Here is a 57,393-nt window from a genome sequence, read left to right as displayed (position 1 = left end):
GAGAGATTCACATTGGCTATGCTCCAAGCTCGCAGGGGGACGTTTAACTATTAGTCCTCAGAGCTTTCGAAGCATGCCTTTGATTTACAGAGGATCTCATTCCCTTAGCATTTGTCGCTAATACTGAACGGCCTAGTAACTTTTGAGGTTTTATCGATGTGAAAAAGTAGGAAATTAACCGGGCTGCTGCCGGTCGCTATATCCGTTCGCATGAAGAGGTGCAGCGCATCAGCATCCGCGACCGTTTAAATGATTTTATACAGGCGCACGGCGCGGAGCTGGTCGCCGCCCTTGCCCCTGAGCTGATGAATTATTCCGGACAACATTCCGCCGTTCAGCGCTGCGCCATGCAGCACTCACTCGGCTATCTGCCGGAGGCGCTACAGCTCTGGCTGGCCGCCGGTGAAAAATTAATTAATCGGCGCAGGATAATGACATTTTAACAGCCATCGGATTCAGGCCTGACGAGGCTTCGTGCGATGATAATCGTGAAAAATTCACGCCCGCACAGAACCCGAATTACACTTGCCGTCTTGCAGAACTGGCCGTGCAGTAGTCCATTTAAAAATCCCCGAAAATCCAGCCACTTTACGTAAAAAAGCCATACATGCATAAGGTACATGGTTTTGCATGCGTTTTACCGATACTGATTCCCCCGCCAGCGCCAGCACTGGCGCGCCCTGAGGCCGAGCATGCACCTACATTAAAAGCGCCCTCTTAAGCGGGCAGGCGGGGCGGGGCGGGGCGGGGCGGGGCGGGGCGGGGCGGGGCGGGGCGGGGAGAGCATTGCGCGCTGAAAGTATAATTATCAATATCGTGACATTGGTACTTTGTGCTCATTGGGCCGCCGACCTTATAATCAGAAAAATCTGACAAAAAGTCGTTTTATCAACCAGGAGACAAGATGAAAGAAATTTATCAAAGGGCAAAAGATCATGCTGCCATAATGGATGTCACAGATAAGTTTTTATGCTTGACGAACATACTACGCTCTCTCCTCCAGACAATTTCAATTTCGGCATTAGAACTATCTAAAAGCGAAACTAGCACCGATGACATCGATATTTCAGGCCTAGTCGATAGATTCAAAAAACCCACAGATGGAATGCCAGTAGATATCATTGATAAACTAACACCTCACTTACGGTCTCAATTTGATAAAAGCATTTTTCTTGGTTGGTACGAAAAAGATAAGGCTTCAGGAAAGTCACTTTCTACATTATTACAAGAATGGGTTGCTTTCAGAAATAAGAAACCAGGACATGGTGTACTGGATAAAGCTTCAATGCAAGAATGGGCAGGTAAAACAGAACACCTAATAGCTACTTGTCTACAGGTATTTGCACCGGTAATCCCAAAACTAGATAAAGATATTTTATATGTTGACATACCCTCAGGGAAATTGAGAATTAACTTCCCCTTGATTTACCAAGGGGAGGCGATAGCGATTAGTGAGGTTACTCAAAGACAAGGGAATTGGAAAGTACAATTACAACCATTAAATTACGAATCGTCTGAATTAAAAACCGTTTCCCTTAATGAAGAAAATATATTTAACAGCTTTAATGAATCAAACAATGAGAATTATAAAATTATTGAGGTTGAGTGTTCAGGAAAAGAATTTATTGTTGAACACAACATTCCAATTAGACAAACAGAAACATTTGAAGGTAGACAAAAAGAGGTTCAACATTTAGTAGAATGGCTAAATGATGATGATTCGCGAAGATGTTTAATTTATGGCGATGGTGGTTATGGGAAAACTACTTTGGTCCTAGAAGCAATGAATCGCTTATTGGAGGGAGATCTTAAAATAACAAAGGATCTTCCCTCTTTAATATGTTTTTACACAGCTAAAATGACAAGATGGACAGAAAATGGATTAGAACGATTCAGCACTGTGCAACCAGTTATGGATGAGTGTATCAGAGAAATAGTTAAATTCTATACCCCATTATTAGACCGTCAGTGGTACACAGTTAGTGGAATAAGCCTAATTGACAAAGCCGTCCAGTTTCTTGCAGAGAAAAAAATAACACGAAATGATGTTCTTTTGATAATTGATAACTCCGAAACATTGAGTGACAGTCCACAAAAAAATGCTGAACTAACAGAGTTTTTGAAGCAGGCTGGAAAAAAAATAGGCCGTTTAATAATAACATCAAGAAGACAAGAAAGTGTCGAAGTTGAGCACATTCTCGTTGAAGGACTAAATGAAGATGACTCAGTTAATCTATTGAATAGATTAGCAGAGATTTACAATGCTTTACCAATAACACAAGCAGGCGACAGTAAACTTAGAGCCACTGCAAATAAGTTAATGAACAAACCTTTATTGCTCGAGGCATTAGTAGTTTATATAGCAAGAAGTAGAATATCAATTGATTCTGCTGTAGAAAACATATTCAGAAAGTCTAATGACGATTTGTTGGAATTTCTTTATGAGGACGCTTGGGATCGACTAAATGATGTGCAAAAAAAACTATTCTATATTATCGTATCTTTGACTAGCCCATTAAATAGCACAGCTATTAGCAGAGCGTGTCAATTAGTAGAAATTCAACATATCAACTTTTTAGACAGTTTAAAAGAAACACATTTCGCTTCTACTTTGGATTACGGTAGTCATTATGAACTTGAATTAGTCGAACTTGCAAAACGTTTTTTTGAGAAAAAATTATCGGAACTGAATGAGTCTCAAAAACGGGATATTATTGAACTGTCAAATAAAGTTGACAAATATACCCACGAAAGAATTAGAATTGAGAAAGATTACAAAGAAGATAGAGTCTCAGAGGCATTTAGAAGTGAATTCAGCAAAGTAGCAAAAGTCGCAGTAGACAATAACGATTTTCCTAAGGCACTTGTATATTATAAATTAGCTATAGAGGACGACCCTTTTAACTCTGCATTACACGACCGTTTCTCATGGTTTTTATCAAATAAAATAAATGATTTACCGCAAGCATTAACTATGGCGCTTAAAGCTGTAGAACTCAATGAATCAAACTGCGATGCTTTAGTAAACATTGCCTTAATACACTACAGGCAAGATGACATACCCTTAGGTGACAAATATATAGATAGAGCGGAAGCACTTGGTAGAGCAAAATCGTTTTGTTATTTAAGAAAAGCCATTGCTCGTTATCACTTCACATTTAAAGTAATGAGCATTGAAGATAAACAACTTATTCTTAACGATGCTGATCGACTATTAAAATTAGCAGAGAGGTTTTTTACATCAAGTATGCCTTATGCTGCTAAAACAAAAAAATCCATCAATACATTCAAACAACTCATTTTAAAAAGAAGAAGCGCACTTAAAAGGAAATAGATAAAATCCGGGTGCATAAAGCACCCGGAAAATATTTCATCTATGAAGATGAATTTGCAAAATCATAAGGTGATATTTTAATATCATAATATAAATAATCGCCCCACCATTGAACTATTAATCGTCTTTCATGTAAATGCTCAGATGTGTGAATATATGCAGCACGTACGTTATTACGCTCTGTGTGGCTCAACTGCCGCTCTATAGCGTCATCACTCCATAACCCTGACTCACCCAAAGCACCACGCGCCATCGTCCTAAATCCATGCCCGCAGACCTCGGTTTTCGTGTCATAACCCATTGCACGCAATGCGCTGTTTACAGTGTTTTCGCTCATAACCTTAGTTGCGTCGTGATCCGCTGGGAACAGCAGATCTTTATCGCCACTAATCTGCTTGAGCTGCTCTAACAAAAACATCGCCTGCCGACTGATAGGAACAATATGCTCCTCTTTCATCTTCATGCCACGGTACGAGTAACGCACGCCTTTAATCTCTTCTCGTTTTGCAGGTACACGTCAGAGAGATTTATCGAAGTCGAACTCATCCCAACGCGCGAAACGTAACTCACTGGAACGCACAAGAGTTAGTAATGAAAGCTCGACCGCGATCCGTGTCATTACCCGGCCACGATATGCAGCAAGACGAGCTAGAAACTCAGGGAACCGGCTGGAGGGTAAGGCGGGGTAATGTCGCGCTTTGGTTGTTGATAGCGCACCGGCCATATCACTGGCTGGATTTGAGTCTATGTAATCGTTCTGTACGGCGTAACGCATTATGGCCTTGACACGCTGTTGCAAGCGCTGAGCGACGTCGTGTTTACCACTGGCATCAACTTTTTTAATCGGGGCTAATAGGTGGCTGGTTTTGAGCTGGCGAATGTCGGACGAACCGATATGAGGGAAGATATACAGCTCAAGATAGCGAAGAACGCGCGAACGATGGTCTTCGCTCCATCGCTTGTTACTGGCGTGCCATTCGCGAGCAATGGTTTCAAAAGCATATGCCCCTGAATTCTCGGCCTGAGCCTCTTTCTGTTCGGCTTTTGGGTCAATGCCCTGCACTAACAGCTTTTTAGCTTCATCGCGCTTTGCTCTTGCCTGAGCAAGCGTCACCTTAGGCCAAACACCAAAAGCGAGGCGATCCTCTTTTTTTGTCGGAGGGACGTCTGTATTTCATGCGCCAGTATTTGGAACCCTTAGCCGAAACCTCGAGATACAAACCGCCGCCATCGGCCATTTTGTAGGTTTTCTCTTTTGGCTTTGCGGTCTCGACCTGGCTGGCGTTGAGCTTCATTTGGGGGCACATTTCTAATCGAAGTTAAGACGCCCCCCAATGGCATCCGGATTTCAACGGACTACCGCGGACGACTCAGGGCGCAAAAATGGCTGTACGCATTGATTTTAAAGGGATAAGAGAACTTTCTCTGATGGTCTTGGAAGAGAACTTGGTGCCGAAGGCCGGACTCGAACCGGCACGTATTTCTACGGTTGATTTTGAATCAACTGCGTCTACCGATTTCGCCACTTCGGCACTGAAGGGGATGCGGAAACGTGTGGATTATACCTGCCATACGCAGCCATGCAAGCAGCGTCGCCCTTAGCGGGCGTTGAGTGCTGAAAATTTCAGCATCGCCGCTACTTTACGCATAGCCTCCCTCGCCTCTCGCCCACAACCTGTCCTCTATCTCACCACCGCCCTCGCGCTTCCCCGCCAGCACGGCGCTATCCCCCTGCCCTGCCTCACAAATTCCTCAAATCAATCATTCTTCGGTTTACATCACGTTTCATTTGCTATGTGATCCTCTTACGGGTTCTTGTACCCCTCTCCCTTCTGCAAAGCTAAACCGTAACAGAGAAAGCCTATGCGTTTTTACCAGGTCGACCCCGCGCTGGAAAACTACTGGCGCGGCGTGATCCTTTTTGGGAACAACTTCGCAACTTACAAGTTTGCGCTTGCCCATGCGCTGTATGAGGTGGAACGCCGCACTACCCTCATCACGCTGGAAGCGCTGGCGCTGCCGTTCAGCCGCCATATCTGCGAGCATCTTAAGCAAGCGCCGAAGCAAACCCTCAACATGGCGAAGCCCGGCCCATTCCTGAAAGCCTGCATCCAGTTTAATAACGGCGAGATAACGCTCGAGCAGCTTTTACAGGCCACGGTGAAGCACGGCTTTAAGGTGGTGCTGGATGCGTTTCACAACGTCGGCGGCGGCCCCATCGACAGGCAGTTCTTCATCAACGAAACGCGGGAAAGCAAAGGCATTCGCCTGACGGATGATTTCTACCGGCTGACGGAAACGTCGCAGTTCCTTAACCTGGCGCACGAAACGGACGCCCGCTGGAGGCTGGTCGAGAAAGCCTGGGAGATGAACCTGCCGCCGCAGTTGCTGGATGTCCATTACGACGCACAAGAAGAAGTGCTGTTCACCCGGCTCAGCTCCTCGCGCATTACGTTAACCAGCTGTCGCAACAGCCTGAACGGCTACCAGAAAGGCCACTGCTTTTACTGCAACGCACCCGTCAGCCTTGAGCGCGGCCATGCGCTGCTGGCGGATGTCGACCACTTTCTGCCGCTGGCGGCGCAAACCGCGATGCCGGGCGTGAACCTTAACGGCGTCTGGAACCTGGTGCTGGCCTGTCAGGAGTGCAACCGCGGCGCGAACGGCAAGTTCGCCCGCGTGCCGGACCTGCGCCTGCTTTACCGCCTGCACGACAGAAACGAATATTTTATTAACAGCCGTCTGCCGCTGCATGAGGCAATCATCAACCAGACGGGCAATAATGAACCCAAACGCAGAGCCTTTCTGAATGACCGATGGAACGAGGCGCTGCAATGTCGGCTACAGAAATGGGACCCGCCCGTTCAGCAGGAAGTCATACTCTGATGACGCTTCACTATTACCAGAGCAACGCGCAGCGCTTTTTCGAAGAAACCGTGAATGTCGATATGTCTTCGCTCTACGAGGCGTTTACCCGGCATCTGCCTGCGGGCGCCTGGGTGCTGGATGCGGGCTGCGGCTCCGGGCGCGATGCGCACGCGTTCAGCCAGCAAGGTTATAAAGTCGATGCGTTTGACGCTTCTTCGGAGCTGGCTGCGCTGGCCCGCCAACATACCGGCTTGCCGGTCAGGCAGATGACCTTTGCAGAGTTAAACGAGAAAGAGAAATACGACGGCATCTGGTGCTGCGCGTCGCTGCTGCACGTCTCTCTTCATGAACTGCCTGAGGTGATGCAAAAGCTGGCGAATGCGCTGAAGCCCGGCGGCATCTGGTATGTCTCATTTAAATATGGCGAAGGCGAGCGTGAAAAAGAGGGGCGACGTTTTACCGATATGACGCAAGCGGGCCTGCTGGCGCTGCTGAGTGCCGTGCCGGGTATCCGCGCCGAAACGCTCTGGATGACGCAGGATAAACGCCCCGAACGCCGCGAGTTGTGGCTGAACGGGCTGCTGAAGAAGCGGTAAACCCTCCCCCACTTTCACACTTCGAGCCATGCGCAGCGCCTGAACAGCCTCTGTCATGTGAATGTTCTACAATCACGGAGCTAACCACAACAAAGGAAAACCGGGATGACCATCATCAAAAGTTACGCCGCTCATGAAGCGGGCGCCGCGCTTGAGCTCTATGAGTACGATGCAGGCGAACTGAAGCCTGAGGATGTGGAAGTCGAGGTTGAGTACTGCGGCATCTGCCACTCCGACCTTTCCATGATCGATAACGAATGGGGCATGTCGACCTATCCGCTCATCGCAGGCCACGAAGTGATTGGCCGCGTCAGCGCGCTGGGCGCAAGCGCGCAAAACAAAGGCCTGAAGGTGGGCCAGCGCGTCGGCATCGGCTGGACGGCGTCAAGCTGCGAGCACTGCGACGCCTGCATCAGCGGCAACCAGATAAACTGCCAGCAGGGCAGCGTGCCGACCATCATTAACCGCGGCGGCTTCGCCGATAAGCTGCGCGCCAACTGGCAGTGGGTTATCCCGATGCCGGAAGGCATCGACGCCGCCTCCGCAGGCCCGCTGCTCTGCGGCGGCATCACGGTGTTCAAACCGCTGCTGATGCACAACATCACCGCCACCAGCCGCGTGGGCGTTATCGGCATCGGCGGCCTTGGCCATATCGCCATCAAGCTGCTGCACGCCATGGGCTGCGAGGTGACGGCGTTCAGCTCCAACCCCTCTAAAGAGCAGGAAGTACGGGCGATGGGCGCGGATAACGTGGTCAACAGCCGCGACCCGGAAGCGCTGAAGGCGCTGGCCGGGCAGTTCGACCTCATCATCAACACCGTTAACGTGTCGCTGGACTGGCTGCCCTACTTCCAGGCGTTGGCCTGGCGCGGCAACTTCCACACCGTCGGCGCGGTGATGAAGCCGTTCGAAGTGTCGGCGTTCTCGCTTATCCAGGGCGACCGCAGCCTCTCCGGCTCCGCCACCGGCTCGCCGCACGAGCTGCGTTCGCTGATGAAGTTCGCCGCCCGCGCGAAGGTCGCGCCGCAGACGGAAGAGTTCCCGATGTCGCGCATCAACGAGGCGCTGCAACACGTTCGCGACGGCAAAGCCCGTTACCGCGTGGTGCTGAAAGCAGATTTTTAAGATGACAAAGGCGCCGCAAGGCGCCTTTTTGTTGAGATACCCCTCACCCCGCAAAACCTGCCGTCACGGTTATCTTAGCTGCGCCAACTGCTGGAACAGGTCGTGCATCGGCAGCATGCCGAACAGCATCTCGTCCTGCGTTATCCAGACCGGGAAAAGGTAAAACAACAGCAGGGTGGCCGCCAGGGTGAACAGCGTGCCGACAGCCCAGCGGTTGCGCACCCGCTTCTGCTCAAGACTCCAGGCCGCCAGATGCTTGCCGAAGCGGCGCTCCAGCCAGCCGCGTCGCCACAGGTAGCCCAGCACCGTTCCGCATAGCGCGGCGGCCACCATCGGCAAACCGTGCAGAATGGCCACCGCCTTGAGTGAATAAAGCAGTTGGTCGGTGCTTGCTGCCTGTATCGGGAAGGTGAGGTAAATGCGCGCGCGCTCGAAATCCATCACCCCCTGCTTCTGATACACCACCAGCGCAGGCGCCAGCAGATAGATAAACAGCGCGGTGAAAAGCCCCCACTTGATAACCGACCAGCGCTGCACCGCCCCGACGATGTTCCCAAGGCTTGTAAGCGCCTCATCAAGATAAGGCGTGGCGAAGGCGCGGTTCAGCGCTTCGCGAAGCATCTCGCCCTTCTTGCCCCGGCTGTTCTCCACCAGCATCGCCTGGTGCGCCTCAGATTCCATAAACGTTCTCACCGTTTTACGGCTGGCGCGGGCGACCCACGGGTTAAGCAGCTTGCCCGGCGTCGCCTGGCGCACCAGCATGTCGAGGTCGCTTTTTAAGAGCGTCTGCAGCACGTGCCCGGCATCCAGAATGTGCGGCGTTACGCCGTAGAGGATCCAGCGAATCGGCTCGTCGGCCTCTGGCAGCGGGCTTTCCAGGCGGCCAAAGGGGAGGCTTGCGTCATACATCACGGTTACGTCGCGGCGGGCGTAATCCACCCCATCCTGCGCGTGCTGGACGTTGCCATACTTCGCAAGCTCCGGCAGGCCCGCTTTGTACAGGCCTTCGCGGATGAAATTGGGCACGTCGGCCTGCGGGTAAATGAGCTGGTAGTCAGGGGTGCCGACCGTCGCAATAGAGGTAATCTGTGAAACCACGCCGGTGCCGTTGCAGGGCGAGCAGCGCTCATCCCCCGAGCCGCCGCAGCTGCTGCACCGCACTTTGCCGCTGCCAATGCAGCCTGAGCAACTCTCGTAATAGTGCTCAATGCGGTTCTGTTTGGTGAAGTGATCGTAATAGCTGCGCTGGCGCATCACCTGACCACTGCCGCTGCAGCTGTGACAGGTGGTCTTGCCCGAGCCGCTGCAATGGCGGCAGTTTACCGAGCCTTTGCCGCGGCAGCTGTCGCAGTAGTCTGTCAGGCAAATGCGCGTTGGATGCGAGTAAACCACCTCTTCCTTGCGCCAGGCGCCGTAGGGGTTGGAAAGCAGCCTCGCCCGCGCGTCGTCCAGGGTTTTGTCCCGCGCCAGCACCGCGCTGGTCTCAGCCTGTAGCGCCCGTTCGTAATCGGGCCGCGTGCGGTAGACCTGCGTATCGGCGTGTGCGGTAATGCCTCCGGCCTGGTGTAGCGTTAAGGTTTGCGCTTTAAAGAGAAGGCGCAGGCCAATCTGGTAATGGAAGTCGATGTATTCAACAGGAGTGACGTTCAGCGCGTTGGGTTCAAGGCGGGTGGAATCCCTGACAAACGTTTGAATGGTGTTATCGCAGGCGGAGAGCCAGGCGTCTTTCATGGTAAATCCTCTGCGGGGTGGCTCCGTCAATGCAGGATGCCGCCGGGCATGGCCGCCCGCTTACGTTTAGTGGCGTAAATACAGGATGTTACCATAGCGAAGCGCTGACCCTGCGCCCCCTATTCTGGTGGGAAGCGGGGCGGCGAAAAGAGAGGGGGCTTACCCGCCATGAGGGAGTTAAGCGTTGATGGGAAGGGGGTAAGGAAGCGTTACCCATCGGCCCGGGTCAGGCGCTGAAGCGGCCTGCCCCCTCCCGCCGCTGAAGCAGCCTGCACCCCTCATCCCGGCCCTTTCCCCGGAGGGGCGAGGGGGAAAACCGGGTTCTCCCCTGCAAAGGCTGAAGAGACATTTTCTACTTCAAGCTGTTAAACACTTCCGCCACGGCCACCGCGCCCGGGTCCTGCACCCCTTCCAGGCTTTCACGGTTAACGTAAGAGGAGCGGCCCGCGCCAGCTTTGTGCATCGCCGCCGTCGCTTGCGCGCCTCTCTCCGCCGCCGCTATCGCCGCGCTCAGCCCTTCGCCCGCCAGCGCTTCCAGCGCCGGTTGCAGGGCGTCGATAAGCGTGCGGTCGCCGAGATCCGCGCCGCCGTAGTGCTTCATCTGCTTAAGGCCGGTGAGCAGCGCGTCGGGCAGCGGTTTGCCGTCCGCCACGCTCTGGCCCACGGCGGTGAAGAATATCGACATCAGCACGCCGCTGGAGCCGCCCATCACCGTCGCCAGCCGTTCGCCGATAAGTTGCAGCAGCGCGGCCGTGTCGTTCAGCGGCAGGCGGTTCTGCTCCAGCAGTTGCGCTATCTCCCGCGCCCCTTCGGCGAAGGTGGAACCGGTGTCGCCGTCGCCCACTTTGGCGTCCAGCGCGTTCAGGCGGTTCTCAAGGCTTATCAGCGTTTCGGCGGCCCGCTTCACGCTCTGGCGCACCTGCGCATTCTCGGAAGGCGTCGCCTCGTCGCTGCCGCGAAGCGGCGTGTGCGGCTGGGTCTGCATCGGCGCGAAGGCCACCGGCGGCTGCCAGCCCACGGTCTCCACGTCGGCTTTCAGCGCCTGCTCGAAGGTCTCGTTCAGCGCGATAACCGAAAGCGAGAAGCCTTTCATGTCGAGCGCGCTCACCAGCGGCGCGGGGCCAATCAGGTAGGCTATCTGCTCTTTCAGCGCCGAATGCGCCAGCTCTTTGGTAAGCAGCGCCATCTCCAGCGCCGAAACGCCGCCGAGGTTGTTGATAAGCACCGCAAGGCGCGCTTCGGTTCCCGCTTTCTCCTGCAACCGCGCCGCCAGCTCGGCAATTATCTCGCGGCTGTTGTGGCTCTCTACCGTGCTCGCCCCCGGCTCGCCGTGAATGCCAAGCCCCAGCTCAACGTGGCCAGGCTTGATGCGCCCCTCTTCGCCGCCGCCCGGCAGGTTGCAGGTCTGCATCGCTACGCCCAGGCTCCAGACGCTGTCGCACGCCTGCTGGGCAATCTCACGCACCTCGCTTAAGGATTTCCCCTGCTCGGCGGCGTAGCCCGCAATCTTGTGCACCAGCGCCGTGCCGGCGATGCCGCGCGGCTGCTTGTTGTCCGGCAGCGCAATGTCGTCGGCGACGATGACCATCTCCACTTTCAGGCCATAGCGCTTCGCTTTCTCCGCCGCAAGGCCGAAGTTCAGGCGGTCGCCGGTGTAGTTTTTCACCACCAGCAGGCAGCCCCGGTCACCCGTTACCGCCACAATGGCGTTGAGAATGGCGTCCACGCTCGGCGAGGCAAAGAGGTCGCCGCATACGGCGGCGGTCAGCATCCCTTTGCCGACAAACCCCACGTGCGCCGGTTCATGGCCGGAGCCGCCACCGGAAATCACCGCCACGCGGCTTTTGTGCCAGTCGCTGCGCACCACCACGCGGATGGCGGGGTCGATATCAAGGCGCGTCAGGTTATGGTGGCGGGCGCTAAGGATAACGCCCTCAATGGCGTCGTTGACCAGCTGCTTGCGGTCATTGAAGAAGAATCTGGACATGGTTTCCTGCTAAAAAGTAAGCCGTAGGGAAAGCATAGACGGTGTGACAGCCCTCGCATTACGAAGCGCGCGGAATCAGAAAGAGGTATGAGAATGTAGCCGCAAAATAAGATGGCGGCTTACAGGCCGTACTCCCCGTAGCCGCGCTGTTTGCGAACCCTGCCGAGCCACCGCTCCGCGCAGTAGAGGCCGATGCACAGCGCCGCCAGCAGCCCGTTATGCAGCCAGAAGCCACACCGCCCGTCAAACATAAAGAAGCTCATGATGAAGAACCCCAGCATGGCGTAGAGCAGCAGCTCCAGCAGCCATTCCGCCAGGCTAAAGATACGCAGCACGTTATCGGCATCTTTCTCCTGCGGCGAACCGCGCCGCACCGTCCCCACCGCCAGGCTGCGCCGGGCCGCCCAGCGTCCGGTAAGCAGAAAAAGCAGCGTAAACAGCCCAAGCGTACCCGCCTCAAACCACAGGATCTGCTGAAGGTTTTTAAGCCAGAAGCACGCGCCCACTATCAGCACCAGAATGAGGGAGTCTAAGGCGAACATCAGGCGGTTAAAGAAGGCGAAAAGAAAAGCAGCTATCCGTTTCATCCGGCGTCCATGCTGAAGGGCGAAGAAATGTTAGTAAGTGCTTCCCCCTGCACAAAGGGGGAAGCCGCAAGGCGTCAGGCGCGCCGCATCAGCAGCCAGAAGCTTATCAGGAAGAAGCTCGCGCTTGGCAACAGGGCGCCCAGAATAGGCGGAATGTTATACACCAGGCTTAGCGGGCCGAAGATCTGGTCCAGCACGTAGAACAGGAAGCCGAAGCTGATGCCGGTGATAACGCGCACCCCCATCGGCACGCTGCGCAGCGGGCCAAAGATAAAGGAGAGCGCCATCAGCATCATCACCGCCACCGACAGCGGCTGGAAGACTTTGCTCCACATGTTGAGCTGATAACGGCTGGCGTCCTGACCGCTCGATTTCAGATACTTCACGTAATCGCGAAGCCCCGTTATCGAGAGCGCGTCCGGGTCCAGCGCCACCACGCCGAGCTTGTCCGGCGTCAGGTTAGTTTTCCAGGTGCCGGTCACCGTCTGCGAACCGGTTATCTGTTTCGGGTCGCTGAGGTTGGACTCATCCACCTGCGAAAGACGCCAGGCCTTTTGCTGCGGGTCGAAGGTCGCCGTGGCGGCGTAGCGCACAGACTGCAAACGGCGCTGGTCGTTGAAAGCGTAAATGCTTACGCCGCCCAGCTCGTTCTCGCCCTTCACGTTCTGGATGTAGACGAAGTTGTTGCCATCTTTCGCCCACAGCCCCTGCTGCGTGGAGAGCAGCGAGTTGCCGTACATCATCTGCGCGCGGTAGTTGCGCGCCATCTGCTCGCCCTGCGGCGCCACCCACTCGCCAATCGCCATGGTCAACAGCACCAGCGGAATGGCGGTTTTCATCACCGAGAGCGCCACCTGCATGCGGGTGAAGCCCGAGGCCTGCATCACCACCAGCTCGCTACGCTGCGCCAGCATCCCCAGCCCCAGCAGCGCGCCAAGCAGCGCCGCCATCGGGAAGAAGATCTGAATGTCTTTCGGCACGCTGAGAATGGTATAGAACCCTGCGCCCATGGCGGAGTAGTTGCCCTGACCGGCCCTTTTCAGCTGGTCGACGAACTTGATGATGCCCGAGAGCGACACCAGCATGAAGAGCGTCATCATGATGGTGTTAAAGATAGTCCGGCCGATATACCGGTCGAGTACGCTAAATCCCAGCATCGATTAACCCCCGACGCGCAAAACGGGCGCGAATGCGGCGCACCGGCACGGTATCCCACAGGTTCAGGCCCACCGCCAGCGCCAGATACAGCAGGTTCACCGCCCACATCCAGATAAGCGGGTCCAGCTTGCCCTTGGCGCCGTTAGAGCGCAGCGACGTCTGCAACAGGAAGAAGACAAGGTAGAGCAGCATCGCGGGCAGCATCGAGAGCACGCGGCCCTGGCGCGGGTTGACCACCGAAAGCGGCACCACCATCAGCGCCATCACGATCACCGCAAAGACCAGCGTCAGGCGCCAGTGCAGTTCCGCGCGGGCCGAGTTTTTATCAGACTGGAGCAGCGCGCGCATGTCCATCTGCTCGGCGTCGCTTGGATCCAGCGCGACCGTCTGATGGCCGACAATCGCCTGGTAATCCTGGAAGTCGGTAATGCGGAAGTCGCGCAGCAGCGCGGTGCCTTCAAAACGGGTGCCCTGGTTGAGCGTCACTACCTGCGAGCCGTCTTTACGCTGGGAAAGGTGGCCGGAATCCGCCACCACCACCGACGGGCGGGCGTTGCCTTTTGGCCGCAGCTGCGCCATGAAAACGTTGTTGAAGTTGCTGCCGTCCACGCTCTCGATAAAGAGCACGGCGTTGCCGTCGGTCGCCTGCTGGAACTGTCCCTGCGCCAGCGCCGCCATGCCGGGGTTCGCTTTCGCCTCCGCCAGCACTTCATCCTGGTGGCGGGAAGACCACGGGCCCGCCCACATTACATTCACCGCAGCAATAAGACTGGTGAAGAGCGCCAGGATTATGGCCGCCTTCACCAGCACGGCTTTGCTCAGGCCGCAGGCGTGCATGACGGTGATTTCACTTTCGGTATAGAGCCTGCCGAGCGTCATCAGCAGGGCGAGAAAAAGGCTTAACGGCAGGATGAGCTGCGCCATTTCAGGCACGCCCAGGCCTAACAAGGAGAGGACCAGATTTGTCGGGATTTCGCCATCTACCGCCGCGCCCAGAATCCTCACTAGCTTCTGGCAAAAGAAGATCAAGAGCAGGATGAAGAGGATCGCGAACTGGCTTTTGAGCGTCTCCCGGACCAGATATCTTATGATTATCACATTAAATACGCCTGTGAATACGAGTCTTTTTGCAGGAAAATCGCTTGTTTCATGGCTTAAACGTCATTTATCCTCTTGAGTCTTCGAAAGCGTCGCTAAGATGATACTCAGCGGACCTGTACTCAAGGGGTTGGCGACGCGCCGAACCATAACAATACTCGTTAAGATTAACACGAAGTCATCGCAACAGCGGAGCAAGCGTTACGAAAGCGTTTAATTCTATCCGCAGCCGCTGCCGTTGTCTTTAAGATTCAGGAGCGTAGTGCATGGAGTTCAGTGTAAAAAGCGGAAGCCCGGAAAAGCAGCGGAGCGCCTGCATCGTTGTGGGCGTGTTTGAACCGCGCCGCCTTTCTCCGATAGCCGAACAACTCGATAAGATCAGCGACGGCTATATCAGCGCCCTGCTCCGCCGCGGCGAACTGGAAGGGAAAGCGGGACAAACCTTGTTGCTTCATCACGTGCCCAACGTGCTGTCCGAGCGCATTTTGCTCATTGGTTGCGGCAAAGAGCGCGAACTCGACGAGCGCCAGTATAAGCAGGTCATTCAGAAAACCATTAATACGCTGAATGATACCGGTTCGATGGAAGCGGTCTGTTTCCTGACCGAGCTGCACGTTAAAGGCCGCAACACCTACTGGAAAGTGCGCCAGGCGGTGGAAACGGCGAAAGAGACCCTTTACAGCTTCGACCAGCTGAAAACCAACAAAAGCGAGCCCCGTCGTCCGCTGCGTAAAATGGTCTTCAACGTGCCGACCCGCCGCGAGCTCACCAGCGGCGAGCGCGCCATTCAGCACGGTCTGGCTATCGCCGCCGGCATCAAGGCGGCGAAAGATCTCGGCAATATGCCGCCGAACATCTGCAACGCCGCCTACCTCGCTTCTCAGGCGCGCCAGTTAGCGGATGCTTACAGCAAAAATGTCGTCACCCGCGTGATTGGCGAGCAGCAGATGAAAGAGCTCGGCATGCACTCCTACCTGGCGGTAGGCGCAGGCTCGCAGAACGAATCGCTGATGTCGGTGATGGAATATAAAGGCAGCAGCGAGCCGGACGCCCGCCCTATCGTGCTGGTGGGCAAAGGGCTGACCTTCGACTCCGGCGGCATCTCCATCAAGCCCGCCGAAGGGATGGATGAGATGAAGTACGACATGTGCGGCGCGGCGGCGGTTTACGGCGTGATGCGCATGGTGGCGGAGCTGCAGCTGCCGCTGAACGTCATCGGCGTGCTGGCGGGCTGTGAGAACATGCCGGGCGGGCGCGCTTATCGTCCGGGCGATGTGCTGACCACCATGTCCGGCCAGACGGTAGAAGTGCTGAACACCGACGCCGAAGGCCGTCTGGTGCTGTGCGATGTGCTGACCTACGTAGAGCGTTTCGATCCGGAAGCGGTTATCGACGTGGCGACGCTGACCGGCGCCTGCGTGATTGCGCTGGGGCACCACATCACCGGGCTGATGTCTAACCATAACCCGCTGGCGCATGAGCTTATCGGCGCCTCCGAACAGGCGGGCGACCGCGCGTGGCGTCTGCCGCTGGCCGACGAGTTCCAGGAGCAGCTGGAATCGAACTTCGCGGATATGGCGAACATCGGCGGGCGTCCTGGCGGGGCGATTACCGCAGGCTGCTTCCTGTCGCGCTTTGCCCGCAAGTACAACTGGGCGCATCTGGATATCGCGGGCACCGCCTGGCGTTCCGGCAAAGCCAAAGGCGCGACCGGCCGTCCGGTAGCGCTGCTGTCGCAGTTCCTGCTCAACCGCGCCGGGATGAACGGCGAAGAGTAAACCTGCGTCCCTCTCCCCGCCGGGGAGAGGGAACCGGCTGGCGAGCGAGGTGAGTAAAGCTTCGGCCTGCGCGCTTTCCCCTTACCCAGCAGGGAGAGAGCCTGGTTGAAGGGCAAACCCTGACTCGCCGCGTATCCGACGGGCATTTAAATCCACCACAAGAGCCCACATATCATGAAAAACGCAACGTTCTATCTGCTGGACAACGACACGCACGTCGACGGACTGAGCGCGGTGGAAGCGCTGGCCTGTGACGTGGCCGCCGAGCGCTGGCGCTCCGGCAAACGCGTTTTGATCGCCTGCGATGACGAAGCGCAGGCCGTCCGGCTTGACGAAGCGCTGTGGCAGCGCAACCCGGATAGCTTCGTGCCGCATAACCTGGCGGGCGAAGGGCCGCGCGGCGGCGCGCCGGTAGAGATAGCCTGGCCGCAAAAACGCAGCAGCGCGCCGCGCGATATCTTAATCAGCCTGCGTCCGGCGTTCGCAGATTTTGCCACCGCTTTCACTGAAGTGATAGACTTCGTGCCTTACGAAGAATCCCAGAAACAACTGGCGCGCGAACGCTATAAAGCCTATCGCGTGGCTGGTTTCCACTTGACCACGGCCACCTTTACGGCGCCCGGAACGATATAGCAGAAATGGAAAAGACATATAATCCCCAAGATATCGAACAGCCGCTTTACGAGCATTGGGAAGAGCAGGGCTACTTCAAACCCAATGGCGACGAAAGCCAGGAAAGCTTCTGCATTATGATCCCGCCGCCGAACGTCACCGGCAGTTTGCATATGGGTCACGCCTTCCAGCAGACGATCATGGACACCATGATCCGCTACCAGCGCATGCAGGGGAAAAACACGCTGTGGCAGGTCGGTACCGACCACGCGGGCATCGCCACCCAGATGGTAGTAGAGCGTAAAATCGCCGCCGAAGAGGGGAAAACCCGCCATGATTACGGCCGCGACGCTTTCATCGAAAAAATCTGGCAGTGGAAAGCGGAATCCGGCGGCACCATCACCCGCCAGATGCGTCGTCTGGGCAACTCCGTGGACTGGGAGCGCGAGCGCTTCACCATGGACGAAGGGCTTTCCAACGCCGTAAAAGAAGTGTTCGTGCGTCTTTATAAAGAAGACCTGATTTACCGCGGCAAGCGTCTCGTCAACTGGGACCCTAAACTGCGCACCGCTATTTCCGACCTGGAAGTGGAAAACCGCGAGTCCAAAGGCTCCATGTGGCACATCCGCTACCCGCTGGCGGACGGCGCGAAAACCGCTGACGGTAAAGATTACCTGGTTGTCGCCACCACCCGTCCGGAAACGCTGTTGGGCGATACCGGCGTGGCCGTTAACCCGGAAGATCCTCGTTATAAAGACTTAATCGGCAAATTCGTGGTGCTGCCGCTGGTAAACCGCCGTATTCCAATCGTGGGCGATGAGCACGCCGACATGGAAAAAGGCACCGGCTGCGTCAAGATAACGCCAGCGCACGACTTCAACGACTACGAAGTGGGCCGCCGTCATAGCCTGCCGATGATCAACATCCTGACCTTCGACGGCGATATCCGCGAAAGCGCGGAAGTCTACGACACCAAAGGCAACGAATCGGACGTTTATTCCAGCGACATTCCGGCGCAGTTCCAGAAGATGGAGCGTTTTGCCGCGCGTAAAGCTATCGTCGCCGCGGTTGATGAACTCGGCCTGCTGGAAGAGATTAAACCGCACGACCTGACCGTCCCTTACGGCGACCGCGGCGGCGTGGTTATCGAACCGATGCTCACCGACCAGTGGTACGTGCGCGCCGACGTGCTGGCGAAGCCGGCCGTTGAAGCGGTAGAAAACGGCGACATTCAGTTTGTGCCGAAGCAGTACGAAAACATGTACTTCTCCTGGATGCGCGATATTCAGGACTGGTGTATCTCCCGTCAGCTGTGGTGGGGCCACCGCATTCCGGCCTGGTATGACAACGCAGGCAACGTCTACGTTGGCCGCAGCGAAGAGGAAGTGCGCCAGGAGAACAACCTGGGCGCCGACGTTGCGCTTCGCCAGGACGACGATGTGCTCGACACCTGGTTCTCCTCCGCGCTCTGGACCTTCTCCACCCTCGGCTGGCCGGAGAACACCGACGCGCTGCGCCAGTTCCACCCGACCAGCGTGATGGTCTCCGGCTTCGACATCATCTTCTTCTGGATTGCCCGCATGATCATGATGACCATGCACTTCATCAAAGATGAAAACGGCAAGCCGCAGGTGCCTTTCCACACCGTCTACATGACCGGGCTTATCCGCGACGACGAAGGGCAGAAGATGTCCAAGTCCAAGGGCAACGTTATCGACCCGCTGGATATGGTCGACGGCATTTCTCTGGAAGCGCTGCTGGAAAAACGCACCGGCAACATGATGCAGCCGCAGCTGGCCGAGAAGATCCGCAAGCGCACCGAGAAGCAGTTCCCGAACGGCATCGAGCCGCACGGCACCGACGCCCTGCGCTTTACCCTCGCCGCGCTCGCCTCTACCGGACGCGACATCAACTGGGACATGAAGCGCCTTGAAGGCTACCGCAACTTCTGCAACAAGCTGTGGAACGCCAGCCGCTTCGTACTGATGAACACCGAAGAGCAGGATTGCGGCTTTAACGGCGGCGAAATGACCTTCTCGCTGGCGGACCGTTGGATCCTTGCGGAATTCAACCGCACCGTGAAAGCGTACCGCGACGCGCTGGATAACTTCCGCTTCGACATCGCCGCCAACATCCTGTACGAGTTCACCTGGAACCAGTTCTGCGACTGGTATCTGGAGCTGACCAAGCCGGTAATGAATGGCGGTTCCGAAGCCGAGCTGCGCGGCACCCGCAATACGCTGGTGAACGTGCTGGAAGGCCTGCTGCGTCTCGCGCACCCGATCATTCCGTTCATTACGGAAACCATCTGGCAGCGCGTGAAAACGATAAAAGGCATTACCGCCGACACCATCATGCTGCAGCCGTTCCCGGCTTATGACCCGGCGCTTGAAGATGACGCCGCCGCCGCCGACACCGAGTGGCTGAAGCAGGCGATCGTCGCCGTGCGTAATATCCGCGCCGAGATGAACATCGCGCCGGGTAAACCGCTTGAGCTGCTGCTGCGCGGTTGCAGCGCTGACGCCGCGCGTCGCGTAAACGACAACCTGAGCTTCCTGAAAACGCTGGCGCGTCTGGAGAGCATCACCGTACTGCCTGCCGATGAGAAAGGACCGGTCTCCGTGACCAAAATCATCGACGGCGCGGAGCTGCTGATCCCGATGGCGGGGCTTATCGACAAAGCGGCGGAGCTGGATCGTCTGGCGAAAGAAGTGGCGAAGATCGAAGGTGAAATCAACCGCATCGAAACCAAGCTCGGCAACGAGGGCTTTGTCGCCCGCGCGCCGGAAGCGGTTATCGCCAAAGAGCGTGAAAAACTGCAGGGCTACCACGAGGCGAAAGCGAAGCTGGTAGAGCAGCAGGGCGTTATTAGCGCGCTGTAAACAAAACCATAAAGGCCGGGCGACCGGCCTTTTTTATTGCCATAGATACGCTTCTATTTTTTCAAATAAAGTCTGTCTTGTTAGCTAAATGTTACTGCAGTTATCAGTTAATCAACTCGTTAACGTAAACGCTTAATATCATTACCCGCCCTGGTAATAATCATAGATATTATCTCAAAATATTAACATCGCTTTTTCTGTGCGTTTATTTATCAAGCGATACGCTTACGCTAAGCGCACCTCTAAATTTGAATGTTAGAACTGTCGTGAATAGATATTGCAGAGTAACTGGAGCAAATTTTCCCCACTGGACTTTGCTCGACTTTTTACGTTTTTGGGCCTTACCAGACAATCATCGTTTTATTACCGGAAAAAGTTACCTTTGGGCGTATAAAGCAGCCTGGTTGGTCTATAACAAAAGGTCTATATTGGCTATCGCTCGTGAAGAACAAATATCCCCTCTCCTTCTTGCTGGCGTTGCCGCTGCTGAAGTGGGTGGAACTCCAGAAAGACTGAAAGGGTATGGTGTCTTACAATTCAGGCAGGTTATCGAAAAAGTGGCCCGCCAGGATAACCGCTGGTCTAATGCAGTTTCAGTCGGTGCGGTGGCCATTCAGCTAAGGGCAGTCGCAGAGACGCTGGGGCTTGATACCGCTCAACTCACTGCATCCGATCAATTTCAGCTGGCGAATTGCTTGCTTGATAATGACTTTAATCTTCGCGTAGTAGCCAGGCATCTCAGGCAGCTTGTCTTGTATGATTATCCTCAGGCAGATACTATGAATCTTACCGATGAACAAATCATCGTCGCGGGATCGCGTTATAACAGAGGCGTTCAGCGCAACAAACAAGACTTCCTTGATTCAATCCATGCCGAAAAAGGGCGTCCAGAAAGAGAATATAGTTCTTATGGCAGACGAATTCTTGAGAAAAGAAAATCAATTGAAGAAATATTAAGGCTTGCGATATGAATTTCAAAAAAATAACGCTAACGCTTGTTTATAGCCTGTTCGCTTTTACGCTTATCGCCTTCTTATCTTATCTCAAAGAAGAAGAATATATTGATGGAGATGAAGTAAAAAATGTCTGTGATGCGGTGCGAATGTTGCAAGTTGACGATCCACGCGCTTTTACCGCATCGCTGGGTTTTTTGCTGCTGATGCCCTTGCTCATTGCTTGCCTCAGTCGAAAACATCGCCATGTTTTTCTCATCGTCGTTACGATAGCGCTGTTCTTCTGGTGGATATGGCGCTTTTATGGACGTCTGGCGGTTTGCCTGTAGCGCTGACGACCGGCCTTTTTTACGTCCTCAGCATCCTGTCTGAAAGATCCTCGCTTGCGCCCTGATAAACGTAGTGCTATTTACTGCGCCTATGTGTTCAAAAGTAAATAAGACGTCTATGAGTGTTGCAACGCCCCTTCAGTTAACCATCCGCCCGCTGACCGTCCGGGATAACCCCGCTATTGCCCGCGTCATTCGCCATGTTTCCGCCGAATTCGGCCTGACCGCCGATAAAGGCTATACGGTCGCCGACCCGAATCTGGATACGCTCTATGAGGTGTACAGCAAGCCTGGCCACGCCTACTGGGTGATCGAACACGAAGGCGAAGTGGTGGGCGGCGGCGGCGTGGCGCCGTTGCAGTGCAGCGAACCGGATATCTGCGAATTACAGAAGATGTATTTTTTGGCGCAGGCCCGCGGCCAGGGGCTGGCCAAAAAGCTGGCCTTGCAGGCGCTGGATTTCGCCCGCGAGCAGGGCTTTCGCCGCTGCTATCTGGAAACGACCGCCTCGCTGACGCAGGCTATCGCGCTGTATGAGCGCCTTGGCTTTGAGCATATCGACGGGCCGCTCGGCTGCACCGGCCACGTGGACTGCGAAGTGCGGATGCTGAAAAACCTCTGACCTCACCCTTCCCTGTTCATTTTGAACAGCGCCAGCAATGTCGCCACCTGCTCATCAGGCGGCGACATCGCTTCTTTGACGATAAGATGCAGCGGCGTGGCGCGCCTGGCACCGTGGGCCAGCGGCAGCCTTTTTAACGTTCCTGCCGTCAGTTGCGCTGCAATACGCTCCTCGGGCAACCAGCCGTAACCTACCTGGTACATCACCGCCTCTATCGCCGCATCGGCGGTGGAAAAGGTCCACTGCTCCGGGGTACGCGACTCGCGCGCCGCCTGCTCGCTTTCACGCCCGGCGATACGAATTTGCGGATAACGCGACAGCGCGTCGTCCACCTCCGCAGAGGCGCACTGATGCAGCGGATGGTCGCGGTGGGCTACTGCGATAAAATCAACGTTCATCAGCCATTCACCGCGCCCCACGCTCTCTTCACGCCGCGTCAGCACCAGCACGTCCGCCTCCTGGCTTGCGGCGACCGCCTGCGGGTCGCTCTCCAGCACTTCGGTGAGGCGAACCTGCGTTGCCGGGTAACGCTGCTGGAACTCCCGCAGTATGGCAAACAGCCGCTCGCGCGGAAACACCGTATCCACCACCAGGTCGAGGCTGCCGCGCGCGCCGTCTCGCAGCCCCGCCGCGCGGGCCTCAAGCGCGTGAAAGGCCGCCAGCAGCGGTTTCGCCTGCTCCAGCAGCAGCCTGCCTGCGGGCGTCAGCGCCGCCTTTCGCCCCTCGATCGTTAACAGCGTAACGCCAAGGCGCGCCTGTAATTGCGCCAGGTTATAGCTAACCGAAGACTGGCTGCGGTACATCGCCTCCGCCGTGCGAGCGAAGCTGCCAAGCTCCACTACGCTTTCGAGGAGACTCCACTGCTCGAGGGTAGTCTTGTGCATAAAAGTTCTATTTTTTGAATGTATTTCATCCAAAATTAGCGTTATTCATTCAAAAAGTGAAGCAATAAAATACCCTCATCAAAACAAAGGAGGTCAGTTATGAGCCAGTTCGATAAACATGATTTGAGCGGTTTCGTCGGTAAACACCTCGTGTACACCTACGACAATGGCTGGAACTATGAAATTTATGTGAAAAACGAAACGACGCTGGACTACCGCATTCACAGCGGGCTGGTGGGAAACCGTTGGGTGAAAGACCAGCGCGCTTACATCGTACGCGTGGGCGAAAGCATCTATAAAATTTCCTGGACCGAGCCGACCGGCACCGACGTCAGCCTGATTGTGAACCTGGGCGACCGCCTGTTCCATGGCACGATTTTCTTCCCGCGTTGGGTAATGAACAACCCGGAAAAAACGGTGTGCTTCCAGAACGAGCATATCGCCGAGATGGAATCTTACCGCGAAGCGGGCCCGGCTTACCCGACCGAAGTGATTGACGAATTCGCCACCATCACCTTTGTACGTGACTGCGGACCGGATGATGACAGCGTTATCAACTGCGCGGCGAGCGAGCTGCCCGCCGATTTCCCGAATAACCTGCGGTAACCCCTGCGCCGCACGCCGCACCGCCGCGTGCGGCGTTTTTATCGGCTGCTGACCGAATAGCGAATGATGCCCGCCGCGCTCGCCATCGGCAGACTGAAGACCTCTTGCCAGAGCCCCTGCACCATATTGCACAGTTGCCCTTCTTTCCCCTGCGCCTTTTCCGGGTGAGCCATCAGGTCGAGATCCGCGCCGTAGCGCTCGTTCATGCGCAGCAGGATGGGTTGTAAATCGTGATGCGCCTTCTCGCGCTCCGCTTCCGTCACGCCGTGCTTGTTCGCGCCGAAGGAGGCGTTATACATATCGGCGTCCGCCGCCATGCGGCTGTCGATTTGATCCTGCGTCAGGTAGCGTACCGGGTTCACGCCCCCTTTTACTGCCGGGAAGAGATAGCGGAAACAGACATCATCGCCCTTTTTTTGCAGCGCGGCGGTCATTTCCATATTCGAGCGCATATAAGCCACCGCTTCGGCATCGGGCGTTTGCTGCAGGCGCTGCATGGAGATAAGCAGAATTTGCTGTTGAATGGCGTCGATTTTCTCCTGCTCGCTGCGCCCCTGGCGCTCCATCGCCACGACCTGATCCCGCAGCTGCTGTGCGGTGGCGGGATCGTGGTCGAGAATGGCGCGGTAGAGCGGAACGTGGCTCATGGTGGCGTCGAAAGCGCTGTCGCTCACGGTTTGCGGCGCGGCGGGTGGCTGCGCGTAACGCAGCCAGGCGCTGAGCGCGACCACAATGGCGAACGCCGCCACCAGCGCGCCGATGCGCAGCGCTTTCGAGCGCTTACGCGTCAGCAGGTAAGCGGCGACGATAATTATCGCGCCCAGCACGGAAATAAGGGGAATAAAGGCCATCATGGCTCCTGAATCATATTTGATGCGTTAAGCATAGCGCCTGCCGTTATACCGGCAGGCCGCTGTGAAAACGAAACTCGTTGTCGGGCGACGCGATAAGCGCGGCTTCCACTTCGCCGAAAAAGCGCACCCGGGCGTCTACCTCTTGCGGCGCTATCTGCCGGGCCAGCGCCAAGTAGTCCTGATAATGACGCGCTTCCGAGCGCAGCAGCGACAGGTAGAACTTCTGCAACTCGTCGTCCAGATAAGGCGCCAGGGCGGCGAAACGCTCGCAGGAGCGCGCTTCAATGTACGCGCCGCAGATAAGCTTATCCACCAGCGTCAGGGGTTCGTGAGTGCGCACTTCGCGCAGCATGCCTTTAGCGTAGCGGCTGGCGGTGATCTTCACATAAGGAATGTTACGCGCCGCCATCGCCTCCCGCACCTGCCAGAAATGATGCAGCTCTTCTTTGATAAGCAGCACCATGCTGTCGATAAGCGCCTGGCTCCACGGGTCGTCCGTTTCCGGCATCACGCTTTTGCCAATGCGCTTATGCAGGGCGATAAAATCGGGCTCCGGGCCTTCGCGAAAGGCAAAGGCCTCATAGGGCTGGAGCCAGCCCAGCAGCTCGTCGGAACCGCTTTTATCCGCCACATATTTACGAATGAGCAGCATGGCGGTTTGCGCCGCTTTCAGTTCGCAAATCATGTGGTCGGTGAGCAGAAGGGGCAGGTTTTCCGGCGCGCGCGCCTTTTCAATCCAGGCCGCAGGCGTGGCGCAATGCAAAAACTCCCGGACGGGAGCGAGCAGTTCGTCGTAATTCATGCAGGGTCCTTGCGATGCGGCAGCGCGACGCTGCCGCCCTGAACGACTTAGTGGCGAATGCCGTCGTCGTCTTCGTCCACGTAGTCTTCGTCGTCCTCTTCGCCTTCGCCGTTCGGATCTTCGTAGTAGGTGCCCCAGCCGTCGTAGTCGACCTCATATTTTTCTGCGAGGTTAAGCAACTGTTCGACCTGAGCGTCGATAAGCTCGGCATTGAGCGCGCATTCGCTCAGCACGTCGCAGCAGATCACGGTTTCGCCCTCTTCCACTTCCAGCTCTTCCGGATCGGTCACTTCATAACCCAGCTTAAACGCCTCCACGGCGACCTTTTCCAGCGTCTCGAAATCATCGGCGGAAAAGTGATGTTCGATAGTATAAAGCGCGTCTGGATCGCTACCGTCTTCCAGCAGCTCTTCAATGATCAGGCGCGTCTCTTCACGCTGCTCTTCCAGTAATTCCGGGTTTGCCATGGCTCGTTCCTCAGTGTGTCGGCGAATACCCTTTATTTTCACATACCGACGCCAATGCCTCCACCTTTCACCGCAAAGTTTTATTACGCGGGGTTGCAAATGAATATTCATACATATAGATTGAATTTTAATTCAATAAGTGGCGTTGGCCATGTGAGGAAAAGATGTCGACCTTTTATAAAAAACATTTTCTGAAACTGCTCGATTTTACCCCCGCCCAGATAGCTGACTTGCTCGCGCTCGCCGCAAAGCTCAAAAGCGATAAGAAACAAGGCAATGAGCAACAAAAGCTGACCGGTAAAAACATTGCGCTCATCTTCGAAAAAGACTCTACCCGTACACGATGCTCTTTCGAAGTTGCCGCTTACGACCAGGGCGCCCGCGTGACTTATCTTGGCCCGAGCGGCAGCCAGATTGGGCATAAAGAATCAATTAAAGACACCGCCCGGGTGCTGGGCCGCATGTATGACGGCATTCAGTATCGCGGCTACGGCCAGGAGGTGGTGGAAACGCTGGCGCAGCACGCCGGCGTGCCGGTGTGGAACGGCCTGACCAATGAGTTCCATCCCACTCAGTTGCTGGCGGACCTGCTTACCATGCAGGAGCATCTGCCGGGCAAAGCCTTTAACGAGATGACGCTGGTCTATGCGGGCGACGCGCGCAACAACATGGGCAACTCCATGCTGGAAGCGGCGGCGCTGACGGGGCTGGATTTGCGCCTCGTGGCGCCGAAAGCCTGCTGGCCGGAAGCGAGCCTGGTGGCGGAGTGCCAGGCGCTGGCGGCGCAGACCGGCGGCAAAATCACCCTCACGGAAAATGTGGCTGAAGGGGTGAAAGGCGCTGATTTTCTCTATACCGACGTCTGGGTCTCGATGGGCGAAGCCAAAGAGAAATGGGCGGAGCGCATTGCGCTGCTGCGGCCTTATCAGGTGAACCGCGACATGGTGGCGCTGACCGGCAATCCGCAGGTGAAGTTCCTGCACTGCCTGCCCGCGTTCCATGACGACCAGACCACCCTTGGCAAACAGATGGCGGAGCAGTACGGCCTGCACGGCGGCATGGAAGTGACGGATGAGGTGTTTGAATCGCCCAACAGCATTGTCTTCGACCAGGCAGAGAACCGCATGCATACGATTAAAGCGGTGATGGTGGCGACGCTGGCGCAGTAATTGCCCATGTATCGCTTTCGCTGACTATATAAGGGATGGTGGAAGGTTCCGTTCGCCAAAACGCTGGCTTTATCTGTTCCCCTCTCTTACGCGAACGTGCTAAGGGGGCTCGCCACCGCCCCTTAGCAATCTCGCTTCCCGGCGCAAAATCGCCGCTGCGGGGAGACCTCATCTGTTACCCGCTGGCGTCGGGCCGGGCATGACAACAGTGACTCGACCCATTCATGGGCCTCGCCCTTTCGGGGCCAACGCGTTGCGTTGTTGAAAAACGCTCCCGGCGTTTTTGTCTCTGTGCCCTCATGCCCTCGCGCCGGTTCCCTCCGGCGCGCCCCGGCCACCGTGAAAAAGCTGAGGCGATTTTCAGCCGGATAAGCTTCCACGTTAACGCTAAAAACGATTTTTCAGGCGGGCCAACCACCGCTGCAAATGGCGCTTAGGCCACCAGCAGCTTCACCACCACTTTACGTACTGGCGCGGCCTGCCCTACGGCGCACAGCGGCTTATGCACTTCCCCCGGATAGAAGACCACGAAGTCGCCCTCTTCCAGCACCACGGTTTTTTCCTGCGCCCCTTCCGGCAGGAAAGCGATATCTTTCTCCGCCAGCCAGTCGGTCTCCGGCGCGCCCGCAGGCAGGCAACTGAAGGTCACTCCCTCCACGCCCTGCATCACAATCTGGATATCCAGATAGCGAGCGTGATATTCCGCGCGGCGCTCGGCAATCGGCTGCGTGGTGTCGTTGGAAACGAGATAAAAAAGACGGTCGCCGTCGATGTCATGCTTACCGAGCGGGGTTTGCGCCGTGACGTGCCGCTTCACATACTCAATCGCGTCGCGCAGCTCCGCAGGCAGCCAGCACTGCAAATGGTGAATGTTGCCGATAATCATCTGAATCTCCTTTATATAAAACACTGTTTCATTTTTATGTTTTATACGAGGAATTCGCCTGCAGAGCTACCGCTTTCTGCGAGAAACCTGCGTCAGGACAACATTCTTCTTTGCGTAGCGGCGTCCTGGCCTATTTCCTTGCAAACATGATAAATAAATATGCATTCTTACCGCTTAACTATTCCACGTAATCGATTCCTGTCCTCAAAATGTGCATCCGGCCCCTTGCGAAGCTAACGCGCGCGCGTATAATGCCGGGCAATTTGCCGGGAGGAAGCATGGTCAGGTCTGTTCGACAAACTCGCTTACCGCGTCGCCACAACGCTGGCGGCGGCCACGCCGTTTTTCTTTCCGCTATTCAATTTCTACTGAAAGCCCCTCATTGAGGGGCTTTTTTTTCGTCCAGCGTTTACCCGCCGGCCTGAAGAGGAGACAGAAATGGCTAATTCGCTCTATAAGAAACATATCATTTCCATTAACGATCTCAGCCGCGAGGAGCTTGAGCTGGTGCTGGAGACGGCGGCGAAACTCAAGGCGAACCCGCAGCCGGAGTTGCTCAGGCATAAGGTTATCGCCAGCTGCTTTTTTGAAGCCTCCACCCGCACCCGTCTCTCTTTTGAAACGTCCATGCATCGCCTCGGCGCTTCGGTGGTCGGCTTCTCCGACAGCAGCAACACCTCGCTTGGCAAGAAAGGCGAAACCCTGGCGGACACGATTTCGGTTATCAGCACCTATGTGGACGCCATTGTAATGCGCCACCCGCAGGAGGGCGCGGCGCGTCTCGCCACCGAATTCTCCGGCGGCGTGCCGGTGTTGAATGCGGGCGACGGCGCTAACCAGCACCCTACGCAGACGCTGCTCGATCTCTTCACCATTCAGGAGACCCAGGGACGTCTGGAGAACCTGAACATCGCGATGGTGGGCGACCTGAAATATGGCCGCACCGTGCACTCACTCGCTCAGGCGCTGGCGAAATTCAACGGCAACCGCTTCTACTTTATCGCCCCCGACGCGCTGGCGATGCCGCAATACATTCTCGATATGCTGGATGAAAAAGGGATTGTCTGGAGCCGCCACGAGGCTATCGACGAGGTGGTGGCGGAAGTGGACATTCTCTACATGACCCGCGTGCAGAAAGAGCGTCTCGACCCGTCTGAATACGCCAACGTCAAAGCGCAGTTCGTCCTGCGCGCGGCGGACCTCGAAGGGGCGCGCGCCAACATGAAGGTGCTGCACCCGCTGCCGCGCGTGGATGAGATAACAACCGATGTCGATAAAACGCCGCACGCCTGGTACTTCCAGCAGGCGGGCAATGGTATTTTCGCTCGCCAGGCCCTGCTGGCGCTGGTTCTGAATCGCGATTTGGCTCTGTAAGGAGGATGCTTAAATGACACACGACAATAAATTACAGGTAGAAGCTATCAAGCGCGGCACGGTGATTGACCATATCCCGGCGCACGTAGGCTTTAAGCTGCTGACGCTGTTCAAGCTCACCGAAACCGACCAGCGCATCACCATCGGCCTGAACCTGCCCTCCGGCGAACTGGGCCGCAAAGACTTGATTAAAATTGAAAATACGTTCCTGACCGATGAACAGGTCAACCAGCTGGCGCTTTATGCGCCGCAGGCGACGGTTAACCGCATCGACGAGTATGAAGTGGTAGGCAAAAGCCGCCCGAGCCTGCCTTCGCGCATCGAGAAAGTGCTGGTCTGTCCGAACAGCAACTGCATCAGCCGCAGCGAGCCGGTGGACTCCGGCTTCGCCGTGAAGCAGCGCAACGATGAGATCCTGCTGAAGTGCAAATATTGCGAAAAAGAGTTTACGCACTACGTGGTGCTGGCGGATTAATTCACACTGGCAATGACACAGCGGCTCCCTATAATGGCGGGAGCCTAATCGCTTAACTCAGGAGAGACTATGTCCCGCACACTCGCGACGGAAAATGCACCCGCAGCTATCGGCCCTTACGTTCAGGGCGTCGATCTGGGCAATATGATCATCACCTCCGGCCAGATCCCGGTCGATCCGAAAACCGGCGCCGTGCCGGATGACATCGCCGCTCAGGCGCGTCAGTCGCTGGAAAACGTGAAAGCCATCGTTGAAGCGGCTGGCTTGAAAGTGGGCGATATCGTGAAGACTACCGTTTTCGTGAAAGACCTGAACGATTTCGCCACCGTCAACGCCACCTACGAAGCGTTCTTCACCGAACACCAGGCGACCTTCCCGGCGCGCTCCTGCGTGGAAGTGGCGCGCCTGCCGAAAGATGTGAAGATCGAAATCGAAGCAATCGCCGTGCGCCGTTAATCGCCGTACTCGCATTAAAAAGGTCACTCCGGTGGCCTTTTTCTTTTTTAGCGCTGGCAAGACGCAGCCGCGTCACGCGCCTCTCGTCTGCCTGATGACGGCAAGCCCGGGTGTTGAAAAACGAAGCGCGACGGGCGAAGGTAGCGGGTACGCTTTCAGCTGAAGCCCAGGCCTGGATACGCCTGCGCCAGCATCGGCCAGACAAACCAAACCTAAACCAGACTATGCTCATTGCGTCCGGCAGAAAAAGCGATAACCTAAGCCGTTGAATATAAAATCTTAAATATGCCAGGGGAATGGACCGATGCAAAACCGCCTGACCATCAAAGACATCGCGCGCTTAAGCGGCGTGGGAAAGTCGACCGTTTCGCGCGTGCTCAATAACGAGAGCGGCGTCAGCGAACGCACCCGCGAGCGGGTGGAAGCGGTCATGCGTCAGCACGGTTTTTCCCCTTCCCGCTCGGCGCGGGCGATGCGCGGCCAGAGCGATAAAGTGGTGGCGATTATCGTTACCCGTCTCGACTCTCTTTCAGAAAACCTCGCGGTGCAGACCATGCTTCCCTGTCTCTACGAACAGGGCTACGACCCGATCATGATGGAAAGCCAGTTTTCAACGAAGCTGGTGCAGGAGCATCTGGACGTGCTGAGCCGCCGCAACATCGACGGCGTGATCCTCTTTGGCTTTACCGGCATCGACGAAGCGATGCTCACTCCCTGGCGCGACACGCTGGTGCTGATGGCGCGCGATGCCGAAGGCTTCGCCTCGGTCTGCTATGACGACGAAGGGGCTATCCGCATCCTGATGCAGCGACTCTTTGAGCAGGGTCACCGGCATATCAGCTACCTCGGCGTGCCCGAGAGCGACATCACGACCGGCCTGCGCCGCCACGAAGCCTATCTTGGCTTTTGCCGACAGCATGAACTGACGCCCAACGCCGTCCTGCCGGGGCTCGCCATGAAGCAAGGCTATGACCACGTGGCGAAGGTGCTCAATGAAGAGACCACCGCCCTGCTCTGCGCCACCGACACGCTCGCCATTGGCGCGAGCAAATACCTGCAACGGCATCCGCGCAACCCGCTACAGCTGGCGAGCGTCGGCAATACCCCGCTGCTGAAGTTTCTTCACCCTGAAATTCTTACTGTTGACCCAGGTTACGCGCAGGCGGGCAAACAGGCCGCCTTGCAGCTTATCGCCCAGGTGACCCAGCACGCTGAACTGCGTCAGATAACCATTCCCGCCGCCCTGAGTTAACCCCTGCCTGCGGATATATTGTGATCGCCGCCCTGTTTCGGGAACGTTCCCTTTTTCCCGCTTAAGGGAAACGGATAAGCTTGGCCCGTCTTACCCTCAGCCTACTTTTACTCCGTCACGGGGCGTCATCATGCGAAAAATAAACCAACAGGATATCGACAGACTGATAGCACTCGTGGGTGGCCGTGAAAACATCGCCACGGTCAGCCACTGCATTACCCGGCTGCGTTTTGTGCTCAATAACCCGGCGAAAGCGGACCCGAAAGCCATCGAAACGCTGCCGATGGTCAAGGGCTGCTTCACCAACGCCGGTCAGTTTCAGGTGGTGATTGGCCCGGAAGTGGGCGAATACTACCAGGCGCTTATCGCCACCAGCGGCCACAGCAGCGCCAATAAAGAGCAGGCGAAGCTGGCGGCCCGCCAGAATATGAAATGGCATGAGCGTCTTATTTCCCACTTCGCGGAAATATTCTTTCCGCTGCTGCCCGCGCTGATTAGCGGCGGCTTGATCCTCGGTTTTCGCAACGTCATCGGCGACCTGCCGATGAGCGACGGCAAGACGCTGGCGCAAATGTTCCCGGCGCTGAAATCGATTTACGACTTCCTGTGGCTGATTGGCGAAGCCATCTTCTTCTACCTGCCGGTGGGTATCTGCTGGTCGGCGGTGCGCAAGATGGGCGGCACGCCGATACTCGGCATCGTGCTTGGCGTCACGCTGGTCTCCCCGCAGCTCATGAACGCTTACCTGCTCGGGCAGCAAACGCCGGAAGTGTGGGATTTCGGCCTGTTCCAGATAGCCAAAGTGGGCTACCAGGCGCAGGTGATCCCGGCGTTGCTGGCGGGCCTCGCGCTTGGGTTCATTGAAACGCGGATCAAACGGCTGGTGCCGGACTATCTTTATCTGGTGGTGGTGCCGGTTTGTTCGCTGATCCTCGCGGTCTTCCTGGCCCACGCTTTTATCGGCCCGTTCGGCCGCCTGATTGGCGACGGCGTGGCTTTCGCGGTGCGTCACCTGATGACCGGCAGCTTCGCGCCCATCGGCGCCGCGCTGTTTGGCTTCCTCTATGCGCCGCTGGTGATAACCGGCGTGCACCAGACGACGCTCGCCATCGACATGCAGATGATTCAGAACATGGGAGGCACCCCGGTATGGCCGCTGATTGCGCTTTCCAACATCGCCCAGGCGTCGGCGGTGGTAGGCATCATCATCACCAGCCGCAAGCACAACGAGCGCGAGATTTCCGTTCCAGCGGCTATCTCCGCCTTCCTTGGCGTAACCGAGCCCGCCATGTACGGCATTAACCTGAAATACCGCTTCCCGATGCTCTGCGCCATGATTGGCTCCGGCCTCGCCGGGCTGCTGTGCGGCCTGAACGGCGTTATGGCGAACGGTATCGGCGTTGGCGGCCTGCCGGGCATTCTCTCTATTCAGCCGGGCTACTGGCAGGTTTTCGCGCTGGCGATGGCGGTGGCGATTGTTATCCCGATGATCCTGACCTCTTTCCTCTACAAGCGTAAGTTCCGCCAGGGCACGCTGCTGGTGGTGTAATTTTCCGTGATGACGGGCGCGGGCAGCCGCGCCCTTTGCAAAGCAGGACAGTGCGATGAATATGACTCCGCCGTGGTGGCAACAAGGCGTTATTTATCAGATCTACCCGAAGAGTTTTCAGGACACGACCGGCAACGGCACCGGCGACCTGGCGGGCGTTATCCAGCGCCTTGACTATCTGCAAACGCTTGGCGTGGACGCAATCTGGCTCACGCCGTTTTATATCTCGCCGCAGGTGGATAACGGCTACGACGTCGCCCACTACACCGCCATTGACACCGCTTACGGCACGCTGGACGATTTCGACCGGTTGGTGGCGGGCGCCCACGAGCGCGGCATTCGCATCATTCTCGACATGGTGTTTAACCACACCTCCACGCAGCACGCCTGGTTTCACGAGGCGGTGCACAAAGAGAGCCCGCGCCGCGATTTTTACATCTGGCGCGACGGCTCGCCGGAGGTGGCGCCGAATAACTGGCGTTCCAAGTTTGGCGGCAGCGCCTGGCGCTGGCACGCCGAAAGCGGACAATACTATCTGCACCTTTTCGCCCCGGAGCAGGCGGACCTCAACTGGGAAAATCCCGCGGTGCGCGCCGAGCTTAAAAAGGTATGCGAGTTCTGGGCCGACCGCGGCGTGGACGGGCTGCGCCTCGACGTCATTAATCTTATCTCCAAGGATCAGGATTTCCCGGATGACGTTAACGGCGACGGGCGGCGTTTTTACACCGACGGGCCGCGCATTCACGACTATTTGCAGGAGTTCAGCCGCGATGTGTTCACGCCGCGCGAGCTAATGACGGTAGGCGAAATGTCCTCCACCACGCTCGCCAACTGTCAGCGCTACGCGGCGCTCGACGGCAAAGAGCTTTCCATGACCTTTAATTTCCACCATCTGAAGGTGGATTACCCGGCCGGGCAGAAATGGACGCTGGCGGCGCCCGATTACGTGGCGCTGAAGGCTATCTTCAGCCACTGGCAGCAGGGTATGCACAACGTGGCGTGGAATGCGCTGTTCTGGTGTAACCACGACCAGCCGCGCATCGTTTCCCGTTTTGGCGACGAGGGAGAGCTGCGCGTCCCGGCGGCGAAAATGTTAGCCATGGTGCTGCACGGCATGCAGGGCACGCCCTATATCTATCAGGGCGAGGAGCTGGGCATGACCAACCCGCACTTCACCCGCATCATCGACTACCGCGACGTGGAGAGCCATAACATGTTCGCCGAGCTGCGGGCGCAGGGGCATAAGCCGGAGCATCTGCTCGCTATTCTTGCCAGTAAGTCGCGCGACAACAGCCGCACGCCGATGCAGTGGGACGACAGCGACAACGCCGGGTTCACCACCGGCACGCCGTGGATAGGGCTTTGCGATAATTACCGCGCCATCAACGCAAAAGCGGCGCTGAACGACCCCGACTCGGTCTTTTACGCCTATCAGAACCTGATTCGCCTGCGCAAAGCGCACCCCATTTTTACCTGGGGCAGCTATCAGGATCTGCTGCCGGAGCATCCGTTTATCTGGTGCTATCGCCGCGAATGGCAGGGCCAGCAGCTGATGGTGGTCGCCAACCTGAGCCGTGAAAGCCACTGGTGCATGCCGGGTGAATGCGGCGACGGCTGGCAGGTGCTGATGAGCAACTACCCGGATCCGGCGCCCAGACCTTGCGAAGGCACGCTGCGCCCGTTCGAGGCGGTCTACTGGCTGCAGGCGCCGGGCGCTTCAGGCGCAAAGCGCGTTGATGCGGCTTAACCAGCGGCTGACGCCCGCGTCGAGATCGTCATCCGTCAGCACATGGGTGCCCTGAATCAGCGCGGGCGGCTGCCAGACCATCCCGGTCATGTTCGCGGTGGCGTTGAACGGCAGCCAGAAGGCGTCGATGGGATAGCGGTTATACCCCTCCGGCGAATAGGCCTGCTCGCTGCCGCCGGTGGAGACCATCAGCAGAAACGGTTTGCCATGCAGCCTGTCGCCGCCCGTGCCGTAGGCGAAGCCGTGCTCCAGCACCTGGTCCTGCCACTCTTTCAAAATGGCGGGCGAGCTGTACCACCAGAAGGGAAACAGCATCACAACCGCGTCATGCGCCAGCAGCAGCGCCTGCTCGCGCTTCACGTCTATCTGAAAATCGGGGTACTCGCGCATCAGCTCATGCACCGTGACCTGCGGCAAGGCTTTAAACGCCTCGACGGCGGCGCGGTTAACGCGAGATTCATCCGGGGTGCGGTGGCCTGCCAGAACCAACACTTTTTTCATTCTTCGTTCCTCGTTATGGGGTGTTGGTTTTATGTTGTCACGCCGGCAGGCTAACCTGTAGGCTGGCCTTAAGCATTTCTGTTTCAACCAAAGGTATCAACCATGGCGCTGACTTCCGATGTGCATCGTCTGCTGCCCGCGTTTCTGGCGGCGGCGGAGAGCCAGAGCTTTTCTGCGGCGGCGCGTATGCTGGGCGTGACGCCCGCCGCGGTAAGCAAAAGCGTGCGGCTGCTGGAGCAGCGGCTGGGGCGCGTGCTGTTTCAGCGCAACACCCACTTTGTGATGCTAACGGAAGAAGGCGTGGCGCTGCGCGAGCAGGTTTCCCCGCTGTGGCACGCCCTGAATCAGGCGCTGGAGAACCCGGCAGACGAGCCAGAAGGATTGGTGCGCATAAGCGTTATTCCCGGCTTTGGCCGCTACCGTTTAATGCCCGAACTGGCGCGTTTTCAGCAGCGTTACCCAAAAGTCCGGCTCGATCTGGCGATGGATCCGCGCCGGGTTAACCTCATCGGCGAGCGCATTGACGTCGCCATCGGCCAGCGCAGCGTACAGGACAGCCGCGTAGTGGCGCGCGAAATCGCCCCGATGCGCATGATGATGGCCGCTTCGCCCGCCTACCTGGCGCAGTTCGGCGCGCCCCGTTCGCCGCAGGATTTAGCCCACCACCGCTGCCTGGTGCATCGCAACCCCGGCAACGGCCGCCTGCAAAGCTGGCTTGCGCAAGAGATAACGCTTGAAGAGCAAAACGCCTGGCTTATCAGTACCTATCCGGACGTGCTGGTGGACGCCGCACTGGCGGACATGGGCATCGTTTCGCTCGCAGACTGGTATCTCGAGCCGCATATACTTGAGGGCCGGCTCCTTCCTTTACTTGTAGACGACTGGGCCGCGCCGCAGCCGCTGTGGGTGAAGTACCCGAGCCACCAGCTGGCGCCCCGCGCGCGGGTGTTTGTTGATTTTTTGCTCAATACATTTACAAAGTGAATTCCCGCGCGCTACCGCCCATCCTTTGCGCCCTGCCCGGTTTGCTTTGTCCTGCATCAATAAAAGCGCAAACATCTTTGATGCAAAGCACTATATATAGACTTTAAAATCCCACCCGGCCCAATATCTTGTATTTTTCGTCTACTATTTCAACAATCCGCGCCGTCCTGAACGGGGTTCAGGCTGTGGATAAAAGGGGCCGGAATGCCGGAAGCGGCGGGTGAAAAAAACAAAAATCCCGTCCATGCCTCCTGTACGCCTCTGTGGATAACCTGTTTAAAATGGAGAGATCATGACACCGCATGTAGTGAAAAGAGACGGGTGCAAAGTACCTTTCGATTCAGCGCGCATTCAGGAAGCCATTCTTCGTGCCGCAAAAGCAGCGGGAGTCGATGACGCCGATTATTGCGCCACCGTCGCCGCCCTGGTAAGCCAGCAGATGCAGGGGCGCAGCCAGGTCGATATCCATGAAATTCAGACCGCCGTGGAAAACCAGCTGATGGCGGGTAACCACAAGCAGCTGGCGCGCGCCTACATTGAGTACCGCCACGACCGCGACGTGGAACGTGAAAAGCGCGGCCGCCTGAACCGCGAAATTCAGGGGCTGGTGGAGCAAACTAACGCTTCGCTGCTCAATGAAAACGCGAACAAAGACAGCAAAGTCATCCCGACCCAGCGCGACCTGCTGGCGGGCATCGTCGCGAAACACTACGCCCGTCAGCACCTGCTGCCGCGCGACGTGGTGCTGGCGCACGAGCGCGGCGAAATTCACTATCACGACCTCGATTACTCGCCCTTTTTCCCGATGTTCAACTGCATGCTGATTGATTTAAAAGGCATGCTGACGCGCGGCTTTAAGATGGGCAACGCCGAAATCGAGCCGCCGAAATCTATCTCCACCGCCACCGCCGTGACGGCGCAGATTATCGCTCAGGTGGCGAGCCATATTTACGGCGGCACCACGATTAACCGCATCGATGAGGTGCTGGCGCCTTTCGTCGCCGCAAGCTTTGAAAAACACCGTCGGGTAGCGCAAGAGTGGCAGATCGCGGACGCGGAGGGCTATGCCCGCAACCGCACGGAAAAAGAGTGTTACGACGCTTTCCAGTCGCTGGAATATGAAGTCAATACGCTGCACACCGCCAACGGCCAGACGCCCTTCGTCACGTTCGGCTTCGGCCTCGGTACATCGTGGGAGTCGCGCCTCATCCAGACTTCGATTCTGCGCAACCGCATCGCAGGGCTGGGTAAAAACCGTAAAACGGCGGTCTTTCCGAAGCTGGTGTTCGCCATTCGCGACGGCCTCAACCACAAATTCGGCGACCCGAACTACGACATTAAGCAGCTGGCGCTGGAGTGCGCGAGCAAGCGCATGTATCCCGATATCCTGAATTACGACCAGGTGGTGAAAGTCACCGGCTCCTTCAAAACGCCGATGGGCTGTCGCAGCTTCCTTGGGGTGTACGAAGAGAACGGCGAGCAGATCCACGACGGGCGCAACAACCTCGGCGTTATCAGCCTTAACCTGCCGCGTATCGCGCTGGAAGCGAAAGGCGACGAAGCCGCCTTCTGGACGCTGCTGGATGAGCGTCTGGCGCTGGCGCGCAAGGCGCTGATGACCCGCATCGCCCGTCTCGAAGGGGTAAAAGCGCGCGTGGCGCCCATTCTCTATATGGAAGGGGCCTGCGGCGTACGCCTGAAAGCGGATGACGAGGTGGCGGAGATCTTTAAAAACGGCCGCGCTTCAATTTCCCTTGGCTATATCGGCATTCATGAAACCATCAACGCGCTCAGCGGCAATCAGCATGTTTATGACAGCGAAACGCTGCGCGCCAAAGCCATCGCCATTGTGGCGCGGTTGCGTGACGCGGTGGACCAGTGGAAAGAGGAGACCGGCTACGGCTTTAGCCTCTACAGCACGCCGAGCGAAAACCTCTGCGACCGCTTCTGCCGTCTTGATACCGCCGAGTTCGGCGTAGTGCCTGGCGTGACCGACAAGGGCTATTACACCAACAGCTTCCACCTGGACGTGGAGAAAAAGGTGAACCCTTACGACAAAATCGACTTTGAAGCGCCCTACCCGCCGCTCGCGAACGGCGGCTTCATCTGCTACGGCGAATATCCGAACATTCAGCACAACCTGCGGGCGCTGGAAGACGTATGGGATTACAGCTATCAGCATGTGCCTTATTACGGCACGAATACGCCAATCGATGAGTGTTACGAGTGCGGCTTTACCGGCGAGTTTGAGTGCACCAGCAAAGGGTTTACCTGCCCGAAATGCGGCAACCACGACGCCGCCCGCGTCTCCGTCACCCGCCGCGTGTGCGGCTATCTCGGCAGCCCGGATGCGCGTCCGTTTAACGCCGGCAAGCAGGAAGAGGTAAAACGCCGCGTGAAGCATTTAGGCAACGGGCAGATTGGGTAAGGCCTGATGATGGATATCGGCTCGCTAACCCGCCCTGCATGGCTCACGCCGCGCTGATGGTGACCGGGGAAAATGAATGCAGCCAACGCCGCTATGGCGTCAATTGAGAAACGGTTCCGCAAAGCAACTGGCGTCAGAGCAAGGCGGCAAACGAACGAGTCCCCGGGAGCTTACTCCGGCAAGTGACCGGGGCGAATGAGTGCAGCCAACGCCGCTATAGCGTCAATTGAGAAACGGTTCCGCAAAGCAACTGGCGTCAGAGCAAGGCGGCAAACGAACGAGTCCCCGGGAGCTTACTCCGGTAAGTGACCGGGGCGAATGAGTGCAGCCAACGCCGCTATGGCGTCAATTGAGAAGCGGTTCCGCAAAGCAACTGGCGTCAGAGCAAGGCGGCAAACGAACGAGTCCCCGGGAGCTTACTCCGGTAAGTGACCGGGGCGAATGAGTGCAGCCAACGCCGCTATGGCGTCAATTGAGAAGCGGTTCCGCAAAGCAACTGGCGTCAGAGCAAGGCGGCAAACGAACGAGTCCCCGGGAGCTTACTCCGGTAAGTGACCGGGGCGAATGAGCGCAGCCAACGCCGCTATGGCGTCAGTTAAGAAGCGGTTCCGCAAAGCAACTGGCGTCAGAGCAAGGCGGCAAACGAACGAGTCCCTGGGAGCTTACTCCGGTAAGTGACCGGGGCGAATGAGTGCAGCCAACGCCGCTATGGCGTCAATTGAGAAGCGGAATGAATTTTCATCAGTACTATCCGGTTGATATAGTCAACGGCCCCGGCACCCGCTGCACGCTGTTTGTCGCGGGCTGCGTTCATGAATGCCCCGGCTGCTATAACAAAAGCACCTGGCGGCTTAACTCCGGCGCTCATTTCACGCCAGAAATGGAAACGCAGATAATCCAGGACCTCAACGATACCCGAATAAAACGCCAGGGGCTGTCGCTCTCTGGCGGCGACCCGCTGCATCCGCAAAATGTGCCAGCGATTTTAACGCTGGTGCGCCGCGTGCGGGCTGAATGTCCCGGTAAAGATATCTGGGTATGGACGGGCTATAAGCTTGCGGAGTTAACGTCAGCGCAGCGTGAGGTCGTTGACCTTATCAACGTGCTGGTAGACGGGAAGTTCATGCAGGATCTCAAAGATCCGGCGCTTATCTGGCGCGGCAGCAGCAATCAGGTGATTCATTATTTACGCTGAGCCGCCTGTGCAGGAACCAGCCAGCCCGCAGCGAACGGGCTGGCCTGGCAATTAACGGTATTTCTTGTGGTAAGTGTTGCGTGTGGTTTTGAAATCTTCAGCCGCCGCCTGCGCTTCCTTCACCTTGCCTTCACTAGCCAGCTTCAGCGCGCCGTCAATTTGGCTTACCAGCGTATCCAGACCGTGACGGAAATCTTTCAGCTCCGGGCTGTCCGCCGGTTTGTCCTCAAGCTTCGGCGGCGTCGATTTTTTCGCATCCAGCGCCGCTTCGCGCATTTTGGTTAACGCGTCTTTCATCTCCGCCGCGTCGGTGGTTTTCTGCACCGTTTTCAGGTTTTCGTTGAGGATATCCATATCATCCTCCAGATCCGCCGCCAGAGCTGCGGTGCTGGCAAACAGCACGGAGGAAACGGCTAACATTGCTAACAATGACTTACGCATCGGCTTACCTTCTTATTATGGTGACAAAAAAAGGGCGCCGCTGCGGGCGCCCCTGGGAATTATTGCCCGGCTATCTTCATTTCCGGCAACAGTACGGAGCCGCACTGAATGTTGCTGCGCGTTTCGATATCGTCGGCGATGGTGACCATGTTGCGCCACATATCCTTCAGGTTGCCGGCGATGGTGATTTCGCTTACCGGATACTGGATCTCGCCATTTTCAACCCAGAACCCGGCAGCGCCGCGGGAATAGTCGCCGGTAATGCCGCTCACGCCCTGGCCCATCAGCTCGGTGACCACCAGTCCGGTGCCCATCTCTTTGAGCAACTCATCAAAGCTCAGGCCGCGCCCCTGGATGCGCCAGTTATGGATGCCGCCCGCGTGGCCGGTGCTTTTCAGCCCCAGCTTGCGCGCTGAATAGTTAGTCAGCAGCCACTGTTGCAGCACGCCATCCTTCACAATATCGCGACGCTCGGTGCGCACCCCTTCGCTGTCAAACGGCGTAGAGGCGAGCCCTTTCAGCAGATGCGGATGCTCTTCAATCGTCAGCCAGTCAGGCAGGATCTGTTCACCCAGCGAATCCAGCAGGAAGGTCGATTTACGGTAAACCGCGCCGCCGCTAATGGCGCCCACCAGATGACCGAACAAGCCGGTCGCCACTTCATGGGCGAAAATCACCGGCGCTTTCATGGTGGGGAGCTTACGCGGCGACAGGCGGGACAGGGTGCGTTTAGCACACTCTTCGCCCACCCACTCCGGCGAGCGCAAATCTTCGATTGCCCGGCCGATGGTGTAGGCATAGTCGCGCTCCATGTCGCCGTTCTCTTCGGCAATGACGCAGCTTGAAAGCGAGTGGCGGGTGGAGCAGTAGCTCTGCAGCATGCCGTGGCTGTTGCCGAATACTTTAATGCCGTAATGGCTGTTGAAGCTGCCGCCCTCGGTATTGGTAATGCGCTTATCGGCTTTCAGCGAGACCTGCTCGGCGCGGGCGGCAAGCTCAATGGCGCGATCCGGGTCCACTTCCGCCGGATGGAACAGAGAGAGATCCGGCGCGTCAAACGCCAGCAGATCTTTATCCGCCACGCCCGCGCACGGATCCGGCGAGGTATAGCGCGCGATATCCAGCGCCGCCTGCACCGTGCGGGCAATCGCCTGCGGGCTTAAGTCGGTGGAGGAAGCGCTGCCTTTACGGTTCTGATGATAAACGGTAATGCCGAGCGCCCCATCGCTGTTGAATTCCACATTTTCCACCTCACCGTAGCGGGTGCTAACGCTCAGACCGGTGGTTTTGCTCACCGCCACTTCCGCGCCGTCCGCCTTGCCCGATGCCAGTTCCAGCGCAGTGGCGACGGCCTCTTCCAGTGTTTTGCGCTGTTGCGCAACTTGTGTGATTAGTTTCATCGCGAATGCCATAATGTAAGGTGAAAACAGAAGACGTATTTTTTGAGTCTAACAGAGAACCATTTCGCAGTGCGCGCCTTAACTGGTAGTATTAGCCTCTTTTTTTAAGGAGCCTGAGATGACAAAGCAGCCCGAAGACTGGCTCGATGATGTCCCTGATAATGAAAACGAAGACGACGATGACGAAATTATCTGGGTCAGCAAAAGCGAAATTAAGCGCGATGCCGAAGAGTTAAAACGTCTCGGCGCCGAGCTGGTGGACCTGGGCAAGAACGCCCTGGATAAGATCCCGCTGGATGAAGATCTGCGCGCCGCGATTGAACTGGCGCAGCGCATCAAGAAAGAAGGCCGCCGCCGCCAGATGCAGCTTATCGGCAAAATGCTTCGCCAGCGCGATGACGAACCTATCCGTCAGGCCCTGGATAAACTGAAAAACCGCCACAACCAGCAGGTAGCGCTGTTCCATAAGCTGGAACATCTGCGCGACCGGTTGATTGAAGAAGGCGACGACGCGGTGCCGGACGTGCTGAACCTCTGGCCGCAGGCGGACCGTCAGCAGCTGCGTTCGCTTATCCGCAACGCGAAAAAGGAAAAGGAAGGCAACAAGCCGCCTAAATCCTCCCGCCTGATTTTCCAGTATCTGCGCGAACTGGCCGAAGGCCAGGAATAACCGCTAAAAGCCCGGTTCCGCCGGGCTTCTTTTTACTTTCTCTCTCCTCGCCCTTTTAATTCATTAAACGCTCTTAAGCTGAAACGTTAAAGCTAACCAGGTTTTGCTTCACACTTTTATCGCAACGCACCCTCCAGATTGCATAAAAAACAGACCCTGACCTCAAAAATTTTCTTAGTCTGCTGCTTTTTCCCGGGCAGTGAATGCGATCACGTTTCTTATCCGCCACAGAAACTAGTCTTCACAGGCCATTAACTTAAATCGATTCAGCAAAAAGGATAAAAGGATGAAAAAGACGCTGCTTCTGACCTCGCTCGCGCTGCTGGTTTCGGCTCAGGCTTCCGCTCAGACATGGGTGCTGACCAACGCTGAAAAGGGCACGGATAAAGGCGACTGGCGCATAACCAGCCAGCAGCTGAACCTCAAAGGCGCCCCGTTCAGCATTGAGCAAAAAGTGCTGCACGGCGGCAAGCAGGAGGGCAGCAAAATCATCACGCTCACCAGCGAAAACGGCCTCACCATCGTCTTAAGCCCTACGCGCGGCATGAACCTGCTGCATGCGCAAGGGTTTGGCGTGCGCCTGGGCTGGGATTCGCCGGTCAAAGAGGTCGTGAACCCGGCGTTTATTAATCTGGAAAGCCGCAACGGTCTCGGCTGGCTGGAAGGGTTCAATGAAATGATGGTGCGCTGCGGCTATGAGTGGACCGGCCATCCGACAACGGCTGACGGCCAGCTTTATACGCTGCATGGCAAAGCGGGCAACACGCCAGCCTCCCGCGTGGAAGTAGAAGTGAACGAAAGCGCGCCGTATGAAATCCGCATACGCGGTCTGATTAAAGAGAGCACCTTTAAGAAAGCGGACCTGCAAACCATGACCGAATTGCGCTACGTGCCGGGCAGCAACAGCTTCAGCCTGCACGATGTGCTGACGAACCACGCCGATTATCCGCATGATTATCAGATTATCTACCACAGCAACTTCGGCAAGCCGATTCTGGAAGAAGGCGCGCGCTTTATCGCTCCGCTGGCGAACGTGAGCCCCTTTAACGACTACGCCAAAGGCGGGATAAAAACGTGGAATACCTACAGCGCGCCGACGAAAGACTTTGACGAAATGGTCTTTAACCTCACCCCGATTGCCGATGCGAACCAGCAGACCCTCGCCGCCGTGATCAACAAAGCGGGCGACAAAGGGGCGGCTATCGGTTTTAACGTGTCGCAACTGCCGGTGCTGACGATGTGGAAAAACACCGACACGGAAAAACAGGGTTACGTGACCGGCATCGAACCGGGCACCAGCTACGCCTATCCGGTGACCATTGAGCGCGAGCAGAAGCGCGTGAAGCAACTCGCACCCGGCGCCAGCACGCAGTTCGATTTAACCTACACGCTGCTGCACAGCAGCGAACAGGTGGCGGACGTGGAGAAACAGGTCGCCGCCATTCAGGGCGATAAGCAAACGCAAGCCAGCGATACGCCCATCGCGAAAGAGTAGAGAATAAAAAAGCCGCTTCGCAGGAAGCGGCTTTTCTTACCAGCAAGGATGAAGCCAGGGGCGCGGGAGACGCCCTTTTTTCAGGCCTGCGCTTTCTGTGCGAGGCCATCCAGCAGCTTCTGATGAATGCCGCCAAAGCCGCCGTTGCTCATCACCAGGATATGGTCGCCAGGCTGCGCGGTTTTCACAATCATCTCCACCAGCGTGTCGAGATCGGCGCTCCAGTGGGCAGGCTGAACGCAGGCTTCCGCCACTTCCGCCACCTGCCACGGAATGTGGTGCGGCTGGAAGAGGAACACTTCGTCGGCGCGACCGAGCGAAGGGGCGAGATCGTCTTTGCTGACGCCCATCTTCATGGTGTTGGAGCGCGGCTCCAGCACGGCGAGGATGCGCGCCGTGCCGCCCACTTTGCCGCGCAGGGCGGCAAGCGTGGCGAGGATGGCGGTCGGGTGATGGGCGAAATCGTCATACACGGTTACGCCGTTCGCGTCGCCGCGCAATTCCAGACGGCGGCGGGCATTAACGAATGAACCCAGCGCCTGCGCGGCGTCGGCGGGCGTTACGCCTACATGGCGCGCTGCGGCAATCGCCATCAGCCCGTTATGCATGTTGTGCTCGCCTACGAGGCTCCAGTTCACTTCCCCTACTTTTTCGTCGTCAAGCCACACTTCCCAGTTTGAGGCATCGGTGGTCAGCTTTTTCGCCTGCCAGTGGCCCTGCTCGCCGACCGTCTCCTGCTCGCTCCAGCAGCCCATCCCCAGCGTTTGCTTCAGGTTGATATCGCTTTCGGGCCAGATGATTTTCCCCTGCCCCGGCACGATGCGCACCAGATGGTGGAACTGCTTCTGGATAGCCTTCAGGTCGTCGAAGATATCGGCGTGGTCGAATTCCAGATTGTTTAGCACCAGCGTGCGCGGCGCGTAGTGGACGAACTTGGAGCGTTTGTCGAAAAAGGCGCAGTCGTATTCGTCAGCTTCGATTACGAAGAACGGGCTATCGCCAAGGCGCGCGGAAACGTCAAAATTACCCGGTACGCCGCCTATCACAAAGCCCGGCTTGTAGCCGCAGGCTTCAAGGATCCAGGCGGCCATGCCGGCGGTGGTGGTTTTACCGTGGGTGCCGGCGATGGCGACGACCCAGCGGTCGCGCAGCACAAAATCGTGCAGCCACTGCGGGCCGGACATATAAGGAATGCCCTGCTCCAGCACCGCTTCCACGCAGGGATTGCCGCGGGTCATGGCGTTGCCGATGATGACCAGATCCGGGCGCGGCTCCAGCTGCGCGGCGTCGTAGCCCTGGATTAATTCGATACCTTGCTTTTCAAGAAGGGTGCTCATTGGCGGGTAGACATTAGCATCCGAGCCCGTCACCTCGTGGCCAAGCGAACGCGCCAGCATCGCGAGTCCGCCCATAAAAGTGCCACAAATACCCAGAATATGAATGCGCATACGTCACTATCCTTTTTTAGTCCGGCGCACATTCTACCCGCAGGAAGGCGGCCTGATAAATGCATTTCAGGATTATCTGTATTTGGCTTACACGATTCACTTCTGCGCGACAATTTGAAACTTTGTTAATATTGTTGTGATCGCTTTACTCAACTTCAGATGCAGGGAAAGTGTTATGAAAACGTTAGGTGAGTTTATTGTCGAAAAGCAGCACGAATTTTCACATGCGACCGGCGAACTGACGGCGCTGCTGTCGGCAATAAAGCTGGGCGCGAAGATTATCCACCGCGATATCAATAAAGCAGGCCTGGTTGATATTCTCGGCGCCAGCGGCGCGGAAAACGTTCAGGGCGAGGTGCAGCAAAAGCTCGATCTGTTCGCCAACGAAAAGCTGAAAGCCGCACTGCGCGCTCGCGATATCGTGGCGGGCATCGCTTCTGAAGAAGAAGATGAGATTGTGGTGTTTGAAGGCTGCGAACATGCAAAGTATGTCGTGCTGATGGACCCGCTGGACGGCTCGTCTAACATCGACGTTAACGTCTCTGTAGGCACCATTTTCTCTATCTACCGCCGCGTGACGCCGGTCGGCACGCCGGTCACCATGGAAGACTTCCTGCAGCCTGGCAGCAAGCAAGTGGCGGCGGGTTACGTGGTTTACGGCTCCTCCACCATGCTGGTTTACACCACCGGCTGCGGCGTTCACGCTTTCACTTACGACCCTTCGCTTGGCGTATTCTGCCTGTGCCAGGAGCGCATGCGCTTCCCGGAGAAAGGCAACACCTACTCCATCAACGAAGGCAACTACATCAAATTCCCGAATGGCGTGAAGAAATACATCAAATTCTGCCAGGAAGAAGATAAAGCGACCCAGCGCCCCTACACCTCACGCTACATTGGCTCGCTGGTGGCGGATTTCCATCGCAACCTGCTTAAAGGCGGCATTTATCTTTATCCGAGCACCGCAAGCCATCCGGAAGGCAAGCTGCGCCTGCTGTATGAGTGCAACCCGATGGCGTTTCTCGCCGAACAGGCGGGCGGCAAGGCGAGCGACGGCAAGCAGCGCATTCTGGACATCGTTCCGGACAGCCTGCACCAGCGCCGTCCGTTCTTCGTCGGCACCGACCACATGGTGGAAGATGTCGAGCGCTTTATTCGCGAGTATCCGGACGCGTAACGCAGGCCTGAAGTTTATAAACGGCGCTCTGAAGGCGCCGTTTTTTATCCTGCCAACTCACGCTTCGCTATAGAACAGCGCTGCTGTCGGCGCGGCCCGATAAGTGCCCGTTAAAAAACTGGCCGTTTTTTACGTTTCTCCCACTGGGTAAAAAACAGTCACCCCCTGATTATTGGCAGCAGCTTGCAGACCATGGTTGCTCGCTAAACTGGACGAGCGCAAAGCCCGTAAATGCCCGCCATCAGACCCTCAAACCCTGAATGAAGATCCCGGTTCCTGTGCCGGGGTATTATTAGCAGCCGTTACGCTCCCGAAAAACTCCCGTCCCCGCGCCGGTATCAGACGCTCGCAGGCAAAAACGAGAGCCGTGGTAAGGAGCGCCAGCCTGTCGAGCTCCTCACTCACGCCCCGGCGAAGGAACAGACCGGCATTTTCGCCAGCAGCGGCGCTTTAATGTTATCCGCCCTCCCTTGTCATTCAGGGTGGCGCAACAATGCATGCAGTCAGCCAAAAAAAAGCGGCTTGCGCCGCCCTTTTATTACCTAGCGCACAAAGGTGCGCTTCACGCGGACCGATACCAGAAAGTATGGGATCCAGACACAGGCGCCGATTACGCTTCTTACCACCGGGGAAATATTTTCGTAGTTTAGCGGCATATCGAGATAGCGATAGCCAAGCCAGGCGTCTGCTCCCAGCACCAGAATGCCCGCGATGACCAGCGCGATATAGTTTTTTGGCAGCTGGCGCTTTTTACGCACAAACAGACTTGAGACATAAAGCGCCAGAAAAAAGAGTCCTGCGAAAGCGAACAGCTCAAAATAGAGTACGCCTGCTACCGCGCCCGGCAGCAGACCAGCACTATCGAGAAGAAGACGCAGCGTAACGATAACGGAGAAGCTATTGACAAGTAACGTCGCCAGCAGCCCAAGCGCGGGAATATAAAGCCAGCCGCCAATCTTTTTAAACGCTTTTTCTTCGCATTTTGCGCAGTAATCGCCCCCTTCCAAAGCCTGTTCGTCACATTGAATACACGTTGCCATATGTCCCTCTAAAATTATTCTTCCAGGAAGCGGGAGCCTTTGCCCCACCGCTTTATTCTTTTTTATACGGCCTGCATCTGCAACCGGAACGTCGCCATCGCCTCCACCAGCTGCTGCGACTGCTCTTCAAGCGATCGCGTGGCGGCGGAAGATTGCTGCACCAGCGCGGCGTTCTGCTGGGCCACTTCGTCCATCTGGCTGACCGCGATATTCACCTGCTCAATGCCGCGGCTCTGTTCATGCGACGCGTTGGCGATTTCTCGCATCAGCTTCGTCATGCGTAAAACCTCTTCGGCAATTTCATCCATGGTTTCGCCCGCCTGCTGCGCCAGTTCGCTGCCTTCGCCAACGTGGGTTTGCGAGTCGCTGATAAGCGTGCGGATCTCTTTCGCCGCCTCGGCGCTGCGGCTGGCAAGGCTGCGCACTTCGCCTGCCACCACTGCGAATCCTCTTCCCTGTTCTCCTGCCCGCGCCGCTTCCACCGCGGCATTCAGCGCCAGGATGTTGGTCTGGAAGGCGATGCCGTCAATAACGCTCAGAATGTCGGCGATGCGGCCAGCGCTGCCGGAAATATCACGCATTTTCTCAATGACGTAGCAGACCATTTCGCTGCCGCGATCGGCGGTATCGGAAACGGTTTGCGCCATCTTGTGCGCCGCTTCGGCATTCGCCGCGTTCTGTTTCACCGTGGCGGTGATCTCTTCCATGCTCGCGGCGGTCTGCTCAAGGGAGGTGGCGGTCGATTCGGTGCGCTGAGAGAGATCGACGTTGCCAGCCGAAAGCTCGCGGCTGCCGGTATCTATCTGCGCGCTGGCGTCGCGCACGCGTAGCACCGACGCCATCAGCGCCTGGCGCATACTCTCAATCGCCGCCGCCAGGCGTCCCAGTTCGTTGTTGCCCGCGTCAGCAGTGGTATGGGTGAGATCGCCTGCGGCAATCACTTCCAGTTGTTCAATCGCACGGCTCAGTGGCTGGAGCAGCAAATGACGCAGCGCCAGCCACACCAGCGCAATCAACGCCGCGGTGAGCAGCACGGCGAACACCATTAACCCCATCACCGTCCGCTTGTGCGCCTGTACCGTCGCCACCTCTTCATTGCCGCGCTGTTCGCTCCAGCGCTGGAACGCCTGCATGTCGTTATCGAAGCTGCGGGAGAGCGGAATAAGCCCGTTTTCCAGCAAGTCGTAATAGTCATCGGGGCTTTGCTTGTTGAGCGCGGCCAGCATCGGCGTGATGCCTTTGCTGTCATAGGCGTGATAGCTTGCCGCCAGCTTTTTCAGTAGCGCGGCGCCCTGCTCGTCGTCCACGCCGCTGGCAATCAGCGCTTTCAGCGTCTGCTGCGCCTGGGCGATTTCCGCGGTGACGCTTTTCACGGAATGACCGGCATCGTCTAACAGGCCGACCTCCATCTGGCGCACCGCCTGCCCGGCTTCGTTACGCGCCCGCAAAAGCAGCGTATAGCCTTCGTTCAGGCGCACCATTTTTTCACCCTGTAGCTGGTTGATGCGTTGCAGAGAGGTGGAACTTTGCGTCAGCGCGTAAATACCAATCCCGCTAACGACCAACAGCAAAAGCGTCATGGCCGCCAACAGGGTCAGCAGGCCGGTACGAATGGAGAGATTTTTTAGCATGGTACGTTTCCCGGTAATCGCGATAGCTCAAAACGGACGAATAGTGAGTTATCGGCAATCACCGGAGAAAGTTTAACCATTTTTAGCGATTTCAGTATGTTACTGGCTTGTTGGCGCCGTGCTAACGCGTTTAACATCCGCGCTCTGGCGGTTTTCCCACAGCACGGTGAGGCCGCGCTGTAGCGCAATAAAGATAAACAACAAAATGCCGATGGCGATTTTGGTCCACCATGAACTGAGCGTGCCGTCAAAGTTGATATAGGTCTGGATCAGGCCCTGGATAGCGACGCCAAACAGCGTGCCCAGCACCGTTCCCACGCCGCCGGAGAGCAGCGTGCCGCCGATGACCACCGAGGCGATGGCGTCCAGTTCTACCCCTACCCCCGCCAGCGCGTAACCTGCCGAGGTATAAATCGAGAAGACAATACCCGCAAGCGTGGCAAGCCCGGTGGAGAGCATGTAAATGCGGATGGTCGTGCTGCGGGTGGAGATACCCATCAGGTTCGCCGAAACCGCGCTGCCGCCGATGGCGTAAACCTGGTTGCCAAAACGGGTGCGGTGAGCGAGGAAAATACCGATAACCACCACGCCCAACATCAGCAGACCCATCGCGCTTAAGCGTCCGCCGCCCGGGATTTTCCAGGCGAGGCTTGAGAGCGTGTCGTAAATGGGATGGTTAATCGGAATAGACTCTTCGGAAACCAGATAGCTGACGCCGCGCAGAAAGAACATCCCGGCGAGCGTAATGATAAACGCCGGGATTTTCAGCGCGTCTATCAAAAGCCCCATGAAAGCGCCGAAGGCGCAGCCCATCGCCAGCACCAGCGGGAAAGCCACCAGCGGCGAAAGTCCCCAGAAGCCTATCGCTTTGGCGAGGAATACGCCGGTAAAGGCGATCACCGAGCCGACCGAGAGATCGATCCCGCCGGAGAGGATCACGAAGGTCATGCCGACCGCGATGATCCCAAGAAATGCGTTATCCGTAAGAATGTTGCAAATTACGCGCGTGGAGGCGAAGCCGGGAAACTGCGTCAGGCAGTAGAGGTAGCCCAGCACAAACACCGCAAGCGTTATCATCAGCGGCAGGTTACGTTTTATCATGGCGGCGCACTCCCTTCAGCAAGCCAATAAAGCGCGGCGACTGGACTATCAGCACGCAAAGCACCACCACCGCTTTTACCACCTGGTTAAGTTCCGGCGGAAAGCCGGAGAGCAGAATACCGGTATTCATCCCCTGGATAATCAGCGCGCCCACCACCGAAAGCGCCAGGTTGAAGCGCCCGCCCATCAGCGAGCCGCCGCCAATCACCACGGCGAGGATGGCGTCCAGCTCAAGCCACAGCCCGGCGTTGTTGGCGTCCGCGCCGCGAATATCCGCCGCGACGATAACGCCCGCGATAGCGGCGCAGACGCCGCTCAGCACGTAGGTCAGCATCACCACGCCCCGGGTGTTAACGCCGGCGTTTTTCGCCGCCCGAATGTTGATGCCCACCGCTTCGATAAACATGCCGAGCGCCGTTTTACGGGTGAACAGCCAGAAAATAATCAGCGTGACGAGCGCGATGATAACCGGCGTTGGGAAAAGCAACAGCGAGCCGCTGCCAAGCCAGGAGAGCGAAGGCGAGTTAAAGGTGACGATTTGCCCGGAGGTAATCAACTGCGCTACGCCGCGCCCGGCCACCATCAGGATAAGCGTGGCGACGAAGGGCTGAATTTTCAGCACCGCGACCAGAATGCCGTTCCATAACCCCGCCAGCACGCCCACGCCGAGCGAGGCGAGCAGGACAACCGCCAGGCTGTGCCCGGCGACGGTCATCGCGGCGGCGGTCGCCCCGGCGATAGCCATGGTCGCCCCCACGGAAAGGTCGATGCCGCCAGTCGCTATCACCAGCGTCATGCCGATCGCCAGCAACGCCACGGGAGCGGCGCGGTTAAGAATATCGATCGGACTGCCGAACAGGCGGCCATCCTGCAACACTATCTGGAAGAAGTGGCTCGCCACCAGGCTGTCCACCAGCAGCACCAACAGCAGCGCCGCTAACTGCGGCATGCCCGGCGGCCAGCGAAAGCGGCGTTTTGGCGCGCCCACTTCAGGTAATGATCCCATCACTCAGAACTCCTTATGCCGCAATGGCATTCATAATCGCGCTCACCGAAAGCTGCTCGAGCGGAATTTCCGCCACCTGCTGCCGGTCGCGCATGATCACCACCCGGTCGGCATAGCCCACCAGCTCTTCCAGCTCTGACGAAATCACCAGCAGCGCCAGCCCGTCGGCGCAGAGCGTTTCTATCAGGCGAATAATTTCCGCATGCGCGCCAACGTCGATGCCGCGCGTGGGCTCATCCAGAATCAAAAATTGCGGACGCGTCAGCAGCCAGCGCGAAAGCAGCACTTTTTGCTGGTTGCCGCCGGAGAGAAACTCTATCGGCTGTTCCGTGCCCGGCGTGCGGATGCCAAGCTGGCGAATAAAACGCTCGGCTATCTGAATTTGCTCACGCTTCGGAATCGGCCGCAGCCAGCCGCGCTGGGCCTGTAAGGCCAGCACAATGTTCTCTCGCACCGACGCGGCGCCGATAATGCCGTCGGTTTTGCGGTCCTCCGGACAAAAGCCAATCCCGAGACAGGAGGCCTGATGCGGCGATCGCAACGTCTGCGGCTTGCCTTTGATGGCGGCGGTGCCGCTGTCGGCGGGGTGAATGCCGAAGATAACCTCAGCGGTTTCGGTACGCCCCGAACCGAGCAGGCCGGCGAGACCGACGATTTCGCCGGGACGAATTTCCAGATCAAACGGCGTGATAACCCCTTTCTTACCGAAGTTGCTGAAGGCGGCGACCGGTTTCTCACTCAACAGGGTGCGTCCGGCGCGCTGCAACGCGTTGGTGTCCAGTTCGCGTCCCAGCATCATCTTCACCAGCTCGATTTGCGGCAGTTCGGCAGTATCACGCGTCCCTACAAACTTGCCGTTGCGCAGCACCGTGATGCGGTCGGTGACTTCATAAACCTGGTCGAGAAAGTGGGTGACGAAAATCAGGCTGACGCCCTGATCGCGCAGCTGGCGCATCAGGGTAAAGAGCATCTCTACCTCTTTGGTGTCGAGGCTCGCGGTGGGCTCGTCCAGGATAAGCACTTTGGCGGAGAGATCGATGGCGCGACAGATAGCGACAATCTGCTGCATCGCCACGGAAAAACGGTTCAACGGCTCGCGCACGTCGAGCTTAAAGCCGTAAGATTCCATCAACCGCGCGGCGCGCTGCTCCATCTCTTTACGGCGCAACAGCCCAAAGCGCCGGGGCTCGCGACCGATAAACAGGTTATCCGCCACCGACATATTGGGCAGCAGGTTGACCTCCTGGTAGACGGTGCCGATGCCCAGCTCCTGGGCGTGAGCGGTGTTTTTCGGCCGCACCGGTTTGCCTTCGAGAAAAACGGTGCCGCCGTCCGGCTGATAAACGCCAGTCAGGGCTTTAATCAATGTGGATTTCCCGGCGCCGTTCTCGCCAAGCAAGGCCATGATCTCGCCGCGCCGCAGGCTGAAGTTGACCTCTTCAAGCGCTTTCACCCCTGGAAAGTATTTGCTTAAGCCTTCCGTGCGCAGGATCTCCTGCTGTTCGTTATGCATTGCCGGACTCCCCGTTGCCCACGCGCTAAAACGGTGGATGCGCTGTGTTTACTCACTCCGAAAATTGCCCCTCTTCCCAGAGGGAAGAGGGGCTCGGTTTGCTTCTTATTAAATGACCGATTCATCGAGGCGTCGGTTTTCCTTCCTCTCTTCCGTAGAAAAGAGCGAATCGGTTCGCTTCTTTACGTTTTACTTCGGCCAAAGGGGCCGTTTTTTTTCTCGTCTTTCCAGGGAGAGGGCCGCGGCGAGGGTTTTCACCCTCGCCGCCCCCTCGCCAGAAAGAGGTTCACAGGCGTCGAAGAGCCGCCGCCACTGCTATTGGCTTATCAGTAACCCATATTTTTCTTCTGCTCTAACGTCTCTTTAGCCGTATCCGGCAGATAGAGCGTCGATTTGGTGATAGTCAGTTTTTCAGGCTGAGTGCCGTCTTTTTTGAATTTTTCCAGCGCGTCGAATGCCGGGCCCGCCATGTTCGGCGTTAACTCAACGCTTGCGTTAGCTTCGCCGTCGATCATTGCTTTGAAGATGTCCGGCACGCCATCGATGGAGCCGGTCAGAATATCTTTGCCCGGCTTCAGGCCCGCTTCTTTAATGGCCTGAATCGCGCCAATCGCCATGTCGTCGTTATGCGCGTAAACCATGCAGATGTTCTTGCCGTTGTTTTCCGCTTTGATAAAGCTCTCCATCACCTCTTTCCCTTTCGAACGGGTAAAGTCGCCGGATTGAGAACGGATGATTTTGATATTCGGCGCTTTAGAGATGGCTTCGGCGAAACCTTTCTTACGGTCAATCGCCACGCTTGCGCCCACGGTGCCCTGAAGTTCCACAACGTTACACGGCTTGCCGGCGACGGTTTTCACCAGCCAGTCGCCAATCAGCTTGCCTTCCAGCACGTTGTCGGCGGTAACGGTGGTCATATAGAGCGACTTGTCTTTTACGTCGATGGAGCGGTCAAGCAGGATAACCGGGATCTCCGCTTCTTTTGCTTCCTGCAACACCGGCTCCCAACCCGTTGCGACGACCGGGGCGATAAAGATGGCATCCACGCCCTGAGCGATGAAAGAGCGCACCGCCTTGATTTGGTTTTCCTGTTTCTGCTGGCCGTCGGCAATCTTCAGATTGATGCCTCGCTTCTGCGCTTCGCTTTTGGCGACGTTAGTTTCCGCCGCTCGCCAGCCAGACTCGGAACCTACCTGAGAAAATCCCACGGTTAACGGGGCGGCCATCGCCATAGACGACATGGCTGCCGAAACTGCTGTGACCAGAAGTAAGCGCTTCCACATAAGTGCATCCTCGTAGGGTTATTGTTGGTTAAATCTCCACCTGCGCCGAAACTATAGACAATCCGGGATGTAACTGAATGCGTTACATCACAATTCAAAAAAGTAACGAAAACGTTAAATCCCGTGAGTGACAAAAGGTGACGCAAGACAAGCGCTGGCGCGCCTGCCGCCTAAGGTGAGATAGCAGGCTTTTCTTACACAAAAATCCTGACCTGTATCTGCTTTGTAAACGGTTACACAGATTTATTGAGAATGCGGCTGGCTTTATGGATTTTCCGGGCGCGGAAAAGGTCTTAAAATCGTCCCGCTACGCCGGACCGGCGAAAACAGGCAAAGACATTTACCTCCACCTGGCTATAATACCGGGCACTTGTTTGCCATACATTTTTAAGGAAACAGACATGAGCTTACTGAACGTACCTGCGGGCAAAGATCTGCCGGAAGACATCTACGTTATTATCGAAATCCCGGCCAACGCGGACCCGATCAAATACGAAGTGGACAAAGACAGCGGCGCGCTGTTCGTTGACCGCTTTATGTCCACCGCTATGTTCTATCCGTGCAACTACGGTTACATCAACCATACCCTCTCCCTGGATGGCGACCCGGTTGACGTGCTGGTCCCGACGCCGTACCCGCTGCAGCCGGGCTCTGTGATCCGCTGCCGTCCGGTTGGCGTGCTGAAAATGACCGACGAATCTGGCGAAGATGCGAAACTGGTTGCTGTACCGCACACCAAGCTCTCCAAAGAATACGATCACATTAACGATGTGAACGACCTGCCGGAACTGCTGAAAGCGCAGATCACCCACTTCTTCGAGCACTACAAAGACCTCGAAAAAGGCAAATGGGTTAAAGTTGACGGCTGGGACAACGCAGAAGCCGCGAAAGAAGAAATTCGTACCTCTTTCGAACGCGCTGCGAAGAAGTAATTCTTCCCGCTCCACACAGCACACCGCCTGCGGGCGGTGTGTTTGTTTTTAGCCTTCAGCGCCGCGTTTCACGCGCTCTGAGAGGTTTCATAAAAGTGTCATAAAGCGATTATTTCTTTTTTGTTCATCGCATTACCTTATATGCATCTGCGTTTCCTTCTTTAGTGAGCTTAAAGCTCCTCTTTTTGCGGTCGATATCTCCTGCTCGCGTGGGCCGCACGCCTTCTTGACCGGGAAATGACCAACTGCAATGAAACTTAATCATCTTACTATCGGACAGCGGCTTGGCCTGCTGGCGGGCCTGCTGCTGCTCGCTACGCTGTTTATTGGCATACGCAGCCTTGCGGTTAACGCCAACGGCCTTAAACAAAACCAGGAGATCATGACCACGGAGAAGGTGATAGCGGAAAGTATCGATACGGCCCGCAATGCCCAGGTGCAGTTCAAAATTCAGGTGCAGGAGTGGAAAAACACTCTGCTGCGCGGCGCTCAGGACCAGGCGCAGTTTGATAAATACCGAAGCGCGTTTATCAGCCAGAGCCAGAAGACGCAGGCGTTGCTTAATGAACTCGCCGCGCTGCTGCCGCAGATGGGTATGGACGCCGACGCGGTGATGAAAACCCGCGTCCTGCACGCCGAACTGGAACAGCACTACCTGAACGCGCTGACGCAATACGTGGTGAATGACCCGACCAGCGCGCAGCGGGTCGATCACCTGGTAGCGGGTATTGATCGTGAGCCGACGCACATGATCGATGAGATGGTCGCCAGCACGCTGAAGCAGGCGGAACATCTCCATCAGCAGACCAACGTTCGCAACGAAGCGCAGTTTCAACGCACGCGGTTAATGCTGCTGCTCACTATGGCGCTGACTCTTCTTACCGGCGCGTTAATTACCTGGTGGCTGGTGCGCAGCATCACGCGCCCGCTGGCTGAAGCCGTATCCATTGCCCGTACGGTGGCCGCCGGAGATTTGCAGGCGACGATTACCGTTCATGGGCGCGATGAAACCGCCGAGCTGATGCGCGCGCTCAAAGAGATGAACAGCAACCTGACGCGCATTGTGGCAGGCGTACGGGCGGGCACGGAGACTATCGCCACCGCCTCATCGCAAATCGCGACCGGCAGCCGGGAGCTCTCTTCGCGTAATGAAGCGCAGGCCAGCGCGCTGGTGGAGACAGCAGCCTCCATGGAAGAGCTCACCTCAGTGGTGAAAAATAACGCTGAAAACTCCCGCTTTGCCAGCAACATCGCCCGCGATGCGCGCCTGCGCGCAGGTGAAGGCGGCGAAGCGGTGGAGCGCGTAGTGCAGACCATGAGTGTGATTCATCGCTTCTCCAGTGAGATAAGCACCATTGTCAGCGTTATCGACAGCATCGCTTTTCAGACCAATATCCTGGCGCTTAACGCCGCGGTAGAAGCTGCCAGTGCGGGTAGCGAAGGGCGCGGTTTCGCCGTCGTCGCGGCCGAAGTGCGGGCGCTGGCGCAGCGTTCTGCCGCCAGCGCGAAAGATATTCGCGATTTGATCGACCGCTCGGTGCACCGCATCGAAGAAGGCAATACGCTGGTGAAAGGCGCAGGTGATGTAATGGAAGAAATTGTCCGCAGCGTGCAGCGCGTGAGCGAGTTGGTGGAGAACATTTCGCTGGCAAGCCATGAGCAGAGCGCAGGCATCGACCAGGTGAACGTCGCCGTAACGCAGATGGACGCCGCGACGCAGCAGAACGCCGCGCTTTCACAGCAATCTGCCGCCGCCGCGCAATCGATGCAGGAGCAGGCGCACCGGCTGCTGGAAACCGTCAGCGTGTTCCGCCTTGGAAAGCGCGACGAACAGCTCGCCTGATATAAAAATGCCGCCCTGTGGGCGGCATTGTCGTTATTTCTCGTTTTGCAAAGGAAACAGCTTCTTATACGTCTGCGCCATTTCCGCCACCCTGGCCTGATTCCCCCGGAACTGCTCAATCATCATCATGCTGCGCCAGACATTGGCGTCGTTATGCCGCAGCGACCACGCCTGCGCCCGCGCCATAAATTCGTCCAGGTTCGCCGCGTTGCGGGTGCGGTTGTAGTCCATCAGCAGGGCCACCATTTCGTCGAACTGCGCGCGTTCAGACTGCGTGGCGAAGTACCACGGCGCGGGAGACGGGAACCCGGCAAGCTGGCTGCGCTCAAGCGCCGTCAGCTGGTGGTTAGCGTAAAGCCCCGCCCCGCTGAAGACGATGAGCGCCGCGCCGCAGAGCACGGCAGCCAGCCGCGGCGCCCGGGCTGCCTGGCGTGCGGCCGGCGGCGCTTCCGTCACGCCCAGGCGCAGCAGCAGCAGGAACAGCCCGAAGTGAATGAACGACTGGTAAAACGGGTACTCCAGGTTCAGGTGCGCCAGCAGCGGCACAATCAGCAGCGCGTAAGCCAGCGTTGCGCGGCGGGTTTTCAGGGCGCGGATGAGCATCCTTACCCAGCCCGCGAACAGCACGAGCATGCCCGCCAGCGCTGTGATGCCGCCCTGGAACCAGGCATACAGCAGCTCGTTGTGCGGGTGGGTGACCGGCACGCGGAAGGTGTAACCCGGGTGCGCCAGCAGCCAGCGACTGAAGGCGTACTCAAACGTGCCGTAGCCCCATCCCGCCCACGGGTGCAGCATTATCATCTGCCAGGTGATGCGCAGGATATGCCGGCGCTCCTGCGTGGAGCCGGCGTAATCCCGCGCCATCAGGAACGGTTCACCGTTGAACAGCACCGTGACATGCTGCGTGATGTACCAGCCCGCCCCGGCGCTGAGCGCCATCACGGCCAGCGCCGCGCCTGCACGGGGGGCTTTCCCACGCCCGGCAACGGCGCAGAGCGCGGCGATGACGACAACCGCGCCGATAGCGCCAGCACGGGACTGGTTCAGGGCCAGCACAAAAGCAAGCACGCCGAGGCCCGCGGTTATCAGCACAGCGGTTATTCCCCGGGCGCGCCGTTCCGTCAGCA

The 57,393-nt window shown here is 57.2% G+C and carries 48 protein-coding genes, 1 tRNA gene and 2 pseudogenes (1 of these 51 only partly in view); 28 read left to right on the top strand and 23 right to left on the bottom strand.

Annotation, left to right across the window (positions count from 1 at the left end; genetic code table 11):
- Nucleotides 1-152: 152 nt before the first annotated feature.
- Together ACU4F7_RS02775 and ACU4F7_RS02770 are read left to right on the top strand one after the other, a co-directional pair.
- Nucleotides 153-556: pseudogene (locus ACU4F7_RS02775) on the top strand (phage polarity suppression protein); the annotation flags it as partial.
- A gap of 348 nt (nt 557-904) precedes the next feature.
- Nucleotides 905-3,334 carry a tetratricopeptide repeat protein gene (locus ACU4F7_RS02770; RefSeq protein ID WP_481637987.1) on the top strand — a complete coding sequence of 810 codons (2,430 nt, stop codon included), beginning with the start codon at nt 905-907 and terminating at the stop codon, nt 3,332-3,334.
- A gap of 40 nt (nt 3,335-3,374) precedes the next feature.
- Here ACU4F7_RS02770 and ACU4F7_RS02765 read toward each other — a convergent pair.
- A pseudogene (locus ACU4F7_RS02765) lies at nt 3,375-4,629 on the bottom strand (tyrosine-type recombinase/integrase).
- A gap of 152 nt (nt 4,630-4,781) precedes the next feature.
- Nucleotides 4,782-4,866 (bottom strand) — tRNA-Leu (locus ACU4F7_RS02760).
- Between the two features lie 331 nt (nt 4,867-5,197).
- On the opposite strand from ACU4F7_RS02760, the gene ACU4F7_RS02755 reads away from it, so the two are divergent.
- From ACU4F7_RS02755 to ahr, 3 genes are all read left to right on the top strand, one after another.
- Nucleotides 5,198-6,220: an HNH endonuclease family protein gene (locus ACU4F7_RS02755; protein ID WP_481637986.1), complete on the top strand. Its 1,023-nt coding sequence runs from the start codon at nt 5,198-5,200 to the stop codon at nt 6,218-6,220.
- Nucleotides 6,220-6,798, top strand: a complete 579-nt coding sequence (locus ACU4F7_RS02750; RefSeq protein WP_481637985.1) for a class I SAM-dependent methyltransferase — start codon at nt 6,220-6,222, stop codon at nt 6,796-6,798. The genes ACU4F7_RS02755 and ACU4F7_RS02750 overlap by 1 nt, the downstream gene beginning before the upstream one ends.
- Before the next feature lie 105 nt (nt 6,799-6,903).
- Entirely contained in the window at nt 6,904-7,923 is a 1,020-nt protein-coding gene (gene ahr, locus ACU4F7_RS02745) for an NADPH-dependent aldehyde reductase Ahr (protein ID WP_024556556.1), read from the top strand.
- A gap of 69 nt (nt 7,924-7,992) precedes the next feature.
- On the opposite strand, the gene ACU4F7_RS02740 is transcribed toward ahr, so the two are convergent.
- The 5 genes from ACU4F7_RS02740 to lptF form a co-directional block, all read right to left on the bottom strand.
- Nucleotides 7,993-9,654, bottom strand: coding sequence for a DnaJ-like cysteine-rich domain-containing protein (locus ACU4F7_RS02740; RefSeq protein ID WP_481637984.1), 1,662 nt, complete (start codon nt 9,652-9,654; stop codon nt 7,993-7,995).
- 352 nt (nt 9,655-10,006) lie between these two features.
- Complete coding sequence (locus ACU4F7_RS02735; protein WP_481637983.1) at nt 10,007-11,641, bottom strand: dihydroxyacetone kinase subunit DhaK; 1,635 nt, start codon at nt 11,639-11,641, stop codon at nt 10,007-10,009.
- A 119-nt stretch (nt 11,642-11,760) separates the two neighbouring features.
- Nucleotides 11,761-12,228 carry a hypothetical protein gene (locus ACU4F7_RS02730; RefSeq protein WP_481637982.1) on the bottom strand — a complete coding sequence of 156 codons (468 nt, stop codon included), beginning with the start codon at nt 12,226-12,228 and terminating at the stop codon, nt 11,761-11,763.
- A gap of 74 nt (nt 12,229-12,302) precedes the next feature.
- Entirely contained in the window at nt 12,303-13,385 is a 1,083-nt protein-coding gene (lptG, locus tag ACU4F7_RS02725; protein WP_029591357.1) for an LPS export ABC transporter permease LptG, read from the bottom strand.
- A complete protein-coding gene (lptF, locus tag ACU4F7_RS02720; protein WP_024560504.1) occupies nt 13,372-14,484 on the bottom strand; it encodes an LPS export ABC transporter permease LptF in 1,113 nt (370 codons plus the stop codon). The genes lptG and lptF overlap by 14 nt, the downstream gene beginning before the upstream one ends.
- 266 nt (nt 14,485-14,750) lie before the next feature.
- Here lptF and pepA point away from each other — a divergent pair, with 266 nt between their 5' ends.
- From pepA to ACU4F7_RS02690, 6 genes are all read left to right on the top strand, one after another.
- Entirely contained in the window at nt 14,751-16,262 is a 1,512-nt protein-coding gene (gene pepA, locus ACU4F7_RS02715; protein WP_024556562.1) for a leucyl aminopeptidase, read from the top strand.
- Between the two features lie 174 nt (nt 16,263-16,436).
- Nucleotides 16,437-16,895 carry a DNA polymerase III subunit chi gene (gene holC, locus ACU4F7_RS02710; RefSeq protein WP_024556563.1) on the top strand — a complete coding sequence of 153 codons (459 nt, stop codon included), beginning with the start codon at nt 16,437-16,439 and terminating at the stop codon, nt 16,893-16,895.
- A 5-nt stretch (nt 16,896-16,900) separates the two neighbouring features.
- A complete protein-coding gene (locus tag ACU4F7_RS02705; protein ID WP_481637981.1) occupies nt 16,901-19,756 on the top strand; it encodes a valine--tRNA ligase in 2,856 nt (951 codons plus the stop codon).
- A 314-nt stretch (nt 19,757-20,070) separates the two neighbouring features.
- Nucleotides 20,071-20,727, top strand: a complete 657-nt coding sequence (locus ACU4F7_RS02700; RefSeq protein ID WP_481637980.1) for a hypothetical protein — start codon at nt 20,071-20,073, stop codon at nt 20,725-20,727.
- On the top strand, nt 20,724-21,038 hold the full coding sequence (locus ACU4F7_RS02695; RefSeq protein ID WP_481637979.1) for a DUF2645 family protein: 315 nt from the start codon (nt 20,724-20,726) through the stop codon (nt 21,036-21,038). The genes ACU4F7_RS02700 and ACU4F7_RS02695 overlap by 4 nt, the downstream gene beginning before the upstream one ends.
- A 118-nt stretch (nt 21,039-21,156) precedes the next feature.
- Complete coding sequence (locus ACU4F7_RS02690) at nt 21,157-21,660, top strand: GNAT family N-acetyltransferase (protein ID WP_024556566.1); 504 nt, start codon at nt 21,157-21,159, stop codon at nt 21,658-21,660.
- A gap of 2 nt (nt 21,661-21,662) precedes the next feature.
- Here the strand turns inward: ACU4F7_RS02690 and ACU4F7_RS02685 are convergent, their stop codons facing one another.
- Entirely contained in the window at nt 21,663-22,544 is an 882-nt protein-coding gene (locus ACU4F7_RS02685) for a LysR family transcriptional regulator (protein ID WP_481637978.1), read from the bottom strand.
- A gap of 99 nt (nt 22,545-22,643) precedes the next feature.
- Here ACU4F7_RS02685 and ACU4F7_RS02680 point away from each other — a divergent pair, with 99 nt between their 5' ends.
- Complete coding sequence (locus tag ACU4F7_RS02680) at nt 22,644-23,150, top strand: phenolic acid decarboxylase (RefSeq protein ID WP_024560508.1); 507 nt, start codon at nt 22,644-22,646, stop codon at nt 23,148-23,150.
- 38 nt (nt 23,151-23,188) lie between these two features.
- Here ACU4F7_RS02680 and ACU4F7_RS02675 read toward each other — a convergent pair whose 3' ends face one another.
- From ACU4F7_RS02675 to rraB, 3 genes are read right to left on the bottom strand one after another with little or no spacing between them, the layout of a single operon-like run.
- A complete protein-coding gene (locus ACU4F7_RS02675) occupies nt 23,189-24,004 on the bottom strand; it encodes a topoisomerase II (protein WP_481637977.1) in 816 nt (271 codons plus the stop codon).
- 43 nt (nt 24,005-24,047) lie between these two features.
- Complete coding sequence (gene miaE, locus ACU4F7_RS02670; protein WP_481637976.1) at nt 24,048-24,806, bottom strand: tRNA isopentenyl-2-thiomethyl-A-37 hydroxylase MiaE; 759 nt, start codon at nt 24,804-24,806, stop codon at nt 24,048-24,050.
- A gap of 47 nt (nt 24,807-24,853) precedes the next feature.
- Nucleotides 24,854-25,273 (bottom strand): ribonuclease E inhibitor RraB, encoded by a 420-nt coding sequence (gene rraB / locus ACU4F7_RS02665; RefSeq protein ID WP_024551479.1) that lies wholly within the window; start codon nt 25,271-25,273, stop codon nt 24,854-24,856.
- Nucleotides 25,274-25,327: 54 nt separating this feature from the next.
- On the opposite strand from rraB, the gene argL reads away from it, so the two are divergent.
- Together argL and argF are read left to right on the top strand one after the other, a co-directional pair.
- Nucleotides 25,328-25,468 (top strand): putative translational regulatory protein ArgL, encoded by a 141-nt coding sequence (gene argL / locus ACU4F7_RS02660; RefSeq protein WP_373289688.1) that lies wholly within the window; start codon nt 25,328-25,330, stop codon nt 25,466-25,468.
- On the top strand, nt 25,438-26,442 hold the full coding sequence (gene argF, locus ACU4F7_RS02655; protein ID WP_024556570.1) for an ornithine carbamoyltransferase: 1,005 nt from the start codon (nt 25,438-25,440) through the stop codon (nt 26,440-26,442). The genes argL and argF overlap by 31 nt, the downstream gene beginning before the upstream one ends.
- Nucleotides 26,443-26,875: 433 nt before the next feature.
- On the opposite strand, the gene ACU4F7_RS02650 is transcribed toward argF, so the two are convergent.
- Nucleotides 26,876-27,328 carry a NanQ anomerase/TabA/YiaL family protein gene (locus ACU4F7_RS02650; protein WP_481637975.1) on the bottom strand — a complete coding sequence of 151 codons (453 nt, stop codon included), beginning with the start codon at nt 27,326-27,328 and terminating at the stop codon, nt 26,876-26,878.
- A gap of 438 nt (nt 27,329-27,766) precedes the next feature.
- On the opposite strand from ACU4F7_RS02650, the gene pyrB reads away from it, so the two are divergent.
- The 6 genes from pyrB (at nt 27,767) to treC (ending at nt 34,181) form a co-directional block, all read left to right on the top strand.
- Nucleotides 27,767-28,702, top strand: coding sequence for an aspartate carbamoyltransferase (gene pyrB / locus ACU4F7_RS02645; RefSeq protein WP_481637974.1), 936 nt, complete (start codon nt 27,767-27,769; stop codon nt 28,700-28,702).
- Nucleotides 28,703-28,715: 13 nt separating this feature from the next.
- Nucleotides 28,716-29,177, top strand: a complete 462-nt coding sequence (pyrI, locus tag ACU4F7_RS02640; RefSeq protein ID WP_481637973.1) for an aspartate carbamoyltransferase regulatory subunit — start codon at nt 28,716-28,718, stop codon at nt 29,175-29,177.
- A gap of 69 nt (nt 29,178-29,246) precedes the next feature.
- Nucleotides 29,247-29,633, top strand: coding sequence for a 2-iminobutanoate/2-iminopropanoate deaminase (gene ridA, locus ACU4F7_RS02635; protein ID WP_024561309.1), 387 nt, complete (start codon nt 29,247-29,249; stop codon nt 29,631-29,633).
- Nucleotides 29,634-29,937: 304 nt separating this feature from the next.
- The gene (gene treR, locus ACU4F7_RS02630) at nt 29,938-30,885 is read left to right on the top strand and encodes a trehalose operon repressor TreR (protein ID WP_029591366.1); all 948 of its coding nucleotides are present in this window, start codon (nt 29,938-29,940) and stop codon (nt 30,883-30,885) included.
- A gap of 130 nt (nt 30,886-31,015) precedes the next feature.
- Entirely contained in the window at nt 31,016-32,434 is a 1,419-nt protein-coding gene (gene treB, locus ACU4F7_RS02625) for a PTS trehalose transporter subunit IIBC (protein WP_024561311.1), read from the top strand.
- Between the two features lie 55 nt (nt 32,435-32,489).
- Nucleotides 32,490-34,181 carry an alpha,alpha-phosphotrehalase gene (gene treC / locus ACU4F7_RS02620; protein ID WP_029591367.1) on the top strand — a complete coding sequence of 564 codons (1,692 nt, stop codon included), beginning with the start codon at nt 32,490-32,492 and terminating at the stop codon, nt 34,179-34,181.
- On the opposite strand, the gene ACU4F7_RS02615 is transcribed toward treC, so the two are convergent.
- A complete protein-coding gene (locus ACU4F7_RS02615; protein ID WP_029591368.1) occupies nt 34,152-34,682 on the bottom strand; it encodes an NAD(P)H-dependent oxidoreductase in 531 nt (176 codons plus the stop codon). The two genes, treC and ACU4F7_RS02615, sit on opposite strands and share 30 nt — an antisense overlap.
- A gap of 102 nt (nt 34,683-34,784) precedes the next feature.
- Here ACU4F7_RS02615 and ACU4F7_RS02610 point away from each other — a divergent pair, with 102 nt between their 5' ends.
- From ACU4F7_RS02610 to nrdG, 3 genes are all read left to right on the top strand, one after another.
- The gene (locus tag ACU4F7_RS02610; protein ID WP_481637972.1) at nt 34,785-35,666 is read left to right on the top strand and encodes a LysR family transcriptional regulator; all 882 of its coding nucleotides are present in this window, start codon (nt 34,785-34,787) and stop codon (nt 35,664-35,666) included.
- A 292-nt stretch (nt 35,667-35,958) separates the two neighbouring features.
- A complete protein-coding gene (gene nrdD, locus ACU4F7_RS02605) occupies nt 35,959-38,094 on the top strand; it encodes an anaerobic ribonucleoside-triphosphate reductase (RefSeq protein WP_024556579.1) in 2,136 nt (711 codons plus the stop codon).
- Nucleotides 38,095-38,824: 730 nt separating this feature from the next.
- Nucleotides 38,825-39,289: an anaerobic ribonucleoside-triphosphate reductase-activating protein gene (gene nrdG, locus ACU4F7_RS02600; RefSeq protein WP_481637971.1), complete on the top strand. Its 465-nt coding sequence runs from the start codon at nt 38,825-38,827 to the stop codon at nt 39,287-39,289.
- 51 nt (nt 39,290-39,340) lie between these two features.
- Here nrdG and cybC read toward each other — a convergent pair whose 3' ends face one another.
- Both cybC and pmbA read right to left on the bottom strand, forming a co-directional pair.
- Nucleotides 39,341-39,730 (bottom strand): cytochrome b562, encoded by a 390-nt coding sequence (cybC, locus tag ACU4F7_RS02595; protein ID WP_481637970.1) that lies wholly within the window; start codon nt 39,728-39,730, stop codon nt 39,341-39,343.
- Nucleotides 39,731-39,789: 59 nt separating this feature from the next.
- On the bottom strand, nt 39,790-41,142 hold the full coding sequence (gene pmbA / locus ACU4F7_RS02590; protein WP_035887830.1) for a metalloprotease PmbA: 1,353 nt from the start codon (nt 41,140-41,142) through the stop codon (nt 39,790-39,792).
- A 106-nt stretch (nt 41,143-41,248) separates the two neighbouring features.
- On the opposite strand from pmbA, the gene yjgA reads away from it, so the two are divergent.
- Nucleotides 41,249-41,800, top strand: a complete 552-nt coding sequence (yjgA, locus tag ACU4F7_RS02585; protein ID WP_029591373.1) for a ribosome biogenesis factor YjgA — start codon at nt 41,249-41,251, stop codon at nt 41,798-41,800.
- A 286-nt stretch (nt 41,801-42,086) separates the two neighbouring features.
- Complete coding sequence (locus ACU4F7_RS02580) at nt 42,087-43,295, top strand: aldose 1-epimerase family protein (RefSeq protein WP_481637969.1); 1,209 nt, start codon at nt 42,087-42,089, stop codon at nt 43,293-43,295.
- Nucleotides 43,296-43,375: 80 nt separating this feature from the next.
- Here the strand turns inward: ACU4F7_RS02580 and mpl are convergent, their stop codons facing one another.
- The gene (gene mpl, locus ACU4F7_RS02575; protein ID WP_481637968.1) at nt 43,376-44,743 is read right to left on the bottom strand and encodes a UDP-N-acetylmuramate:L-alanyl-gamma-D-glutamyl-meso-diaminopimelate ligase; all 1,368 of its coding nucleotides are present in this window, start codon (nt 44,741-44,743) and stop codon (nt 43,376-43,378) included.
- 175 nt (nt 44,744-44,918) lie between these two features.
- Here mpl and fbp point away from each other — a divergent pair, with 175 nt between their 5' ends.
- On the top strand, nt 44,919-45,917 hold the full coding sequence (gene fbp, locus ACU4F7_RS02570) for a class 1 fructose-bisphosphatase (RefSeq protein WP_024556586.1): 999 nt from the start codon (nt 44,919-44,921) through the stop codon (nt 45,915-45,917).
- Nucleotides 45,918-46,459: 542 nt separating this feature from the next.
- Here fbp and ACU4F7_RS02565 read toward each other — a convergent pair.
- The 6 genes from ACU4F7_RS02565 to ytfQ form a co-directional block, all read right to left on the bottom strand.
- Nucleotides 46,460-46,957 (bottom strand): DUF2569 domain-containing protein, encoded by a 498-nt coding sequence (locus tag ACU4F7_RS02565; protein ID WP_481637967.1) that lies wholly within the window; start codon nt 46,955-46,957, stop codon nt 46,460-46,462.
- 62 nt (nt 46,958-47,019) lie between these two features.
- Nucleotides 47,020-48,588, bottom strand: a complete 1,569-nt coding sequence (locus ACU4F7_RS02560; RefSeq protein ID WP_481637966.1) for a methyl-accepting chemotaxis protein — start codon at nt 48,586-48,588, stop codon at nt 47,020-47,022.
- Nucleotides 48,589-48,687: 99 nt separating this feature from the next.
- The gene (gene yjfF, locus ACU4F7_RS02555; protein ID WP_024556588.1) at nt 48,688-49,689 is read right to left on the bottom strand and encodes a galactofuranose ABC transporter, permease protein YjfF; all 1,002 of its coding nucleotides are present in this window, start codon (nt 49,687-49,689) and stop codon (nt 48,688-48,690) included.
- The gene (gene ytfT, locus ACU4F7_RS02550) at nt 49,676-50,698 is read right to left on the bottom strand and encodes a galactofuranose ABC transporter, ATP-binding protein YtfT (RefSeq protein WP_161808631.1); all 1,023 of its coding nucleotides are present in this window, start codon (nt 50,696-50,698) and stop codon (nt 49,676-49,678) included. The genes yjfF and ytfT overlap by 14 nt, the downstream gene beginning before the upstream one ends.
- A 10-nt stretch (nt 50,699-50,708) precedes the next feature.
- Nucleotides 50,709-52,208, bottom strand: a complete 1,500-nt coding sequence (gene ytfR, locus ACU4F7_RS02545; RefSeq protein WP_029591378.1) for a galactofuranose ABC transporter, ATP-binding protein YtfR — start codon at nt 52,206-52,208, stop codon at nt 50,709-50,711.
- 326 nt (nt 52,209-52,534) lie between these two features.
- Nucleotides 52,535-53,491 (bottom strand): galactofuranose ABC transporter, galactofuranose-binding protein YtfQ, encoded by a 957-nt coding sequence (gene ytfQ, locus ACU4F7_RS02540; RefSeq protein ID WP_024556591.1) that lies wholly within the window; start codon nt 53,489-53,491, stop codon nt 52,535-52,537.
- Between the two features lie 401 nt (nt 53,492-53,892).
- Between ytfQ and ppa the strand changes: the two genes are divergently transcribed.
- Both ppa and ACU4F7_RS02530 read left to right on the top strand, forming a co-directional pair.
- Complete coding sequence (ppa, locus tag ACU4F7_RS02535; RefSeq protein WP_029591379.1) at nt 53,893-54,423, top strand: inorganic diphosphatase; 531 nt, start codon at nt 53,893-53,895, stop codon at nt 54,421-54,423.
- 250 nt (nt 54,424-54,673) lie between these two features.
- Nucleotides 54,674-56,266 carry a methyl-accepting chemotaxis protein gene (locus ACU4F7_RS02530; protein ID WP_481637965.1) on the top strand — a complete coding sequence of 531 codons (1,593 nt, stop codon included), beginning with the start codon at nt 54,674-54,676 and terminating at the stop codon, nt 56,264-56,266.
- A 33-nt stretch (nt 56,267-56,299) separates the two neighbouring features.
- Here the strand turns inward: ACU4F7_RS02530 and ACU4F7_RS02525 are convergent, their stop codons facing one another.
- Nucleotides 56,300-57,393, bottom strand: partial view of an O-antigen ligase family protein gene (locus ACU4F7_RS02525; RefSeq protein ID WP_481637964.1) — the 3' portion only. Its footprint extends 517 nt past the window's final position; 1,094 of the gene's 1,611 nt are visible here — the last part of the coding sequence; its start codon lies beyond the right edge, outside the window; the stop codon is at nt 56,300-56,302.

This window comes from Franconibacter pulveris (genome assembly GCF_056780215.1).
Note: the sequence above shows the minus strand (reverse complement) of the source record. Positions and strands in the feature narration are given on the sequence as shown.

What these genes read in the sequence shown, in the direction of transcription:
- miaE (WP_481637976.1), bottom strand. Translation starts at nt 24,806, where the DNA reads ATGAATTACGACGAACTGCTCGCTCCCGTCCGGGAGTTTTTGCATTGC.
- ACU4F7_RS02560 (WP_481637966.1), bottom strand. Translation starts at nt 48,588, where the DNA reads ATGCTAAAAAATCTCTCCATTCGTACCGGCCTGCTGACCCTGTTGGCG.
- treB (WP_024561311.1), top strand. Translation starts at nt 31,016, where the DNA reads ATGCGAAAAATAAACCAACAGGATATCGACAGACTGATAGCACTCGTG.
- ACU4F7_RS02740 (WP_481637984.1), bottom strand. Translation starts at nt 9,654, where the DNA reads ATGAAAGACGCCTGGCTCTCCGCCTGCGATAACACCATTCAAACGTTT.
- treC (WP_029591367.1), top strand. Translation starts at nt 32,490, where the DNA reads ATGAATATGACTCCGCCGTGGTGGCAACAAGGCGTTATTTATCAGATC.
- ahr (WP_024556556.1), top strand. Translation starts at nt 6,904, where the DNA reads ATGACCATCATCAAAAGTTACGCCGCTCATGAAGCGGGCGCCGCGCTT.
- ACU4F7_RS02730 (WP_481637982.1), bottom strand. Translation starts at nt 12,228, where the DNA reads ATGAAACGGATAGCTGCTTTTCTTTTCGCCTTCTTTAACCGCCTGATG.
- holC (WP_024556563.1), top strand. Translation starts at nt 16,437, where the DNA reads ATGAAAAACGCAACGTTCTATCTGCTGGACAACGACACGCACGTCGAC.
- ACU4F7_RS02705 (WP_481637981.1), top strand. Translation starts at nt 16,901, where the DNA reads ATGGAAAAGACATATAATCCCCAAGATATCGAACAGCCGCTTTACGAG.
- ACU4F7_RS02695 (WP_481637979.1), top strand. Translation starts at nt 20,724, where the DNA reads ATGAATTTCAAAAAAATAACGCTAACGCTTGTTTATAGCCTGTTCGCT.
- ACU4F7_RS02735 (WP_481637983.1), bottom strand. Translation starts at nt 11,641, where the DNA reads ATGTCCAGATTCTTCTTCAATGACCGCAAGCAGCTGGTCAACGACGCC.
- pepA (WP_024556562.1), top strand. Translation starts at nt 14,751, where the DNA reads ATGGAGTTCAGTGTAAAAAGCGGAAGCCCGGAAAAGCAGCGGAGCGCC.
- yjfF (WP_024556588.1), bottom strand. Translation starts at nt 49,689, where the DNA reads ATGATAAAACGTAACCTGCCGCTGATGATAACGCTTGCGGTGTTTGTG.
- yjgA (WP_029591373.1), top strand. Translation starts at nt 41,249, where the DNA reads ATGACAAAGCAGCCCGAAGACTGGCTCGATGATGTCCCTGATAATGAA.
- ACU4F7_RS02610 (WP_481637972.1), top strand. Translation starts at nt 34,785, where the DNA reads ATGGCGCTGACTTCCGATGTGCATCGTCTGCTGCCCGCGTTTCTGGCG.
- rraB (WP_024551479.1), bottom strand. Translation starts at nt 25,273, where the DNA reads ATGGCAAACCCGGAATTACTGGAAGAGCAGCGTGAAGAGACGCGCCTG.
- ACU4F7_RS02685 (WP_481637978.1), bottom strand. Translation starts at nt 22,544, where the DNA reads ATGCACAAGACTACCCTCGAGCAGTGGAGTCTCCTCGAAAGCGTAGTG.
- ACU4F7_RS02750 (WP_481637985.1), top strand. Translation starts at nt 6,220, where the DNA reads ATGACGCTTCACTATTACCAGAGCAACGCGCAGCGCTTTTTCGAAGAA.
- ridA (WP_024561309.1), top strand. Translation starts at nt 29,247, where the DNA reads ATGTCCCGCACACTCGCGACGGAAAATGCACCCGCAGCTATCGGCCCT.
- treR (WP_029591366.1), top strand. Translation starts at nt 29,938, where the DNA reads ATGCAAAACCGCCTGACCATCAAAGACATCGCGCGCTTAAGCGGCGTG.
- pmbA (WP_035887830.1), bottom strand. Translation starts at nt 41,142, where the DNA reads ATGGCATTCGCGATGAAACTAATCACACAAGTTGCGCAACAGCGCAAA.
- nrdG (WP_481637971.1), top strand. Translation starts at nt 38,825, where the DNA reads ATGAATTTTCATCAGTACTATCCGGTTGATATAGTCAACGGCCCCGGC.
- ACU4F7_RS02770 (WP_481637987.1), top strand. Translation starts at nt 905, where the DNA reads ATGAAAGAAATTTATCAAAGGGCAAAAGATCATGCTGCCATAATGGAT.
- ACU4F7_RS02650 (WP_481637975.1), bottom strand. Translation starts at nt 27,328, where the DNA reads ATGATTATCGGCAACATTCACCATTTGCAGTGCTGGCTGCCTGCGGAG.
- ppa (WP_029591379.1), top strand. Translation starts at nt 53,893, where the DNA reads ATGAGCTTACTGAACGTACCTGCGGGCAAAGATCTGCCGGAAGACATC.
- ytfQ (WP_024556591.1), bottom strand. Translation starts at nt 53,491, where the DNA reads ATGTGGAAGCGCTTACTTCTGGTCACAGCAGTTTCGGCAGCCATGTCG.
- ACU4F7_RS02565 (WP_481637967.1), bottom strand. Translation starts at nt 46,957, where the DNA reads ATGGCAACGTGTATTCAATGTGACGAACAGGCTTTGGAAGGGGGCGAT.
- argL (WP_373289688.1), top strand. Translation starts at nt 25,328, where the DNA reads ATGCCTCCACCTTTCACCGCAAAGTTTTATTACGCGGGGTTGCAAATG.
- argF (WP_024556570.1), top strand. Translation starts at nt 25,438, where the DNA reads ATGTCGACCTTTTATAAAAAACATTTTCTGAAACTGCTCGATTTTACC.
- ACU4F7_RS02675 (WP_481637977.1), bottom strand. Translation starts at nt 24,004, where the DNA reads ATGATGGCCTTTATTCCCCTTATTTCCGTGCTGGGCGCGATAATTATC.
- mpl (WP_481637968.1), bottom strand. Translation starts at nt 44,743, where the DNA reads ATGCGCATTCATATTCTGGGTATTTGTGGCACTTTTATGGGCGGACTC.
- ACU4F7_RS02530 (WP_481637965.1), top strand. Translation starts at nt 54,674, where the DNA reads ATGAAACTTAATCATCTTACTATCGGACAGCGGCTTGGCCTGCTGGCG.
- ytfR (WP_029591378.1), bottom strand. Translation starts at nt 52,208, where the DNA reads ATGCATAACGAACAGCAGGAGATCCTGCGCACGGAAGGCTTAAGCAAA.
- ACU4F7_RS02755 (WP_481637986.1), top strand. Translation starts at nt 5,198, where the DNA reads ATGCGTTTTTACCAGGTCGACCCCGCGCTGGAAAACTACTGGCGCGGC.
- pyrI (WP_481637973.1), top strand. Translation starts at nt 28,716, where the DNA reads ATGACACACGACAATAAATTACAGGTAGAAGCTATCAAGCGCGGCACG.
- pyrB (WP_481637974.1), top strand. Translation starts at nt 27,767, where the DNA reads ATGGCTAATTCGCTCTATAAGAAACATATCATTTCCATTAACGATCTC.
- ACU4F7_RS02615 (WP_029591368.1), bottom strand. Translation starts at nt 34,682, where the DNA reads ATGAAAAAAGTGTTGGTTCTGGCAGGCCACCGCACCCCGGATGAATCT.
- ACU4F7_RS02580 (WP_481637969.1), top strand. Translation starts at nt 42,087, where the DNA reads ATGAAAAAGACGCTGCTTCTGACCTCGCTCGCGCTGCTGGTTTCGGCT.
- ACU4F7_RS02680 (WP_024560508.1), top strand. Translation starts at nt 22,644, where the DNA reads ATGAGCCAGTTCGATAAACATGATTTGAGCGGTTTCGTCGGTAAACAC.
- ACU4F7_RS02690 (WP_024556566.1), top strand. Translation starts at nt 21,157, where the DNA reads ATGAGTGTTGCAACGCCCCTTCAGTTAACCATCCGCCCGCTGACCGTC.
- cybC (WP_481637970.1), bottom strand. Translation starts at nt 39,730, where the DNA reads ATGCGTAAGTCATTGTTAGCAATGTTAGCCGTTTCCTCCGTGCTGTTT.
- fbp (WP_024556586.1), top strand. Translation starts at nt 44,919, where the DNA reads ATGAAAACGTTAGGTGAGTTTATTGTCGAAAAGCAGCACGAATTTTCA.
- lptG (WP_029591357.1), bottom strand. Translation starts at nt 13,385, where the DNA reads ATGCTGGGATTTAGCGTACTCGACCGGTATATCGGCCGGACTATCTTT.
- nrdD (WP_024556579.1), top strand. Translation starts at nt 35,959, where the DNA reads ATGACACCGCATGTAGTGAAAAGAGACGGGTGCAAAGTACCTTTCGAT.